We start from the raw sequence: 55,162 nt of genomic DNA, 5'->3' as shown, positions 1-55,162 counted from the left end.
GAGCCAGGCGCCCAGGGCGTTGGCCGCGTTGAGCGCCGAGTGGTTCAGCGCGGCGCCGAGCATCTGCGCCTCACCGGCGACCTCCATCAGCCGCAGCTGGAGCAGCACGACCATCGTGGAGGCGGCCGCGGCGATGGCGAACACCGTGACGATCAGCGCCAGGGCGTTGCCGGCGGCCACCGCCATCACGCCGAGGAGCACGCCGGTGGCGACCGTCGCCCCGACCAGCGAGCGGAACAGCGCCCGGTCGGCGAGCCGCCCGCCCAGCACCGTCCCGAGGACACCACCCACCCCGAAGGCCAGCAGCACGACCGGCACGAAGCCCGCCGACCGGCCGGCCACCTCGGTGACGATCGGCGCGATGTAGCTGTACATGGCGAACATCCCGCCGAAGCCGACGGTGGCGACCAGCAGGGTCAGGACCACCTGCGGCCGGCGCAGGGCACCCAGTTCGGTGCGGATCGTCGCCTCCGAGCGCCCGGGCACCGAGGGGACGACGGTGAGCACGGCCAGCAAGGTCAGCGCGCCGATGACCACGACTGCCCAGTAGGCCGAGCGCCAGCCCAGCTGCTGGCCCAGCCAGGTCGCGGCGGGCACCCCGGCGACGTTGGCGGCCGCCAGCCCGAGCATCACCGAGCTGACCGCGCGGCCGCGCAGGTGGGCCGGCACCAGAGACGCGGCGATCAGCGAGGCGACGCCGAAGTAGGCGCCGTGCGGGAGGCCGGCGACGAAGCGGGAGAGCACCAGGGAGCCGTAGCCGGGGGCCAGCGCGCTGAGGGTGTTGCCTACGACGAACGCCACCATCAGCCCCATCGCCAGGCGCCGGCGTGGCAGCCGGGCGCCCAGCGCGGCGAGCACTGGGGCGCCGACGACCACCCCGAGGGCGTAGGCGGAGATGACGTGCCCGGCCTCGGGGATCGTCGCGTCCACCCCGCGGGCGATGTCGGGCAGCAGTCCCATGGTCACGAACTCGGTGGTGCCGATGGCGAACCCGCCGAGCGCGAGGGCGACGATCGCCAGGACTGCGGTGCGGGTGGACGGTGCGGTGGGGACCGACGTCGTCGAGACGGCGGGGGCTGCGCTCACAGCTGGCCCAAGACGTCGCCCGCCGCGACCATTCCCACCGCCGTCGCGACCCGTTCGGGTGGTTCGGCGCGAGCCGGAGGCCCTCCGTGCCGATGCTCACCTGAGGACCGGGAGGAGGCTGTCATGGCCGAGCAGAGACGACGCACCGCGGGCAGCAGTCCCGTGGCGCGGCGGCGTGCCCCCGCCCGGCGGCGCACCCCGGCCCGGCGCCGGGACCACACCCGCTGGCTGGTCCCGCTGCTGGCCGTCACCGTGGGCGCGGTCGTGCTCGCCCCGCAGCTCACGCCGGTGCTGGTCGACCTGACCGCCACCAACGCACCGGTGGTGCAGGAGACCGTCGCCGCCCCGGCCCCGGTCGCTGCTCCCGCGCCCGCGGAGGTGCCCGTGCTCGCACAGGGCGTGGACACCCTGGCCGACGTCGCCGCCGCCCGCGCCGAGACCCGCTCGCGCGCCCAGGTGGCCGCCGGTGGTGGCGGCCTGGTCGTCCCCCAGCCGCCGCGCCCGGGTCGGATCTCGATCATGCCCAACGCGTCGGTCGGCAGGTCGCCTGTCTACAAGCTGCGGCCCGACGGCTGCGGTGGCGCGGGCACCACGCCGCGCCGGATCGTCCCCGGCGTCGTCCCCGGGCCGGGGTCGGCGACGCTGGACTGGATGTCGGACAACCGGCCCGAGGTGGTCGGGTACCGCGTCCAGGCGGTCAGCCAGCGGCTCGTCGGCGGGCAGCAGCCCCCACCGGTCGTGCGGGCCGTCGACCAGGTCGAGGGCTGCCAGCCGATGACCGTGACGGTCGACGGGCTGACCCCCGGCGAGCCCTACGTCTTCTGGTTCGAGGAGCAGGTGACCAGCGCCAGCACCGGGGTGACCCGGACGGTGCAGGTGGGCACGACCGCCGCCGTCGTCATCGGCTGACCCGCGCCGCCGCTCAGTGAGCGGCGACGGCAGCCGTCTCGGGGTCGGGCTCCTCGAGCTGCCACGGGCGGACGACGACGACCAGGACGACGATCGCCAGAACCAGCGAGCCGACGATCACCGCGCCCATCGCCACCGCGTCGTTGCCCAGCAGGCCGACCAGCGGGGAGACCGCAGCGCCCACGCCGAACTGCACCGCGCCGAGCAGCGCCGCCGCGGTACCGGCCGAGTCGCCGTGCCGGGAGAGGGCGAGAGCCGGGGCGTTGGGCAGCGCCAGGCCGCAGGCGAACAGCACCGCCCACAGCGGGATCGCCACGGCGAACAGGCCGCCGGTGCTGGTGGCGGCGAGCCCGAGCAGCACCGCGCCGGCGGCCGCGCCGCCCACCGTTCCGGCGACGAGCACCTGCGCGGGGGAGAACCAGCGGAGCAGCACCGGGTTGAGCTGGGTGGCGGCGATCAGCCAGAACGCGCCGGCGCCGAACAGCAGCCCGAACTGCTGCTCGTCGAGGCCGAACTGGCGCTGGTAGACGAAGGAGGAGCCGGAGACGTAGGCGAACAGCCCGGCCATGGTCAGGCCGGCGACGAGCACCAGGCCGACGTAGGCGCGGTCGTGGAACAGCGACCGGTAGCCGCGCAGCGTGCCGCCGACCCCCTCGGTGCTGCGGCGCTCCGGCGGCAGGGTCTCCCGGATGAGGAAGAAGCCGATCGCCAGCAGCGCCACGCCGTAGAGCGCGAGGATCAGGAAGACCCCGCGCCACGAGGTGAAGCGGAGCACCTCCCCGCCGATCGTGGGCGCCAGCACCGGCGCGGCACCGAGCACCAGGAAGAGCCGGGAGAGCATGGTGGCCGCCGCGCGGCCGACGAACAGGTCGCGGACGACGGCGATCGCGATCACCGCACCGGCCGCGGTGCCCACGCCCTGCAGCACCCGCAGGGCACCCAGGACGGCGATGTTCGGGGCGAGCAGCACCAGCAGCGACGCGACCACGTGCACCGCCGTGCCGGCCAGCAGCGGGCGGCGGCGGCCGAAGCGGTCGGACAGCGGGCCGAGCACCAGCTGGCCCAGGGCGAGGCCGATCAGGGTGCCGGTGAGCGTGAGCTGCACCGCCGCGGACGTCGTCTCCAGCTCGGTGGCGATCGTCGGCAGGGCCGGCAGGTACATGTCGATGGTGAGCGGCCCGAGGGCGACGAAGGCGCCCAGGGTCAGCGCGAGGCGCGCGGTCTTCGGCTTCTCCACCTGCGGGTCGGGCAGCCCGGAGACGTCGACCCGGGCGGGGGCGTCGGCCTGGGCCGGCGCGGCTGGATCTCGTCGTGCGGAGTGCTGGGTGGCGGTCATCGGGTCCCCCTGGTCGGTGCTGTGCTCCCGCGGGACCGACGCTGGCCACGTTCGCAGTACCTGGGCGACAAGGCTGCGTGATGCAACTGCATTCCGGCTGGACGGGGTGTTCAGCCGCACGTCACCCCGAGGTCACCCTCGTGGGGCGACCGGCTCGGGTGCGGCGGGCAGCAGCGCCCGGCCGTTGCGGGCCCGCAGCGCGCCCCACCAGAGCCCGGCCCCGTACGCCAGGTCCTCCAGCCGGCGGCCGGCCGCGAAGGCGGGCAGGTCGATCTCCCGGCGGTGCGGCCACCAGCCGGCCACCGCGTCGGCGACCGCCACCGCACCGGCCGCCCGCCGCGCCCGGCGGGAGACCAGCGCCGCGGCCACGGTCAGCGGCCAGTGGTGCCGGGTCACCGTGCGGGCCAGCGCCCGCCCGGACGACGCCGTCCCGCGCAGCACCAGGCCGGCCGCCCAGCCGATCGGCAGCGGCCGGCCGGGCACGGCCACCCGCCGGGCAAGCAGCACGCTGGCCCGGCCGAGCACGCCGAGGGAGCCCAGCAGACCCCACCGGCCGGCGAACGCCGGGAGCACCCAGGCCGCCAGCGACCAGGGCGAGATCACCAGCGGGGCGACCGCGGCGCCGTGCCGCTGGGCGAGCAGCGCCGCGCCGGTGCCGTAGAACGCCCGGCGCCGCAGCCAGTCGCCGAGCTCGACCCGGTGGTCGTGGGCGACCCGCGCGGCCGGCTCGTAGCGCACCCGCCAGCCGGCGCCGGTGAGCCGCCACACCAGGTCGACGTCCTCGGCGACCGGCATCGCCTCGTCGAAGCCGTCCGCCAGCGCGGTCCGCCGGGCCAGCAGCGCCGCGCTGGGCACGTAGGAGACCCCCGTCCCCGGGGCGACCCGCGCGGCGGCCGGGCCCATGTCCAGCGCGCTGTCCAGCGCCTCGTACCGGGCCACCCAGCCGGGCTGGGCCGGGTCGAGGGCGGTGATCCGGGGCGCGACCACGGCCAATCGCGGATCGGCCAGGTGCCCGGCGAGCGTGGCCAGCCAGCCGGCCTCGGGCACGCAGTCGGAGTCGACGAACGCCACCGCGTCGGTGTCGGCGACCCGCAGCCCGGCGTTGCGGGCCGCGGCCGGTCCGCGGGCGTGCTCGTGCCGGAGCAGCCGCGTGCCGGCGGCCACCGCGGCCACCGCGGCCGGGTCGGCCGAGCCGTCGTCCACGACCACGACCGGGCAGCCGGCCGTGCCGGGATCGGCGCGCAGGGCGGCCAGCAGCCGGGCCAGCCCGTCGGTCCGGTCCTTGACCGGGACGACGACCGTGACGTCGGGCCGCGGCATCGCCGGCACCTCGGGGACGGCGACACCGGCGTCCAGCAGCCGGGCCGCCAGTGCGGCGCTGCGGGCGTCGGTGACCTCCAGCCGGTCACCGACCAGCAGCTCCTGCGCGGCGGGGGCGAGCCGGAGCAGCCGGGCCGGGGAGCCGCCGAGCAACGCCGTCCCGCCGTCGCGGCGCTCGACGCCCGGGCCGAGCACCACGGTGAAGCCGTCGCGCAGCCGGTCGGTGGGGGGCGGGTTCATCGCCCGGCGAGCACCGCGTCGGTGGTGGTGAGGGTGATCAGCGGCGCGTAGAGCGCCATCGCGGCCAGCGCGCGGTCGTGGTCGGCGTCGCTGGCGCCCGCGCAGGCGTCGGTGACCACCTGCACCGGCACCCCGGCGTCCGCGGCGGGCAGGGCGGTGGAGAGCACGCAGCAGTCGGTGGAGACGCCGGCCAGCACCAGCGGCCCGGCCCCGACCAGGACGGCGAGCTCGGCGCCCCACTTGCCGAACGTGGTCGCGTCGAGCACCGGCGCGTCGCCCGGGTCGTCGACCAGCGCGTACAGCGGCGCGTCCGGGGGCTGGAGGGCGAAGGGGAACTGCGCGTAGTAGGGCACCCAGGCCCCGGCCGGTTCGGCCGGGGCGACGAACCGGGTGTGCACCACGCGGCCGGCGAAAGCCGTGGTCAGCCGGCGGATCGCCGGGTGCACCTCGGCGAACCGGGGCGCGCCCCACGGGGAGTCCCGGTCGGCGAAGACGTGCTGGGCGTCGACCACCACGAGCACGCCCTCGGTCACGCCGCCTCCTGCCGGCGCACCGCGCCCCGGCGCAGCAGCAGCGTGCCGGCGAAGCCGACGGCCAGGGCGACCAGGACGCCGAGGTTGGCGAAGGCCCAGTCGCCGTCCTTGCCGCCCAGGCCCACCGGGCCGAGCAGGTAGCCCTGCCAGGTCAGCCAGGTGGCGTAGGTGTTGGTGACCAGCCCCCAGCCGAGCAGCGTGCCGAGCCCCAGGAGCGTCAGCGGGACCGGCGGGACCGAGCCGTAGCGGCCGCGCGGGTCGTACAGGTCGGCCTCGGCGTAGTCGCGGCGGCGCAGCAGCAGGTCGGCCAGCACGATCCCGCACCAGGCCGCGACCGGGACCCCGAGGGTGATCAGGAAGCCCTGGAACTGGACGAAGAAGTCGCCCTCGGCGAGGAAGACGACCCAGATGGCGCCGAGCACCATGAGCAGGCCGTCGATCGAGGCGGCGACCGGGCGGGGGACCCGCACGCCGGCGGCGAGCAGGGACAGGCCGGAGGAGTAGATGTCCAGCAGGGCGCCGCCGACCAGCCCCAGGACGGCGACCAGGGCGAAGGGCACCAGGAACCAGGTGGGCAGCAGGGCGGCCAGCGCGCCGATCGGGTCGGCGCTGATCGCCGCCGCCAGGTCGGTGGACGAGCCGGCCAGCAGCAGCCCGACGACCAGCAGGACGACCGGGGCGAGCGCGGAGCCGAACGTCGTCCAGCCCACGACCCCGCGGGTGGAGGCGGTGCGCGGCAGGTAGCGGGAGTAGTCGGCCGCGGCGTTGACCCAGCCGAACCCGTAGCCGGTCATGACGAAGACCAGCGCACCGATGAACGCCTGCGTCGACCCGGCGGGCAGGTCGCTGACCACCGCCCAGTCGATCTCGTCGGCGACCAGGAGCAGGTAGCCGACGGTCAGCACGCCGGTGATCACGGTGATCACCGTCTGCATGCGCATGATCAGGTCGAAGCCGAGCACGCCGCCGACGACCACCAGCGCGGCGACCACCAGCAGGGCGACGACCTGGGTCGCCGTCCCGCCGCCCCAGCCGAGCTGGGTGAACACGGTGGCGGTGGCGAGGGTGGCCAGCGAGGCGAGCACCGTCTCCCAGCCCACCGTGAGGATCCAGGACAGCACGGCGGGCACCCGGCCCCCGGTGACCCCGAAGGCGGCGCGGCTGAGCACGAGGGTGGGCGCCGAGCCCCGCTTGCCGGCGATGGCGATGAGGCCGCAGAGCCCGAAGCTGAGCACGATCCCGACGACACCGGCGACGACGGCCTGCCAGAAGGAGATGCCGAAGCCGAGGACGAACGCGCCGTAGGCCAGGCCGAGCACGCTGACGTTGGCACCGAACCACGGCCAGAACAGCTGGCGCGGGGTGCCCTTGCGCTCGGCCTCGGCGATCACGTTGATGCCGTTGGTCTCCACCGCCACCCGCGGGGTGGCGGCCTCCGCCGGGGGCCCGGCCTCCCCCGTTGCCTGGTGCGCCATCGGTGCGTGCTCCGTCCTCGCCGGCGGGTGCTCGCGCCCCGCTCCCGGTGCCGGACCCTAACCGCGGCCACCGACACCGGCGGGACTCCGGGCGCCGATGCATCGACAGCCGATGCATGGAGCCGCTACCGTCCGGCCATGGACGTCCGGCCGCTCACCGAGCCGACCTTCTTCGTGCTGGCGGCCCTGGCTGACCGGCCCCGGCACGGGTACGGGGTGATCGCCGAGGTCCAGGGCCTGTCCGACGGCCGGGTAACCCTGCGGGTCGGCACCCTCTACGGGGTGCTGGACCGGCTGGTCGCCGAAGGGCAGGTGGCGCCGGACCGGGAGGAGGTGCACGCCGGCCGGCTGCGCCGCTACTACCGGCTCACCGACGCCGGCCGGCTGGCCCTGGAGGCCGAGGTCGCCCGGCAGGAGGCCAACGCCCGCGCGGTGCGGACCCGACTGGCGGTGCGGCCGGCATGAGCCCGCTGGAGCAGCGCTACCGGCGGCTGCTGACCTGGCTGCCCGAACCGGCCCGGTCGCGCTGGGCCGACGACATGACCGAGACCTATCTGCAGGTGGAGACCGCCGACGACCCGGAGTACGCGGAGTTCGGCAGCCCGTCGCTGACCGACCGGCTCGACGTCGCCCGGCTGGCGCTGCGGCTCCGGCTGGGCGCGCCCGGCGCCTCGGTGCGCGCCGTGGCGACCGGGCGGACGGTGCGGCTGGTCGCCGTCGCCGGCACGGTGGCGCTCGCCTCGCTGGCCCTGCTCGGGCTCTTCTCGACGGCGTGGCTGCACGGCCGGCTCCCGTTCATCGACGCTCCGGACCTCGGCGACCGGCTGCTGTGGGGGCCGGCGGACGCCGTCCGCACCGTGGTCAGCGCGCTCACCGTCGCCCTGGCGGTCTGCGCCGTCCGCGGGCTGGCCGCGACCCGGCCACTGGCGGTCGTCGTGCTGGTCGGGCACGTGGTGCCGGCGCTCGTCGCGGTGATCCGGCCGGTGGAGCTGCTGGTCCAGCTGACCATCGCCGTCCCGCTCGTCGCCGCCGCGCTCATGCCCACCGGCGCTCCGCTGCACCGGCCGCTGTGGCTGGTCCCGATCCCGCTGGTCGCCTCGGGATCGGTGGCGGCCCTCCGCCCGGAGCCACCCCCGGAGTGGACGCTGGCGCTCTTCGACCCGATGGTCCAGTGGGCGCTGCTGACGGTCGTCGTCGGCGCCGTGCTGGTGCTGCGCCGCGGGCGGGTGCGCGGCCCGGCCGAGCTGGCGGTGGCGGTGCTCGCTGTTGCCACCCTGCCGGCGCTGCTCGTCCGCTGGCCGTACGAGAACCCGCCCGGCTACGCGACCGTCGTGGTGGTGGTCACCCTCGCCGCCGTCGCGATGGCGGTCGTCACCGGCGTCGTCGGGCTGCGCGCCGTCCGCGCCCTGCCGGTGGTGCCGGCCGACCGCTGACACGACGACGCCCCCGCCGGCCCGGGTGGGCCGACGGGGGCGTCTGACGAACGGTGCGTCAGCTGCGGGTGCGCGCGCCGTACCGCTGGTTGAACCGCTCGACCCGGCCGGCGGTGTCGAGGACCCGCTGGTTCCCGGTCCAGAACGGGTGGGACGACGCGCTGATCTCGACCGGGACCACCGGGAGCGTCTCGCCGTCCAGCTCGATCGTCCGGCTGGTCTGCACGGTGGAGCGGGTGCGGAACGTGGCCCCGGTCGCGGTGTCCTGGAAGACGACGGTGCGGTACTCGGGGTGGATGCCGTGCTGCATGGCTGGTCCTCTCGGTCTGCGCGGGACGTCCACCCCCGTTGGGGCGGGCTGATCGCGACTGTCTGGGTCAACCACCCCGACGGGCCCGCTGTTCCCGGCCCAGCGCCGCAGGGGAGCCGCCAGCGGTGACCGGACCGTGACCTCCGTGTGCTTAGGTCAGCCTCACCTGACCCACCGAAGGAGCTCGAATGTCCCGCCTCCCCCTCCGCCGCAGGGCCGTCCGCGGCACCGCGCTGCTGGCCGCCGCGCTCGTCCTCACCAGCTGCGGGGGTTCCGACTCCGGCGAGGACACCGCGGCCGAGGGCACCGACCCGGCGACCGGTTCGTCGGACGCCTTCCCGGTCAACGTCGAGACCGCCTTCGGCGACGTGACGGTCGAGGAGGAGCCGACCCGGGTCGTCGCCCTCGGCTGGGGCGACGCCGAGATGGCGCTGGCGCTCGGCGTCCAGCCGGTCGGCGCGAGCGACTGGCTCGGCTTCGGCGGCGAGGGGGTGGGCCCATGGGCCGAGGGGCTCTACGACGAGGCGCCGGAGATCATCGAGACGCTGGAGCCCAGCCTCGAGGCGATCGCCGCGCTGGACCCCGATCTGATCCTGGACACCAAGTCCCCCGCCACCGAGGAGCGGTACGAGGCGCTGAGCGCCATCGCGCCGACCATCAGCCAGCCGGTGGGCACCGACCCCTACGTCGTCCCCTTCGAGGAGCAGCTCGACCTGGTCGGCCAGGCCCTGGGCAAGACCGAGGAGGCCGAGGAGGTCGAGGCCGAGGTCGACGAGGCCTTCGCCGCCGCGGCCGAGGCGCACCCGGAGTTCGACGGCACCGAGGTGGCGGTCGCCGCCTACACCGCCGAGGGCTTCGGCGCCTACGTCAGCGGCGACGCGCGGGTCGACTTCATGGAGCAGCTCGGCTTCGTGAACGAGCCGGCCATCGAGGAGCTGGCCACCGACAGCTTCTACGTGCCGGTGAGCGAGGAGCAGCTCCCGTTGCTCGACTCCGACCTGACCGTCGCCTTCCCGATCTTCGTCGAGGCCAGCGAGATCACCGACAACCCGCTGTGGCAGGCGATCCCGTCCGTGCAGGCCGGCAACGCCGTGGTGCTCGACGACGAGACGCTGACCAACGCCTTCTCGATCGGCACGCCCCAGGGCATCCAGTACGCCCTGGACAACGCCGTCCCGCAGTTCGCCGACGCGCTCGGCTGACCTGCCGCACCACCTGATCGGACCGGCGCCGCCGGGCAGCACCTGGCTCAGCCCAGGAGCCGCCCGGCGGCGTCGGTGTCCCAGGCCCGGACGGCGGCGACCAGCCGGCCGGTCAGCGTCTGCAGCAGGTGCGCCCCCTCCGCCGCCGAGGCACCGGCCGGGTCACCGAGCACGCCGTCCCGGCTCACCGCCCGCACGCCCTCCGCGCGCAGCCGGGGCAGCAGCTCCCCGATCGGCGCCGTCTCCCCCGCCGCGGCGAGCTCTGGGCGGACCCCAGCAGGTTCCACGTGCAACATCAGTGACGTCTCGGTGCGCCCGGCGTGCGCGTCGCCACCGGGCACCCCGCACGGGAACCAGACGACGTCGCGGCCCTCGCCCCGCAGCTGTGGCACGGCCGCCCGCAACGCCTCGATGTTGCCGCCGTGCCCGTTCACCACCAGCAGCCGGCCGGCCCACCGTCCGGCCGAGCGCCCGTACTCCACCAGCAGGGTGGTCAGCGCGGCGGTCCCGATCGAGATCGTGCCGGGGAAGTCCTCGTGCTCACCGCTGGCGCCGTACGCCAGCGCCGGGGCGAGCACCGCGCCGTCCAGCTCGCCGACGGCGGCCTCCGCCACCGCCTGCGCGACCGCGGTGTCGGTGGTCAGCGGCAGGTGGCGGCCGTGCTGCTCGACCGACCCCAGCGGGACGACGAGCAGCGGCCGGCCCTCCAGGTCGGGCCAGGTCGCCCCGGTCAGCCGCACGACGTCGTCCACGGCTGGGCACCCTGCCAGAGACCGTGCGTGTCGTCCGCGGCCGTTGCGGGCAGGGCAGGACCATGACCGACGAGACCCGCGCTGATGACACGCGCAAGGTGGCCGAACTGCTGAAGGACGAGCGGATCGCCGTGTTCACCACGATCACCGCCGACGGCACGCTGATGAGCCGGCCGATGTCCATGCAGCAGGTCGAGTTCGACGGCGACCTGTGGTTCTTCGCCAGCCGGAGTTCCCGCAAGGTCGCCCAGGTGACCGCGAACCCGCAGGTCAACGTGGCCACCTCGGGCAGCGACAGCTGGGTCTCGCTGACCGGTCACGCCGTGGTCTTCGACGACCTGGCGAAGAAGCAGCAGCTGTGGAACCCGGTGGTCGAGGCCTGGTTCCCCAACGGCCCCGAGGACCCCGACGTGGTGCTGATCCGGGTGGACGCAGCCTCCGCCGAGTACTGGGACTCCCCCGGCGGGCGGCTCGCCAGCGCCTTCAGCTTCGCCAAGGCGAAGGTCACCGGGCAGCCGTACTCCGGCGGGGAGAACGAGACCGTCCGGCTCTGACCGGCACTCCCAGCAGGCGCACAGGGAACCCACCGTCGACGTCCAGCGGGTGGGAGGACGGTGGGGCTCCGCCCACCCCTGGAGGTCCTGATGCTCTCCGTCGCCGTGCTCATCGCGTTCTTCGCCCTGCTCACCGTCGCCGACCTGCTGCCCGGCTCGGCCGACGCACCCGGGTTGGTCGCCCCGCTGCGCTGAGCCCGGCCGGGTCGTCGATCCGGCCGGGCTGGGGCGTCAGCCCAGCTGCAGCCCGGCCAGCGGCGACTCGTCGCAGATCTTGGCCGGCGGGACGCTGGGCATTCCCAGCAGCGTGGGCTGGCCGCGCACCGGGCCGGTGTGCGAGTGGTCCAGGTGGCTCTTCGGCGTGACCGTCGCCGCGTCGCGGGCGGCCAGCGCGGTCTCGCCGTACCCCTGCACGCACTCGGGGTCAGGGCCGTCCAGCGGGAGGCCGGTGAAGAACTTCGCCGCCATGCACCCCCCGCGGCAGGCGTCGAAGTGGGCGCACTTGGTGCACGCGCCGCCGGTCTGCGGGCTGCGCAGGTCGGCGAACAGCTCCGACTGCTGCCACACCTGCTGGAAGCCGCCGGGGGACCGCACGTTGCCGGCCAGGAAGTCCTCGTGGATGGCGAACGGGCAGGCGTAGACGTCACCGACCGGGTCGATCAGGCAGACCACCCGGCCGGCGCCGCACAGGTTCAACCCCGGCAGTGCCTCACCGAACGCGGAGAGGTGGAAGAACGAGTCGCCGGTGAGCACGTTGTCGCCGTTGGCCAGCAACCAGGCGTACAGGTCCTTCTGCTGGGCCATCGTGGGGTGCAGCTGCTCCCAGACGTCGGCCCCGCGGCCGGAGGGCCGCAGCCGGGTGATCCGCAGCTGGGCGCCGTAGGAGTCGGTGAGCGCCTTGAACTCGTCCAGCTGCCCGGCGTTCTCCCGGGTGACGACGACGGAGACCTTGAAGTCCTTCATCCCGGCCTCGGCCAGGTTCTCCAACGCCTTCGTGGCGGTGGCGAACGAGCCGGTGCCGCGGACCCGGTCGTTGACCTCGGCGGTGGCGCCGTCCAGGGAGATCTGCACGTCGACGTAGTCGGTGCGGGCCAGCTGCGCGGCGCGGGTCCTGTCCAGCTTCACGCCGTTGGTGGAGAACTTGACGCCGACGTCGTGCCCGATCGCGTAGTCGAGCAGGTGCCAGAAGTCCGGGCGGACGGTGGGCTCGCCGCCACCGACGTTGACGTAGAAGACCTGCATCCGCTGCAGCTCGTCGATCACCGCCTCCGCCTCCGCGGTGGACAGCTCCCGGGGGTCCCGGCGCCCGGAGGAGGACAGGCAGTGCACGCACGCCAGGTTGCAGGCGTAGGTGAGCTCCCAGGTCAGGCAGATCGGGGCGTCCAGGCCGTACTCGAACTGGTCGATCAACCGCCCACCGGTCGGGCGCTCGGCGGGGCGGGAGGGCAGGACGGCGGTCATGCTGAACGCCTCTCGATCATCTGGGACCGGGCCAGGTCGGCCAGCGCCTTGACGTAGGTCGGGCGCTGAGACTCCGGCACCTCGCACGCGAGGAGGGCGGCCGTGGCGGTGGGGTGGTCGGCGAGGGTCTCCACGACCCGGACCAGCGTCTTCGACTTGAGGAAGGAGAGCTTCCGGGTGCCGAAGTGGTAGACCAGCGCCCCGAAGGGCTCCGGCCGCAGCGCCACCGACCGGGCACGCTGCCAGGGCAGCTCCGGGTCGAACACCGCTGGGTCGGCCCCCGCTGGGGCCGGAGCAGGCGAGGTCATCGGGCGCGGATCAGTAGACGCCGCACATGCCGTCGATGGAGACCTCCTCCACGAGGGACTCCTCGACCAGGGCCTCCTCGGGGGCCGCGGGGGTCTCGACGGTGAGCTCGTCCTGCGTCGTCTCGGGCACGGTGCCTCCGGGTGAGCTGGGTCACGGACCTGACCCGGCAGACCGTAGGTGACACCCAGTGCCACCGGCAAGCGCTGCGACCGCTGAGCGCGGCGCCGGGCGATCACCGCGCTGCCGAGGAGCAGGATGGGGACCGTGACCGAGACGATGGTCGCGGCCGACGCCCGCGAGGAGACCCGCGCCCGGATCGAGCAGGCCGCCCTCGACCTGTTCACCGCGCAGGGGTTCGAGGCGGTGACCATCGACGAGGTGGCCGACGCCGCCGGGATCAGCCGGCGCACCTTCTTCCGCCACTGCGGCACCAAGGCCGACGCGGTCTGGGGCCAGTTCGACGGCCACGTCGTCCGGCTGGAGGGGATGCTCGCCGCCGCTGCGGCCGACCAGCCGGTGCTCGCCTCGGTCTATGCCGCCTACGTCGAGGTGAACGACTACGCACCGGCCGACCTGCCGATGCTGCGCCAGCGGATGCGGCTGATCCTGACCGAGCCGGCGTTGCTGGCGCACTCCCAGGTGCGCTACGCCGACGTCGACCGGGTCGTCGCCGCGCACGTGGCGCGGCGGACCGGGGTGGCGCCGGACGCGCTGGTGCCGCGGCTGGTCGCGACGAGCACCCGCGCCGCCGCGACGACGGCCTTCGAGCTGTGGCTGGCCGACGGCCGGATCACCCTGGGCACCGCGCTGCACCAGGCCTTCGACGAGCTGGCCGCCGGCTTCCCGTCGCTGCGCCTGCCCGGCTGACCGGGCAGCCGGGGGCGTGGGGCAGCCGAGCTGCGCCCACGCCCCGGGCTCGGGTCAGACGGTCGCGGGCTTCACGGTGACGCCGCGCAGCACCTCGGACGGGCGCTGCTGCTCCCCCGCGTAGGAGCTGACGACGACGAGCGCCCCGGTGATCGCCGGCACGACCCACTGCAGCTGGTCCAGCCGCAGCTGCGCGGCCGCGACCTCGCCGCGGGCCCGCTTGGAGGGCCTGGTGGCGCGCTTGGACGGGGTGGCGCCGCCCTGGTCGACGATCTTGCCGAGCAGCCGGCTGTAGGCGGTGACGCCGAGTGCGGCCGCCGTCAGCGCCGTCTTGGCCGCCGACATGGCCTTCACGCCCTGCTGCTGGGCGACGCGCTGCTTGTTCGCCTGCAGCTGGCCGACGCTGCCGATCAGGTGCGCGCCGATGGCGGCGGCGTTGACCGGCGTCCACCGGTTCCAGCCGGCGTTGGCGACGGCGCGGGTGGCGCGGGCGCTGCCCGCCTCGCCGGAGGCGGGGTTCAGCGCGACGGCGTTGGCGAGCGTGCCGCCGAACCAGGCGGCGAGGCCGACGTCGTGCAGGGAACGGGACAGGGTGTTGCGGGCCATCGTTGGCTCCTCGGATCAGGGATGTGTCGTGGTCAGCGACCGAGGAGGGTCGACGACCTCGATCTGCATGGACCCCCGGTACCCGCCGGTGCCGGATGCACCCGTCCGTCGGCCAACGGGTCTGCGGCCTGCCCACTCGGCGCCGCACAGCCGGGTGACCGGTGCGCTGACCCGGTTCGTCGCGCCGGCCGACCGCTGCGAGGATGCCGGGATGGACAGCCTCACCCATGCCGGCTCCGTCGTCGTCCGGTCCTCACCCGAGGCGCTCTACGCGCTGGTGTCCGACGTGACCCGGACCGGTGAGTGGAGCCCGATCTGCACCGCCTGCTGGTGGGACGAGGGCGCCTCGGCCGAGGTCGGCGCCTGGTTCACCGGCCGCAACCAGGTGCCTGGACGCACGTGGGAGACCCGCAGCCAGGTGGTGGCCGCCGAGCCCGGCCGGGAGTTCGCGTTCCTGGTCGGCGGGAAGCTGGTGCGGTGGGGCTTCACGATGGAGCCGGTCGAGGGCGGCACCCGGCTGACCGAGTCCTGGGAGTTCCTCCCGGCCGGCCAGGAGTTCTTCGCCGAGCGGTACGGCGCCGACGCCCAGGCACAGATCGACGACCGCACCCGCGCCGCCCACGCGAGCATCCCGGCCACCCTCGCCGCCCTCAAGGCCATCGCGGAGGCCGAGCCGCGCTGACCTCGAGGCGACCGGGGAACCCTGGACCTGCCGGGTGGCGTCCTCCGGCCCAGGATGACCACGTGCCTGCACCCCCGCTCCCGCGGCTGATGGACGAGGACACGGTCGACAAGATCGCGTCCCAGGTCCAGCTCTCCGGCAGCTTCCTGCTGTTCATGGCCACCTCCGGGGTGCTCGCCTCGGTGGCACTGCTGTCGGACTCGGTCCCGATCCTGATCGGGTCGATGATCGTGGCGCCGCTGATGCCCCCGTTGGCCCTGGTCCCGTTCGCGCTGGTGGTGAATCGTCGCGGCGAGGCCGGGCGCGGGCTGCGCATCGCGCTGATCGGCCTCGCGCTGGCCTTCGCCGCCGCGTGGGCCACCACCGCGGTGATGTCCGCCCTGGGGGTCGTCGCCCCGGACGCCGTGCTGATGGAACAGCCCCTCCTGCAGGAACGTGTCCACCCCGGCTGGTGGTCCATGGCCGCAGCGCTGGCCGCCGGCCTGGCCGGGACCGTCGCCCAGGCCAGCGAGAAGACCGACACCCTCATCGGCACCGTCGCGGCGTTGGCCCTGGTCCCCGCCGTCGGTGCGTCGGCGATCGCGGTACACGTCGGCGAGCTGGCACCAGCCCTCGGCGGGCTGCTGCTGCTGGGCATGAACGTCGGCCTGATCGTCGGGATGGGGATCGTCGCCCTGCTCGCCTCCGCGGGACGACCGGGGCTGCGCCCGCTGGCGCTGGTCCCGGTGGTCGTCGTCGTGGTCGTGGGCCTCCTGCTGGCCTGGGCCCAGTCGACCGACACGGTCTCCGAGACGCCCCCGAACACCGGGGTCACGTCGAACGCCGGGGCTGCCCCCCGTTGACCCGTGGGTGGTCAGCGGCGGCGGAAGACGTAGCCGCCGTGGTGGAGCACGCCGTCCCGGAACCGGCCGTAGGCCCAGAAGCCGAGGTCGTCGCGGTAGACGATGCGGTCGCCGTCGAGCCAGAACGCACCCTGGTAGGCGTGCGGGCGGCCTCCCCGGGTCTCGTCGTACCGGCCGTCGGCGGTGAGCTCCTGGTGGATGGAACCGGTCTCGTCGACCCACGTCCCCAGATGCGGGCTGTCGGCCGGGGCGCGTCCCGGGCCCGTCTCGTCGATCGGGGCGGCGAGCCGGCGCCCGTTCCACCGCTGGACGACGCCGTCGGCCACGATCGCCGCAGCGCCGGCGGTGTACCAGACCAGCTGCTCGATCGGCCCGGTGCCCGCGGACGGGACCACGCCGAAGGTGGCCGGGTCGCCCGGCGTCAGGCTGCCGCCCCGGTCGCGCCGCCCCGCCACCGCCCCGGTCTCGATGACCGCCGGGGCGATCGTGAACCCGGTGCAGTCGACGACCAGGGCGTCGTCGTCCTCAGCGGCGGTGTGCAGGCCCGGCCCCACCCGCACGATCTCGGTGCAGCGGAGCAGCAGGTCGGCGTCCGTCAGGTCGCCGAGCAGGGGGTCCATCGTGCGCACCGTCGCGTGCGCGAACAGCAGCGGGCGGTGTCCGCCTGCCTGGTTGGCGAGGAGCGCCGGGAGGACGTCGTCGCTCAGCTGGTGTGTCGTGGTCATGCCCCGACCCTGCGGGCCGGACCGGGGGCCATCCAGGCCGCGCCGGACCTGGGTGCGGCGCACCCAGGGTCGGCGGGCGCGGTCAGGAGGCGAGGAACTCCTGCAGCCCAGCGAGCAGCCGGTCGACGTCGGCGTCGTCGCTGTACGGCGCCAGCCCGACCCGCAGTCCGCCGGTGTCGCCCAGCCCCAGGTGGCGGCTGGCCTCGAGCGCGTAGAACGAGCCGGCGGGGGCGTTGACGCCGCGCTCGGCCAGGGAGCGGTACGCGTCGGCGGCGTCCCGGCCGGCGAAGGTGAGCAGCAGGGTCGGGGTGCGGTGGGCCGCGCGCGACCACAGGGTCACCCCGGGCAGCGCCCGGACGCCGTCCTCGATCCGCTCCCGCAGCCGGTCCTCGTGCTGCTCGATGGCGGCCATCGCGGCCACCAGCCGGCTGCGGCGGTCGCCCTCGGGACCGGCCTGGGCGGCGAGCAGGTCGATCGCCGCCGTGGTGCCGGCCAGCAGCTCGTAGGGCAGCGTGCCCAGCTCGAACCGCTCCGGGACGGCGTTGCTGGAGGGCAGCAGCTTGTCCGGGTGCAACGTCTCCAACAGCTCCGGTGCGGCGACCAGGCAGCCGCAGTGCGGGCCGAGGAACTTGTACGGCGAGCAGACGAAGAAGTCCGCCCCCAGCGCGGTGACGTCGACCGGCGCGTGGGCGGCCAGGTGCACGCCGTCCACCCAGGTCAGCGCGCCGGCCTCGTGCGCCAGGGCGGTGATCGCGGCGACGTCGGGGCGGGTGCCGATCAGGTTGGAGGCACCGGTGACGGCGACGAGCCGGGTGCGCTCGGACAGCAGGGCCCCGACGGTCGCGGGGTCGAGCTCGCCGGTGGCGGGGTCGAAGTCGGCCCAGCGCACCGTGGCGCCGCGGGCCTCGGCGGCCTGCACCCACGGGCGGATGTTGGCGTCGTGGTCCAGCCGGGTCACGACCACCTCGTCGCCGGGCCCCCAGCCGGCGGACAGCACCCGGGACAGGTCGTAGGTCAGCGCGGTGGCGCTGCGCCCGAAGACGACGCCGCCGGGGTCGCCGCCGGTCAGGTCGGCGACCGCCTGCCGAGCGGCGACGACGATGGCGTCGGCGTTGCGCTCGGCCTGGGTGACCGAGCCGCGGTTGGCCATCGGCTGGGTCATCGTGGCGGCGACCGCCTGCGCGACGACGTCCGGCGTCTGCGAGCCGCCGGGGCCGTCGAAGTGCGCGGCACCGTCGGTGAGGGCGGGGAAGTGGGCGCGGAGTGCTGCGACGTCGAAGCTCATCGCCCGCTCACGCTAGCCGCGCGCTGCGTCCCCCACGAGCCGGCCGCCGCCGACACCGCGTGGCCGTGCCGGCGGGGACGTGCCGGAGCACGCCTGCCCTTCGCCTCCTGGGCCAACTGGCGGGCGGCGATGACCGAGGGAGGCTCTGCGGGTGGGATCAACGCGACGCCACGGAGGAGGCGGCGGCCGCGTTCTCGTCGGCGGCGCTGCCCAGCGCCCACCACCGGGCGATGCCCAGTGCGACGGCGATGGCGAGCAGCACGACCAGCACCTGCCCGGTGACGGTGGCCCCGGTGGTGAGGTCCTGCTGCGCGACGGCGACGGCTCCGGCGATGCCGACGGCTGCGCCGACCGGCAGGAGCTGGGCGGTCCTCGTCCGGGTCGCCCGGGCGGCCGGCCGGCCGGCCGACAACCGCGCGACCCCGAGGAACGTGCCCAGCAGTCCGACCAGCGCGATCCCCACGTACGCCACGATCGGCCCGGCCGTGGGGTAGCTGCCGTCCAGGGTGAACCAGGAGGCGAGCAGCGGGGTGAGCACCTCGACGACGAGCAGGTAGGCGACGACCACGGCGACGATCGCGGTGAGGACGCCACCGATCACCAGGCGGGGGTAGCCGCGCGGCCGCGGGCGGTACCCACCCGCCTCGACCGTCTCCCGGGCGAAGGCATCGACGTCCGGTCCGACGAGCGCCGCTGGGCTCACCCCGTCGGCCGCGGCGGCCTGGAGGTCGGTGCGGACGTCCGCCACGATCGCTCGCCGATCGGCGCGGGTCAGGTGCAGGCGCTGCAGGCTGCGGTCCAGTTCCGTGAGGGCGGCGTGGACCTGGCGGTCGAGATCTGCGTTGTCAGCCGTGGGCACGGGGGCTCACCTCGGGGGTGTCGAGGGCTCCGGCGGAGGCGAGGAGCCCGGTGATGGCGGAGGTCGAGTCGACCCACTGCTGCGTCCACTCGGTGAGTGCCTGGGTCCCGGCCGGCGAGACCTCGTAGACCTTGCGGGGCGGCCCGCTGGGACTGGGTTCGGTGCGCTCGCTGACCAGGCCCTGTCGGCGCAGGCGTCCCATCAGTGGGTAGACGGTGCCGTAGCCGACGCCGGGCAGTCCGTGCTTCTCGAGCTGGACGACGAGGTCGTAGGCGTGGGTGGGCCGGTGGGCCAGCAGGGCGAGCAGGCAGGTGTCCAGCGCACCGCGCAGCAGCTGGGTGCGACGATCCGGATCCGGTGCCATGCGAGACACAGTAGCGACAGTAGTTGGTCTCGCCTAGTACCGGAGTGGCGTCGCGTTGCCGCCGTCACCTGCACAAGGAGGCGGCGTTCGGATTACGGTCGTCGCTCCACAGCTGATCCCGTCGTGCAGCAGGTCGATTCCGGGGAGCGTCGTGTCGGTCAGCGCCATGGGCAGCAGCAGTTCGGTGATCGCTGCAGCGTTCCGCCAGTCCCAGGTGGCCGTTGCCCGCACGGGCGCACAGCTCCGGCCGAGTGGAGCCTCTGCGCAACCCGCCGATGGGGCTCGGGCGCCACCTGCAACGCTGCAGGGCATGGAGCTGGACCGGACCTTCGACTGGCGGGGGCGGCAGGTCCGCTGGACCCGCTCCGGCACCGGACCCGCGGTGGTGTTCTGCCACGGCACCCCGTGGTCGTCCTGGCTGTGGGCTCCCTACGCGGACGCCCTGGCCGCGCACTTCACCGTGCACCTGTGGGACATGCCCGGCTACGGGGCGTCGTCCAAGGACCCTGAGCACGCCGTCTCCCTCGACGTCCAGGGCCAGCTGTTCGCCGACCTGCTGCAGCACTGGGACCTGGACCTGGCCCTCGACACGGCCCCGCACGTCATCGCGCACGACTTCGGCGGCGCCGTCGCGCTGCGGGCGCACCTGCTGCACGGCGCCCGCTACACCTCCCTCGCCCTGGTCGACGTGGTGGCCCTCGCCCCGTGGGGGTCGCCGTTCTTCCGCCTGGTGCACGACCACGCCGACGTGTTCGCTGCCCTGCCGCCCGCGGTGCACGCCGGTGCGGTCCGCGCCTACATCGCCAGCGCCAGCCACCGCGGGCTGAGCGCGAGCCAGCTCGATGCCCTCGTCGAACCGTGGACCGGGCCGGAGGGGCAGTCGGCCTTCTACCGCCAGATCGCCCAGGCCGACGAGGCCTTCACCGACGTCCTCGAACCGCGCTACCCCGCCCTCGATCTCCCGGTGCACGTGATCTGGGGGCGCGAGGACAGCTGGATCCCCGCCGACCGCGCGCACCGGCTGGCCGACGCCATCCCCGGCGCCCAGCTGACCCTGGTGCCCGACGCGGGTCACCTGGTCCAGCTCGACCAACCCGTACACCTCGCGACCACGCTCCGCGCCTGGCTGACGGCCCAGGCCTGAGCGCTGGCCGCCGGTGACCTCACCCGTGGGCGGCGGCCACGATCCGATCGGGACGCACCAGCACCGAACGCCCGCCCAGCCATCGGACCAGCTCCGGCGAGCCGAGCTGGTCGCCTCGCACGACGGGACCCGGCCAGTCATCGGGCACCGGCCCGCCGGAGCTGAGCACCGCCCAGCCGGGGCCGAGCAGGTCGTCCAGCCGCTGGGCGCCCTCGACCGGGGGCTGCGGTACGAGCGACCCGACCGGCGAGGCGGGCGCGACGAGGGGCCGGCGCACCAGCGGACCGCGACGCAGCGGCGGCGTCCGGCTGGCGGCGGCGAAGGCGGCCAGCCGCGGCAGCCGGCGCACCCCGGTCAGCACCGCCCGGCGCACCAGCGCGGCCCGGTCGCCCCCGCCGGTCATCAGCCGGCCGAGCAGCACCGCGACGCGGATCAGCGCCCTGGCGTGCGGCGCCCGCTCGGCCTGGTGGGTGTCGAGCAGCGCGTCGTCCGCGCCGTCCAGCACCGCCGCCAGCTTCCAGGTGAGCTGGTGCACGTCCCGTAGCCCCAGGCCCAGCCCCTGGCCGATGAACGGCGGGGTCAGGTGGGCGGCGTCGCCGCAGAGCAGCACCCGCCGGTCCCGCCACCGGTCGGCCACCTGGGCGGCGTAGGTGTACTCCGCGGTCCGGACGACGGTGCAGCCCCGCGCGCCGAACCGGCCGAGCAGCGCCGGGAGGTCGAGGTCCGCGGCCGACTCCCCCGCGGCCAGCCGGAACTCCGCGCGGTACCGGTCGCCGGCGATCGGCATGAACGTCGCCGGGCGGACCGGGTCGCAGACCTGGTGCACGCCGGGCCAGACGTCCAGCGGGGCGTCGGCGGCCAGGTCGACCACCAGCCAGCGCTCGGAGGGGCCGAGGTCGTGCATCCACGAACCGATCAGCCGGCGCACCGTGCTGTTCGCGCCGTCGCACCCCAGCACGGCGTCCGCGACCAGCTCCTCCTCGACGCCGGTGGCCCGGTCGCGGACGGTGAGACGAACCGGTCCGCGTTGTTCCACGTGCAACACCTCGACCCCGCCGCGCAGCTCGGCCCGGGGCTCGGCGGCCAGCGCGTCGCGCAGCACCGCCTCCAGGTCGGGCTGGCTGAACATCGACGCCTGCGGCCAGCCGTGCTCCCCGTCCCCCCGCCCGAACTCGACGAGCGTGCGGTGCTCGCCGTCCAGCAGGCGCAGCCCGGCCATCGGCCGGCTGACCGCGGCGAACGCCTCGGCGACGCCGGCGGCCTGCAGCACCCGCAGTGACTCGTCGTCCAGGTGCACCGCCCGCGGCTGCGGGTAGGCGGCCGGGTGCCGGTCGAGCACCAGGACGTCGATGCCCCGGCGGGCCAGCAGCAGCGCCGCCGTCACCCCGACCGGCCCGGCGCCGACCACCACCACCGTCACGGCGATGAGTCTGCCCGTGGCCCGACCCCAGGACAGACGGCAGGCCACGGGCCAGGATGCCGGGCATGGACCTGCACCTGACGGCGCCGTTCACCATCGACACCTGGGACGCGGTCCCCGACCCGGAGACCGCCGAGCCCGGCGCACCGGCCACTGCGCGGGCCGTGCTGGTGAAGACCTACGAGGGTGACGACCTCACCGGCTCGGCCACCGGCCACGCGCTCACCACCCAGGGCGAGCGCGGCGCCTCCTACGTGGCGCAGGAGCGGATCACCGGCGCCCTGGCCGGCCGGCGGGGCAGCTTCGTGCTGGAGCACGGCGCCGCCATGGGCGAGGGCGTGGAGACCACCCAGTGGGCCCGGGTGGTCGCCGGTTCGGGCACCGCCGCACTGGCCGGGTTGAGCGGAACGGGCACGGTCGCCCACGAGCTGCTCACCCTGGACGTCGTCCTGCCCGACTGACACCCCGCCCCGGCGGGGGCGGGGTGTCGGTCGATCAGCGGTCGTCGCGGGTGGCGTTGGGGTCGGGGACCATGTCCGTCTGGTCCCGGCCGTCGCCGGGCGCCCCACCGGTCGTGGCGCTGTCCGCCGGCGAACCTGCCGTGTCGACGAGCTCGTTGTTCGGCTTCCCGGGCGAGCGCCGCATCGCGACGATCAGCGCGGCGACGGCGACCAGCAGGACGGCCAGCCACAGCGTGCTCAGGTTGGCCCCGAACCCGTAGATCAGCACCAGCGAGATGCCACCGGCCATCAGGCAGTAGTAGATCGTCGGCAGGACGGTCTTGCGGATCAGGTCGCCCTCCCGCCCGATCAGGCCGACGGTGGCCGAGGCCGCCACGATGTTGTGCACCGTGATCATGTTCCCGGCCGCGCCGCCGACCGCCTGGGTGGCGACGACGGTCTCCGGGGTCACCCCGATCTGCTCACCGGTGGAGAACTGGAAGAGCGAGAACATCAGGTTGCTGACCGTGTTGCTCCCGGCGACGAACGCCCCCAGTGCACCGATCCACGGGGCGAAGGCCGGCCAGGTGTCGCCCGCGATGGACGCCGCGCCCTCGGCCAGGGTCAGCGGCATCGACGCCAGCCCGGAGTCGTTGAAGTCGGCCCCGGAGTTGATGAACACCCGGACCAGCGGCAGCGCGAACAGCAGCGCCACCGCCGCGCCGGCCAGCTGGCTGCCGGCCACCTTCCACGACGCGGCGATGTCGGCCGGCCGCATCCGGTGGATGGCGTAGGTGATCAGGCAGGTGAGGATGAACAGGAAGCCGGGCAGGTAGACCATCTGCAGCGCCTGGGCGATGCCGGTGCCGAAGATGTCGTCCACGGTGACGACCCGCCAGCCGGTGGTCAGGAACTCGGTGATCGGGTCGATGGTCCGGCTCAGCACCAGCAGGGCGGCGACGATGACGTACGGCGTCCAGGCCAGCCAGATGCTCATCTTCTTGCCGGCGACGTCCTTCTCGTCCTCCGGGGAGAGGTTGCCCATCCAGTTGGTCGCCCACCGCTCCCGGGCCGGGAAGTCCCAGGTCTCCTTCGGCATCAGGAAGCCCCGGCTGGACGCGAACATCACGATGACCAGGCCGATCAGGCCGCCGAGCAGGGACGGGAACTCCGGCCCGAGCACCGCGGCGACGGTCACGTAGGGCACGGTCATCGCGAAGGCGGCGAAGAGCGCGAACGGCCAGATCGCCAGGCCGTCGGCGAACCGCTTCCGCTCGCCGAAGAAGCCGCACAGCATGCAGGCGAGGATCAGCGGGATGAGCGTGCCGATGGTGGCGTGGATGGCGGCCACCTGGAAACCGATCCGCTCCAGGAACTCGGGGAACTCGATGCCGAGGAACGCCGTCCGCTGCTCGACGGCGTCCGAACCGGTCAGCCCGCCGCTGACGCCGACCAGGATCGGGGTGCCGACGGCGCCGAAGCTCACCGGCGTGCTCTGGATGATCAGGCCCACCATGACCGCGGCCATGGCCGGGAAGCCCAGCGCCAGCAGCAGCGGGGCGACCACGGCGGCGGGGGTGCCGAAGCCGGACGCGCCCTCGATGAAGCTGCCGAACAGCCAGCCGATGATGATCGCCTGCACCCGGCGGTCGGGGCTGATGCTGGTGAACCCGGCGCGGATGGTCGCCATCGCGCCGCTCTTCGTGAGGGTCTCCAGCAGCAGCAGCGCGCCGAAGACGATGTAGAGCAGTGTGAGGGCCAGCAGCAGCCCCTGGACCGCCGATGCGGCGATCGCAGTCGGGCTCATCTCCCAGGCGAACAGGGCGACGAGCACCACGACCACGAAGCCGATCGGCATGGCCCGTTTGGCGGGCCACCGGAGGCCGGCCAGCAGCACGCCGACCACCAGGATCGGGAGCAGGGCCAGCAGGCTGAGCACAGCGAGGTTGTCCACGTTGACGCCTCTCGTCGGCAGTGTCCGCACCATCGAGGGCGTGCGGAGTCGCTGCACTGTGACGCACCGCACGGTCGCCCGCCACCCCTGTGGACACGGGCAGGGACCGCCATCCACCCGGGATCCCCGCCATCCCGCCTTGACGGCACCCACCCGCCTCCTCAGGCTGTGAGAGAGACCACATCAACGACGACGTGGTCGCTGCAGACCTGGAGGACATGAGTTGAAGACCAAGGGCGCCATCCTGTGGGGAATCGGCCAGGAGTGGTCGATCGAGGAGATCGAGATCGGGGACCCTCGGGCCAACGAGGTCACCGTGGAGCTCGCGGCCTCCGGGCTGTGCCACTCCGACGAGCACCTGGTCACCGGCGGCACCCCGGTCGGCTCCTACCCGGTGCTCGGCGGGCACGAGGGCGCCGGCGTCGTGACCGAGGTGGGCCCCGGTGTCACCGGGCTGGCGGTCGGCGACCACGTCGTCACCGCGTTCATCCCGGCCTGCGGGCAGTGCCCGCCCTGTTCCAACGGCCACCAGAACCTCTGCGACCTCGGCGCCAGCCTGCTGGCCGGGACGTCGATCTCCGACGGCTCCTACCGGGTGCAGACCGGAGGCAAGGACGTCGTCCCGATGTGCCTGCTGGGCACGTTCGCCCCCTACATCACCGTGCACGAGGCCTCGGTGATCAAGATCGACCCGAACATCCCGCTGGAGGTCGCCGCGCTGGTCGGCTGCGGCGTGACCACCGGTTGGGGCTCGGCGACCAAGGTGGCCGACGTCCGGCCGGGCGAGACGGTCGTGATCATGGGCGCCGGCGGCGTGGGCATGAACGCGATCCAGGGCGCCGCGGCCGCCGGGGCGCTGCGGGTGGTGGTGATCGAGCCGGTCGTCGCGAAGCACCAGTGGGCCAAGGACTTCGGCGCCACCCACGTGTTCTCCAGCGTCGAGGAGGCCACGCCGGTGGTCAACGAGATGACCTGGGGCCGGATGGCGGAGAAGGCGATCATCACCGTCGGCGACATCCAGGGGGAGGACATCCAGGCCGCGGTCTCGATGATCGGCAAGGGCGGCCGGGTCGTCGTCACCGGCATGGGCAACGCGGCCAACATGGACGTGAAGCTCAACCTGTTCGAGTTCACCCTGCTGCAGAAGGACCTGCAGGGCGCCATCTTCGGTGGCGCGAACCCGCGCGCGGAGATCCCCGCCCTGCTCGCCCTCTACCAGGCAGGTCAGCTCAAGCTCGACGGGCTGGTGACGCAGAAGTACTCCCTGGCCGAGATCAACCAGGGGTACCAGGACATGCGCGACGGCAAGAACATCCGCGGGATGGTCGTCTACACCGACGCCGACCGCTGACCGGACCCGCGCCCCGTCGGTGGACGGGGCGCGGGCCGCACGGCGGCACCCGCCTGCGCCGGGTCCAGCGGGACGGCGGTGCGCAGCACGGCCGGGCCCAGCCGCAGGACGCCGTCCGACCGTGGTGCGCAGCGGATCCCCGCCCGCCCGCGCAGCCCGCGGTGTGCGCCGGGGCTGAGCGCGAGGTCCAGCCAGGCGCACGGGTGGGCCGGCCGCCCACCGGCCAGGACGACGACCCCCTCCCCGCAGTCCAGGCTGAACGGCTGCCCGCGCAGCGCCTCGACCTCCGCACCCCGCAGGACCACGTTGCGCCGGGCGGCGAGCGGGTCCAACGGCCCGCTGCCCAGCTCGCCGGCCAGCCGCTCCAGGCCCTCGGCGGCGAGCACCGTCACCGAGGCGTCCCGGTGGGCGGGCCGGCCGAAGTAGCGGTCGCCGACGATGCCCAGCCCGGCTCGCACCTCGACCCGGTCGGTGCGCTCGACCGGTCCGGCCAGTGCCGGGTCGGGCCGGCCGTCCCAGCGGTGCGCCGGCGAGGCGAGCAGCCCGACGACCTCGACGTCGTAGCGGTACGGCAGGTCGTCGTCCGTCACCCGCCGATCGTCCCCCAGGGGCCGAGAGCGCGGGCCCCCGCCGTCCCACCCCTGACCCACCACCACCACAATGGCCATCCTGGTGGCCCGGCTCAGGGGCCAAAGTCGCGAGTTTGGCCTCTGCTAGCGGTCGGCGGTGCGGTGGATGGGGCCGGCGACCTCGGCCAGCCGCTCGCCGGTGCCGCCCCAGCGGCCGGCGATGATCTCGGCGGCGATCGAGACGGCGGTCTCCTCGGGGGTGCGGGCGCCCAGGTCCAGTCCGATCGGTGAGGCGAGACGGACCAGTTCGTCCTCGGTCAGCCCGGCCTCGCGCAGCCGGGCCAGCCGCTCGTCGTGGGTGCGCCGGGAGCCCATCGCGCCGACGTAGGCGACCGGCAGCCGCAGCGCGACCTCCAGCAGCGGGACGTCGAACTTCGGGTCGTGGGTGAGCACGCAGAGCACCGTGCGCTCGTCGAGCGCCCCGGCGTCCACCTGGGCCTGCAGGTACTTGTGCGGCCACTCCACGACCACCTCGTCGGCGTCGGGGAAGCGGCGGGCGGTGGCGAACACCGGCCGGGCGTCGCAGACGGTCACCCGGTAGCCGAGGAAGGACCCCACCCGGGCCACGGCGGCGGCGAAGTCGATCGCGCCGAACACCACCATCCGGGCCGGCGGGGCGAAGGAGGAGACGAACAGCGTGAGCTCGTCGCCGCGCCGCTCGCCGTCGTGGCCGTAGGTGAGGGTCGCCGTCCGGCCGGCGGCGAGCATGCCGCGGGCGTCGTCGGCGACGGCGTCGTCCAGCCGCTGGGCGCCGAGCGTGCCCGAGGCGCGGTCCGGCCAGAGCACCAGCCGCTTGCCGAGCCGGTCGGCCGGGCCCTTGACGCAGGTGACGACGGCGACCGGCTCGTGCGCGCCCACCGACGCGGCCACGTCACCGAGCTCGGGGAAGGACTCCCGGGAGATCGCCTCCACGTAGACGTCGAGGATCCCGCCGCAGGTCAGCCCCACGGCGAAGGCGTCGTCGTCGCTCACCCCGTACCGCTCCAGGGTGGGCTCGCCGCTGGCCAGGACGTCCTGCGCCTCCGCGTAGACCGCGCCCTCGACGCAGCCGCCGGAGACGCTGCCCACCGCCGTCCCGTCCGGGCCGACCAGCATCGACGCCCCCGCCGGGCGCGGCGCGGAACGCCAGGTGCCCACCACGGTGCCCACGCCGACGGTCTCCCCCGCCTGCCACCAGCCGACCAGGTCGTCAAGAACGTCGCGCATCTGCGTCCTCCTGTCGGTCGGCCTCGGTCGGAGGCTCGCCGCGAGCTTGCGAGTGGTGAGGGGACCGAGGTCCTTCAGGCATGAAGATCCTCCTGTCGGGTCCGGGCAGCGGCCCGCCGCGAGCGTGCGAGTGGTGAGGAGCCCGGGGTCCTCTCGATCACCCCTGCCAGTTCCTCGAAGGCGGCCAGGCTGTGCCCGGCGACGAAGCAGTCGATCGACGGCAGCGCCGCCACCATCCCGCCGGTCAGCGGCTCGTAGCCGGCCCGGCCCTTGTGCGGGTTCACCCAGACGACGGCGTGCGCCAGCCGGGCCAGCCGGGCCATCTGCTCGCCCAGCAGCTCCGGGCCGCCGCGCTCCCAGCCGTCGCTGCAGACCACCACGATCGCGCCGCGGGCGGTGCCGCGCTGGCCCCAGCGGTCGAGGAACGCCTTGAGCACCTCGCCGATCCGGGTGCCGCCGGACCAGTCGGGGATCGCCGAACCGCTGGCGGCCAGGGCCTTGTCCGGGTCGCGCAGCCGCAGCTCGCGGGTCACCCGGGTCAGCCGGGTGCCGATGGTGAAGACCTCGGTGCTGGCCGGCCGGGCGCGGACGGCGGCGTGCGCGAACCGCAGCAGTGCGTCGGCGTAGGGGCTCATCGACCCGGAGACGTCGATCAGCAGCACCACCCGGCGCGGGCGCGGGCGGGCCCGGTGGTGCACCAGCCGGGTGATCTCGCCACCGTCGCGCAGCGCCCGCCGCACCGTGCGCGCCTGGTGGATCGCCCCGTGTGCCGACGGGCTGCGGCGCCTGGACGCGCGCATCGGGCTGGCCGGGACCAGCAGGGCGAACAGCCGGCGCAACTGGTCGCGTTCGGCCACGGTCAGCTCGGCGACGTCCCGGTGCCGGAGCACCTCCTCGCCGCTGGCCTGGGTGGCCAGCTCGGTGGGCTCCCCGCCCTCCTGGCTGCCCTCACCGGTCTGCAGCGGCGCGGACTGCGCGACCCGCTGCTCCTCCGCCCCCGACGGCCGCCGGGCCCGCGGCGCCTCGCCCCCGAAGTAGGCGGCGAAGCCGGCGTCGTAGCGCTCGAGGTCGTCGGGGCTGGCGCAGAGGGTCAGCCGGCCGGACCAGTAGACGGCGGTGGGGTCCAGGACGTCGAGGTGCGCGACCGCGGCGAGCATCGCCTCGACCCGGTCGGGGGAGGCGTCGACGCCGGCGTGCCGCAACGTGCGGGCGAACCCCAGCACGGTCGTGACGACGTCCCGCTGCTCACCCGCCACCGAACAGCGCTCCCCGGGCGAGGGCCTGCACGCGGTCGGTGTCCTCCCGGTACTTCAGCACCGCCCCGAGGGTGCGGGCCGCGGTGTCCGGGTCGAGCTCGCGGGCACCGAGGGCGTGCAGCGCGGTCGCCCAGTCCATCGCCTCGGCGACCCCGGGCGGCTTGAGCAGGTCGAGCTCCCGGAGTCGGGCCGTGGCTCGCGAGACCTGACGGGCCAGCTCCTCGGTGACGTCCGGGAGCCGGCGGCGCAGGATCGCCACCTCGCGCTCGAAGTCGGGGTGCTCCAGCCAGTGGTAGAGGCAGCGGCGCTTGAGCGCGTCGTGCACCTCCCGGGTGCGGTTGGAGGTGAGGACGACGAGCGGCGGCGTCTGCGCGCGGATCGTGCCCAGCTCCGGGATGGAGATGGTGAAGTCGCTGAGCACCTCGAGCAGGAACGCCTCGAACTCGTCGTCGGCCCGGTCGACCTCGTCGATGAGCAGCACCGACGGGGAGTCCTCCAGGGCCTGCAGCAGCGGGCGGGCCAGCAGGAACCGGCGGTCGTAGAGCGAGGCCTCCAGCTCCTCGGCGCGCTCGGCGGTACCGGCGGCCTCGGCGGCGCGCAGGTGCAGCAGCTGGCGGCCGAAGTCCCAGTCGTAGAGGGCGTGGCTGGCCTCCAGGCCCTCGTAGCACTGCAGCCGGTAGATCGGCCGGCCGGTGACGTCGGCGAGTGCCCGGGCCAACGCGGTCTTGCCGACCCCGGCCTCGCCCTCCAGGAACAGCGGGCGGTGCATCACCAGCGCCAGGTAGGCCGCCGTCGCCAGGCCCTCGTCGGGCAGGTAGCCGGTGCCCTCCAGCGCAGCGGCCAGCGCCGCGGGGTCGGCGGGCAGCGTGGGCTCGGTCACAGGTGGCAGCATCCCATCCGCACCGCGGTGGTGATCAGTCCGCCGTCATCACCGTCAGGTACTCGTCGTAGCTGGCGATGACGTCCTCCAGGTCGACGGCCTCCGGGAAGTCGGCGACGTCCTGGTGCCTGCGCAGGAACTGCACGGTGCGCAGGACCACGTCCTCCTCGTCGTCGGCGCCGAGTTGGTCCATCACCTCGGGGGTCACCTTGAACCAGGTGCGCACGTCCTCCAGCTCGCTCGGCTGGGTCACGAGGTAGCCGTGCTCACCCTGGGCATCGATCTCGATGTCGTCGGCCATGCACCCGACCTACCCGCGCGCCGCCAGCCAAACGCGGGTCGACCCGCCCCGACCACCGTTGAGCCGCGCCACGGCACGGCGCAACGGTCGGTCCAGCGGCTCAGGGTCGACGGAGCGGCTCAGGTCGGACGGGTCCGGGCCGGTCGAGCAAGATGGGCCCATGCCGGACCTCTCCCTCGGTGACGACCTGCGGGCCTTCGTCGACACCTCCCCGTCCCCGTCGCACGCCGTCGCGGAGCTGGCCCGGCGGTTGCGCGCGGCCAGCTTCACCGAGCTCGCCGAGGCCGACCGGTGGGAGCTCACCCCCGGCGGGCAGCACTTCGTCGTCCGGCACGGCAGCCTGATCGCGTTCCGGGTCGGCAGCGCCTCCCCGGCCGAGGCGGGGCTGCGGCTGGTCGGCGCGCACACCGACTCCCCCACGTTCAAGGTGCGGCCGCGCAACGACGTCCGGCAGGCCGGGTACCGGCTGGTCGGCGTCGAGCCCTACGGCGGCGGGCTGTGGCACACCTGGCTGGACCGGGAGCTCACCGTGGCCGGCCGGGTGGCACTGCGCGGCGGCGGCACCGCACTCGTGCGGTTGCCCGGTGCGCCGCTGCGGCTGCCGTCGCTGGCGATCCACCTGGACCGCAGCGTGCGCGACGGCCTGAAGCTGGACCCGCAGCGGGAACTGGTGCCCGTCTGGTCCCAGGACCTGGGCACCGAGCCGGGCCTGCGGGAGGCGCTGGCCAGCGAGGTGGGCGCGGCCGTGCAGGACGTCGTCGGGCACGACCTGGTGCTCGCCGACACCCAGCCGGCCGGCCGCACCGGCGCCGACGGCAGCTGGATCGCCGCGCCGCGGCTGGACAACCTGGCCAGCTGCCACGCCGGGGTGACGGCGCTGATCGCCGCGGCGGCCACCAGCCGCACCCAGCTGCTGGTCGCCAACGACCACGAGGAGGTGGGCAGCGGCTCGATGTCCGGGGCGCGCGGCAGCTTCCTGGAGGACGTCGTCCGCCGGCTGGTGGCGGTCCTGGACGCCGGTGACCCGCAGGCGCTCCCCCGGGCACTGGCGCAGTCCCGGCTGGTCTCGGCGGACATGGCGCACGCCGTCCACCCGACCCGCTCCGACCGGCACGAGCCCGGCCACCAGCCGCAGCTGGGCGGCGGGCCGGTGCTCAAGGTGAACGCCAACCAGGCCTACGCCACCGACGCGGTGACCAGCGGCTGGTTCGCCGAGCGCTGCGCGGAGGCGTCGGTGCCGGTGCAGTGGTTCGTCACCCGGGCCGACCTGCCCTGCGGGAGCACGATCGGTCCGCTGACGGCGACCCGGCTGGGCATCGCGACCGTCGACGTCGGCGCACCCATGCTGGCCATGCACTCGGCCCGCGAGCTCGCCTCGGCCCTCGACGTCCCGCTGGTGGTCGGCGCGCTGACCGCCTGCTTCGCCGACTGATCGCGCCGGGGGAGGGTCAGGCGTCGATGCGCCGGCGGCCCGGGGCCCGGCCGATCCCGACGGCGACCAGGAACGAGCCGAGGAACAGGCCCACGGCGATCAGCAGGGCGCCCACCATGAAGAGCCCGGTCTCGTCCTGGCGGCCTGCGTCGACCGTCCAGCAGAGCGTGAACGGCACGGTCACCACCAGCGCCGCGACGAGCGGCCGCTGCACCCACCCGACCAGCACCGCGGCGGCCAGCAGCGTCAGCACGCAGCCGACGACCTGCCACGTCTCGTAGGGGCCCGAGGTCGTGCTGGTCTCCGGGTCGAACTGGTACTCCCGGTCCCAGGCCAGCCACGCGACCCAGGCGAGCACGCTCAGCCCGGCCGCGCCGGCGGTCAGGGCGGTTCGACGTCCGGTCATGCGCCGGAGGATAGGGCGCGCGGTGGCGGATCGGGCCCGGTCAGGCGCGCGCCGCGATCGCGGCGAGGTCCAGGCCTGGGTCCAGCGCCCCGTACTCCAGGCTGCGGTCGGCCCCGAGACGGGCGGAGACGAAGGCATCGGCGACGGCGGCCGGCGCCTCCCGGATCAGGACGGCGCCCTGCAGGGCGAGCGCCAGCGCCTCCACGACCCGGCGGGCGTGCTGCGGAGCGTTCCCCGGGTCGGCCTGCACCCGGCCGATGAACGCCCGGGTGGTCTGCACGTGCGCGTCGAAGGCCCGGTGCTGGCCCAGCGCCGAGCCGATCTCCTCGTCGACGGCGGCCACCGACTCCGGCTCGCGGGCCAGCGCCCGGAGGACGTCGAGGGCGATCACGTTGCCCGAGCCCTCCCAGACCGCCATCACCGGCTGCTCCCGGTAGCGGCGGGCCAGCGGGAAGACCTCGGTGTAGCCGTTGCCGCCCAGGCACTCCAGCGCCTCGTAGGCGTGGTGCGGCCCGCGCTTGCACACCCAGTACTTCGCCACGGGGGTGGCGAGCCGGCGGAACGCGGTCGACTCGGCATCCTCGCTGTCGTACGCCGCGGCCACCCGCAGCGCGGTCCAGGTGGCGGCCTCGGCCTCCAGCTGCAGGTCGGCGACGACGGCGGTCATCGCCGGCTGGTCGATCAGCGGAGCGCCGAAGGCGCGGCGGTGCCGGGTGTGCCAGGCGGCCTCGGCGACGGCCTGCCGCATGCCGGCGGCGCTGCCCAGGACGCAGTCCAGCCGGGTCTGCCCGACCATCTCGATTATGGCGCGGACTCCGCGTCCCTCCTCCCCGACCAGCCAGCCGACCGTGTCCTCCAGCTCGATCTCCGAGGAGGCGTTCGACCGGTTGCCCAGCTTGTCCTTGAGCCGCTGGATGCGGAACATGTTGCGGTCACCGCCCGGCAGCACGCGGGGCACCAGGAAGCAGGAGAGGCCGGTGCCGGTCTGGGCGAGCACCAGGAACGCGTCGGACTGCGGGGCCGAGCAGAACCACTTGTGCCCGGTCAGCCGCCAGCTGCCGTCGCCGGCGTCGACCGCCCGGGTGGTGTTGGCCCGCACGTCCGAGCCGCCCTGCTTCTCGGTCATCGCCATGCCGAAGACCGCGGAGGACTTGGTGGCCGGGTCGCGCAGCTCGGGGTCGTAGTCCCGGGAGAACACCTTGGGCAGCCACACGTCGGCCAGCTCCGGCGCCGCCCGCAGCGAGGGGACGACGGCGTGGGTCATGCTCACCGGGCAGGCGTGCCCGGGCTCGACCTGGGCGAAGAGCATGAACGCCGCCGCCCGGGCGACGTGCGCACCGGGCCGCGGCTCCGCCCAGCAGCTGGTGTGCGCGCCGTGCGCGACCGCCGCGGCGCTGATCCGGTGGTAGGCGGGGTGGAACTCGACCGCGTCGACCCGGTTGCCCCAGCGGTCGTGGCCGGCGAACACCGGCGGGTGGGTGTTGGCGAGCTCGGCGTCCCGCTGGAAGTCGGCCTGCCCGACGAGCGACCCGACCTCGGCGAGGTGGTCGGTGGCCCAGCCGGCGCCGTGGCGCTCGACCGCCTCGGTCAGGGCCGGGTTGGTCGAGTACTCGTCCAGGTCGACCCTCGGCGGCGCCTGGTTGAGGACCTCGTGCGTGCGGCTCACCGCGCCTCCTCACCGACGTGGTCCCGGTTCCCCAGGAGTGGACCACGGCCGTGCGCCGGATCGGCGGATCAGGCGTCCCGGGGTTCAGGGCTGCGAGCCCTGGGCAGGGCGCGGAGGGGCCTGCGGACGGCGGGCCCGCCACGACGACGGAGAGGACGACGATGCAGGCGACCCTCGTGGTGCTGGGCGGGACGGGTGACCTCACCGGCCGCCTCCTCCTCCCGGGGCTGGCCCAGCTGGTCCAGGCAGATGCGCTCGACGGCGACGTCGACGTGCTGGCGGTGGGCCGGGACGACTGGTCGGAGCAGGAGTACCGGGAGTGGGCACGCGCCCGGCTCGCCGAGCACGCCACGCACGTGCCCGAGGAGGCCCAGGGCCGTCTGGTCGACCGGCTGGGCTACCAGCGCGGCGACGTCACCGCCCCCGATGACCTGCGGCAGGTGCTGGCCCGCGTGCCGGGCCGCCCGGTGGTCTACCTGGCCCTGCCGAACACCGTCTTCCTCCCCACCCTGGAGGCGCTGACCGAGGTCGAGCTGCCCGAGGGGACGACGATCGCCGTGGAGAAGCCCTTCGGCCGCGACGAGGCCGACGCCCGGCAGCTCAACGCCGTCCTGCACCGGCTGGTCCCGGAGGAGCGCGCGTTCCGCACGGACCACTTCCTGGCCAAGCAGACCGTGCTCAACGTCCTGGGGCTGCGCTTCGCCAACCGGCTGTTCGAGCCGGTGTGGAACGCCTCGCACGTCGACCGGGTCGAGATCGTCTTCGACGAGACGCTGGGCCTGGAGGGGCGCGCCGGCTACTACGACACGGCGGGCGCACTGCGGGACATGCTGCAGAACCACCTGCTCCAGCAGCTGGCCCTCGTGGCGATGGAGCCGCCGAACGCGGTCGACGGCGCCAGCCTGTCCGCCCGCAAGGCCGACGTCCTGCGGGCGGTCCGCCCCCCGGCCGACATGGCCCGGGACACCGTGCGCGGGCGGTACACCGCCGGGACCGTCCAGGGCCGGGAGCTGCCCGACTACACCAGCGAGGAGGGCGTCGACCCGGCGCGGGAGACCGAGACCCACGCCGAGTTCACCGTGACGATCGACAACTGGCGCTGGGCGGGCGTGCCGTTCCGGCTGCGCAGCGGGAAGGCGCTGGGCGCGGGCCGGCGGGAGATCGCCATCTGGTTCAAGCCCGTGCCGCACCTGGCCTTCGGCGACCAGCAGCTCCAGCCGGACGTGCTGCGCCTGGGCCTCGACCCCGACCACGTCACGCTGGAGCTGAACCTCAACGGGGCCGGCGAGCCGTTCGACCTCGAGCGCCGCGCCCTGGACATCGGCCTGCCCCCGAACGACCTGTCGGCCTACGGGCTGCTGCTGCGGGAGGTGCTGGCCGGGGACTCCACCCTGTCCATCAGCGACGTGGAGGCCGAGCAGTCCTGGCGCATCGTCGAGCCGATCCTGGCCGCCTGGTCGGCGGGTGAGGTGCCGCTGCGGGAGTACCCGGCCGGGTCGGCCGGCCCCGACCACGGCTGAGCCGCCCCTACGTCGGGGGCTCCAGCAGGAACAGCCGGTGGACCACCTCCGACCAGGCGGCCCGGACCTCCGCGGGCCGGTCGGCGACGAGGTCCCGGATGCAGGCGAGGACCTCGCGCCCCTCGCTGACGACCCCCTGGAAGGCCAGGCCGAACACCAGGGACCGGATCTCGTCGAGCGGCAGGCCGGCATCGAGCAACGGCTGGACGACCCACTGGTGATCGTCCCGGGCGAGCGACTCCACACCAGACGTTCGCCGGCAGGTGCCGGGTCGGATGCAGACGCGCCGGGACCGGCGGCAGCTCGCCGGTCCCGCGCACGTAGCGTGAAGGGCATGAGCCGCTCTCGCCGCGACCCCGGCACCCCTCCGGCACTGGCCCCCAACGGCCTGCGGGTCGTCGCCCTCGGTGGCCTGGGTGAGATCGGCCGCAACATGACCGTCTTCGAGCACGCCGGCAAGCTGCTGATCGTCGACTGCGGCGTGCTCTTCCCCGAGGAGCACCAGCCCGGGATCGACGTGATCCTCCCGGACTTCACCTCCATCCGGGACCGGCTGGACGACATCGTGGCCGTCGTCCTGACGCACGGGCACGAGGACCACATCGGCGGCGTCCCGTACCTGCTGCGGGAGCGGCGGGACATCCCCGTCATCGGGTCGAAGCTGACGCTGGCCTTCATCGAGGCCAAGCTCAAGGAACACAAGATAACCCCGGTGACCGAGCAGGTCGCGGAGGGCGACGAACTGCGGCTCGGCCCCTTCGACCTGGAGTTCCTGGCGGTCAACCACTCCATCCCCGACGCGCTCGCCGTGGCCATCCGCACCGCGGCCGGCCTCGTGCTGCACACCGGCGACTTCAAGATGGACCAGTTCCCGCTGGACCAGCGGATCACCGACCTGCGCGGCTTCGCCCGGCTCGGCGAGGAGGGCGTCGACCTCTTCCTCACCGACTCCACCAACGCCGACGTCCCCGGCTTCACCACGTCGGAGGGCGAGCTCACCCCGGCGATCGACACGGTCTTCCGGACCGCCCCCAAGCGGGTCATCGTCTCCAGCTTCGCCAGCCACGTGCACCGCATCCAGCAGGTGCTCGACGCCGCGCACGAGCACGGCCGCAAGGTCGCCTTCGTCGGCCGGTCGATGGTCCGGAACATGGGGATCGCCCGCGACCTGGGGTACCTGCGGGTGCCCAAGGGCCTGGTGGTCGACATGAAGGTGCTGGAGAAGCTGCCCGCCGACCAGGTGTGCCTGGTCTGCACCGGCTCCCAGGGCGAACCGATGGCGGCGCTGTCCCGGATGGCCAACCGCGACCACGTCATCCGGATCTCCGAGGGCGACACGGTGCTGCTGGCCAGCTCGCTGATCCCGGGCAACGAGAACGCCATCTACCGGATCATCAACGAGTTCACCCGGATCGGCGCCAACGTCGTCCACAAGGGCAACGCCAAGGTGCACGTCTCCGGGCACGCCAGCGCCGGCGAGCTCGTGTACTGCTACAACATCGTCAAGCCGCGCAACGTCATGCCGGTGCACGGGGAGGCGCGGCACCTGCGGGCCAACGCCGACCTGGCGATCCGCACCGGCGTCGACCCGAGCCGGGTCGTCATCGCCGAGGACGGCTCCGTGATCGACCTGGTCGACGGCCGGGTCTCGATCACCGGCAAGGTGTCCGCCGGCAACGTCTACGTCGACGGCTCGACCGTCGGCGGCGCGACCGAGGCCTCGCTGAAGGACCGGCGCACCCTCGCGGAGGAGGGCGTGATCACCGTCGTGGCGATCGTCGACGCCAACACCGGGCAGCTCGTGGAGGCCCCTGACTTCCTGGCCCGCGGCTTCGTCCACGAGGCCGAGTCCTTCGACGCCGCGGTGCCGTTGATCGAGCGGGAGCTGGCCCGCGCGGCGGCCGACGGGGTCAAGGACGCCGCCCAGCTGGAGTCGCTGATCGCCAAGGCCGTCGGCAACTGGGCGAACCGGTCCCACCGCCGCACCCCGATGATCATCCCGGTGGTCATCGACGCCTGACGGGTCGTCGGCCCGGGCCCCTCTGGCGAGCCACCAGAACGGCCCGGGCCTCGACAGGTGCTGAGCCCCCGGGCCGGCACACCGGTTCGCGCCGGGCGGTCGGGCACCCGTGTCGAATGGACTCTTCCTTCACGTAAGGGTTATGTTGTGGAGGACCACGACGGCCGCACGGCCGTCTGATCCGGATCGCTGCCGCTCCGGGCGCCTCGATGGCCGGCCCGAGTTGCCGACCTCCCCCACATCGCCGTGGTCCCCGGGTGCGCTGCGCACCCCTCCTCGCCCTGCGGTCCCCACCGGGACCGTCTCACCTGCGCCTCCACGGCGCCCGACCGGAAGACGGTGGCATGCCCTCACCCCTCCCGGTGCTGCCCAGGCCGCACCTCACCCGCCCGACCTGGCTCTCCCCGGACGTCGCCCGCACCGAGGTCCTCGCCGGGATCGTCGTGGCCCTCGCGTTGATCCCCGAGGCGATCAGCTTCTCCATCCTGGCCGGGGTCGACCCCCGCGTCGGCCTGTTCTCCTCCTTCGTCATGGCCGTGGTGATCTCCTTCACCGGCGGCCGGCCCGCCATGATCACCGCTGCCACCGGGGCGATCGCGCTCGTGGTCGCACCGCTGGCGCTGCAGTACGGCGTCGAGTACCTGCTCGCCGCCGTCGTGCTGGGCGGCGTGTTCCAGGTGCTCCTGGGCCTGTCCGGCTTCGCCCGGCTGATGCGGTTCATCCCACGCAGCGTGATGGTCGGCTTCGTCAACGCGCTGGCCATCCTGATCTTCACCGCGCAGCTGCCGTACCTCACCGACGTGTCCTGGCTCGTCTACCCGATGGTCGCCGCCGGCCTGGCGATCATCTTCCTGCTGCCCCGGGTGACCACCGCGATCCCGGCCCCGCTGGTGTCGATCGTGGTGCTCACCGGGCTCACCGTCGCGGCCGCCCTGACCGTGCCGAACGTGGGCGACCAGGGCGAGCTGCCCGACAGCCTGCCGTTCTTCGGCATCCCGGACCTGCCGCTCACCTGGGAGACGCTGACGATCATCGCCCCCTACGCGTTGGGCGTCGCCTTCGTCGGGCTGATGGAGTCGCTGATGACGGCGAAGCTCGTCGACGACCTCACCGACACCGCCTCGAACAAGACCCGCGAGTCCTGGGGCCAGGGTGTCGCGAACATCGCCTCCGGGTTCTTCGGCGGCATGGGTGGCTGCGCGATGATCGGCCAGACGATGATCAACGTGAAGTCCGGCGCCCGCACCCGGCTGTCGACCTTCCTGTCCGGCGTCTTCCTGCTGGTCCTGGTCGTCGTCCTGGGTGACATCGTGGCGCTCATCCCGATGGCCGCCCTGGTCGCCGTGATGATCTTCGTGGCGATCGCGACCTTCGACTGGCACAGCCTGCGCACCATCCACACGATGCCCCGCAGCGAAACGATCGTGATGGTCTCAACCGTGGCGGTCACCCTGATCACCCACAACCTGGCCATCGGCGTCGCCGTCGGCGTGCTGGTCGCCTGCGTGCTCTTCGCCCGCCGGGTCGCCCACCTCGTCGAGGTCACCAGCGTCACCGACCCGGACGGCGACACCCGGGTCGACTCGGTCCACGGGGCGCTCTTCTTCGCCTCCAGCAACGACCTGTACACCCAGTTCGACTACGCCGGCGATCCCGGGAACGTCGTGATCGACCTGTCCGGCGCCCACGTCTGGGACGCCTCCACGGTCGCCGCCCTGGACGCCATCACACACAAGTACGCGACCCGCGGGAAGCGGGTGGAGGTCATCGGGCTCGAGGGGCACTCCGCCTCCCGCTACGAGCGGCACAGCGGGCAGCTCACCGGCGCGCACTGACCAGCGCACCGCCGGCGGCGCGGCCTGATGGTCGCTGTGACCAACCACCCGTCGCGGTGACGCAACAACTACCTCACGTCAGGTTAGATTGACCCGGGCGTTCGCGCGGAGGAGCCCGCGCCCGGGTCGCTGCCGACCTGCGGCCGATGCCCTCCCGGCCCCCGGTGCACCGCCGCACCACCCCTCGTAGGCACGCGCTCGCGCGGACCCCCGCGCCGACGGCGCACGACCCGAAGACGGTGGCATGTCCCTCCCGACCACACTCTCCGCACCCGGCCGCCCCGCGTGGCTGGCGCCGAAGGTGGCCCGCACCGAGGTGCTCGCCGGCCTCGTGGTGGCCCTGGCGCTGATCCCCGAGGCGATCAGCTTCTCCATCATCGCCGGGGTCGACCCCCGGGTCGGGCTCTTCGCCTCGTTCACGATGGCGGTGGTGATCGCCTTCACGGGTGGCCGGCCAGCCATGATCAGCGCCGCCACCGGGGCGATCGCGCTGGTCATCGCCCCGCTGGTGCGTGACCACGGGCTGGAGTACCTGCTGGCCGCCGTCGTCCTCGGCGGGGTGTTCCAGGTGCTGCTGGGCCTGGCCGGCTTCGCCCGGTTGATGCGGTTCGTGCCGCGCAGCGTCATGGTCGGCTTCGTCAACGCGCTGGCGATCCTGATCTTCATGGCGCAGCTGCCGTACCTGGTCGACGTGTCCTGGCTGGTCTACCCGATGGTGGCCGCCGGGCTGGCGATCATCTTCCTGCTCCCGCGGCTGAGCAGCGTCGTCCCGGCCCCGCTGGTGTCGATCGTGGTGCTCACCGGGCTGACCGTGGCGGTCGGCCTGACCGTGCCGAACGTGGGCGACCAGGGCGAGCTGCCCGACAACCTGCCGCTGTTCGGCATCCCGGACCTGCCGTTCACCTGGGAGACGCTGACGATCATCGCGCCCTACGCCCTCGGCGTGGCGTTCGTCGGGCTGATGGAGTCCCTGCTGACGGCCAAGCTGGTCGACGACCTGACCGACACCCACTCGGACAAGACCCGCGAGTCCTGGGGTCAGGGCGTGGCCAACATCGTCACCGGCTTCTTCGGCGGCATGGGCGGCTGCGCGATGATCGGCCAGACGATGATCAACGTGCGCTCCGGCGCCCGCACCCGGCTGTCGACCTTCCTCGCCGGGGTGTTCCTGCTGGTCCTGGTCGTCGTCCTGGGCGACATCGTGGCGATCATCCCGATGGCCGCGCTCGTGGCCGTGATGATCTTCGTGTCGATCGCGACCTTCGACTGGCACAGCCTGCGCACCATCCACCGGATGCCGCGCAGCGAGACCGTCGTGATGCTCTCCACCGTCGCGGTCACCCTCGTCACGCACAACCTCGCCATCGGCGTCGGCGTCGGCGTGCTGGTCGCCTGTGTGCTCTTCGCCCGCCGGGTGGCCCACCTCGTCGAGGTCACCAGCACGACCAGCCCCGACGGGACGACGCGCTTCTACGCCGTCCACGGCGCGCTGTTCTTCGCCTCCAGCAACGACCTCTACCAGCAGTTCGACTACGCCGACGACCCCGCCGACGTCGTCATCGACCTGTCCGGCGCCCAGGTCTGGGACGCCTCCACCGTCGCCACCCTGGACGCGATCACGCACAAGTACGAGACGCGCGGCAAGACCGTGCAGATCGTGGGGCTGAGCGAGCACTCGGCCGACCGCTACGAGCGGCACACCGGCCAGCTGGCCGGGGGGCACTGAGGTGGCCGGGCACGGCGAGCTGATGCAGATCGGCCAGGTGGCCGAGCGGATCGGGCTGAGCCTGCGGACCATCCGGTTCTACGAGGAGAACGGGCTCGTCGTCCCCACGAGCCGCACCGAGGGGGGCTTCCGGCTCTACAGCGAGGCCGACGTCGCCCGCTTCGAGGTGATCAAGCGGATGAAGCCGCTCGGCTTCTCGCTGGAGGAGATGCAGGAGCTGCTCAGCCTGCTGCACGACCTCGAGCACGGCACGGGCGACCGCGAGCAGCTGCTGACCCGGCTGCGCGCGTTCCACGAGGCGGCCACGGCCCGGGTCGCCGCGCTGCGCGACCAGCTGGCCGTCGCCGAGGGGTTCGCCGGCACGCTGGCCGACCGGCTGGAGACCCACCGCTAGGACGCGACACGGGTCACCCGCCCCGGCTTTGCATGGTCATACAGTGCAATGCATACTCGTGTCCATGTCCAAGGTGCTCACGTCCCTGCCCGTCGGCGAACGCGTCGGCATCGCCTTCTCCGGCGGCCTCGACACCTCCGTCGCGGTGGCCTGGATGCGCGAGAAGGGCGCCGTGCCCTGCACCTACACCGCGGACATCGGCCAGGCCGACGAGCCCGACATCGGCTCGGTGCCCGGCCGCGCCAGCGCCTACGGCGCCGAGCTCGCCCGGCTGGTCGACTGCCGGGCCGCCCTGGTCGAGGAGGGGCTCGCGGCGCTGACCTGCGGCGCCTTCCACATCCGCTCCGGCGGCCGCAGCTACTTCAACACCACCCCGCTCGGCCGCGCGGTCACCGGCACCCTGCTGGTGCGGGCGATGCTGGCCGACGGCGTCCAGATCTGGGGCGACGGGTCGACCTACAAGGGCAACGACATCGAGCGGTTCTACCGCTACGGCCTGCTGGCCAACCCCGGGCTGCGGATCTACAAGCCGTGGCTGGACGCCGACTTCGTGACCGAGCTCGGGGGCCGCAAGGAGATGTCGGAGTGGCTGGTCGCCCACGGCCTGCCCTACCGGGACAGTGCGGAGAAGGCCTACTCCACCGACGCCAACATCTGGGGCGCGACGCACGAGGCCAAGACCCTCGAGCACCTCGACACCGGCATCGAGACCGTCGAGCCGATCATGGGCGTGAAGTTCTGGGACCCGGCGGTCGAGATCGCCGCCGAGGACGTCACGATCGGCTTCGAGTACGGCCGGCCGGTGACGATCGACGGCAAGGAGTTCGCCACCCCGGTCGACCTGGTGCTGGAGGCCAACGCGATCGGTGGGCGGCACGGCCTGGGCATGTCCGACCAGATCGAGAACCGGATCATCGAGGCGAAGAGCCGGGGCATCTACGAGGCGCCGGGGATGGCCCTGCTGCACGCGGCGTACGAGCGGCTGGTCAACGCCATCCACAACGAGGACACTCTGGCCACGTACCACTCCGAGGGCCGTCGGCTGGGCCGGCTGATGTACGAGGGCCGCTGGCTGGACCCGCAGGCGATGATGCTGCGCGAGTCGCTGCAGCGCTGGGTCGGCATGGCGGTCAGCGGTGAGGTCACGCTCCGGCTGCGGCGCGGCGAGGACTACTCGGTGCTGGACACCTCCGGCCCGGCCTTCAGCTACCACCCGGACAAGCTGTCCATGGAGCGCACCCAGGACTCCGCCTTCGGGCCGGTCGACCGGATCGGCCAGCTGACCATGCGCAACCTGGACATCGCCGACTCGCGGGCCAAGCTGGAGCAGTACGCCCGGATGGGCATGGTCGGCGGCGCCACCCCGACGTCCATCGGGGCAGCCCAGGCCGCCTCGACCGGGCTGATCGACGCCACCCAGCAGGGCGGCGCCGAGGCGATCGCCTCGCGCGGCCGGGTCTCCGAGCACGACGAGCTGCTGGACCGCGCGGCGATGGAGGCCGGCACCGACTGACCCGGCCCTGGGAGACTCAGGGCGTGCCCTCCGCCCGCTGCCCGTGCGGCACCGGCCTGTCCTACGCCGAGTGCTGCGGCCGGCTGCACGCGGGCCCGGCGACCGCGGCGACGGCCGAGCAGCTGATGCGCTCGCGCTACAGCGCCTTCGCGGTCGGGGACGCCGGGTACCTGCTGAGCACCTGGCACTCCAGCACCCGCCCCCGCACCCTCGACCTCGACCCCGCGGTGCGCTGGACCGGGTTGGAGGTGCTGGCCACCACCGGCGGCACCCTGCTGGCACCGGAGGGCACGGTGGAGTTCCGGGCCCACCACCGCGCCGGCGGGGTGCGCGGAGCCCAGCACGAGCACAGCCGGTTCGCCCGCGAGGACGGCCAGTGGCGCTACGTCGACGGGGTCTCGCTGGACTGAGCGCCGGATGCTCCACGTGGAACATCCGCCCCGACCGACGTCCCGACGCCCGGCACTGCTTGGGTGGGTCCCGGCGACCCCGCCCATCCCCAGCCCCGGGAGGCCCCGATGCCGCACCTGCTGCACCTCGACTCGTCCGCCGATCCGCGCACCTCCGCCTCCCGCGAGGTCACCGCCGCCTTCGTCCGGGGCTGGCAGGACCGTGGCGCGGAGTTCACCGTGGCCTCCCGGGACCTGCAGGCCGACCCGCCGCCGCACCTGCCCGACGCCGCCCTGCACTGGACCCCCCGGCTGCGCACGCCCGAGGAGGTCGTCGACCCGGCCGCCGAGGCGCAGCAGCACGTCTACCTCGATGAGCTGCTGGCCGCCGACGTCCTGCTGGTCGGCGCCCCGATGTACAACTGGTCGCTGCCCTCCACGCTCAAGGCCTGGCTCGACCACGTGCACGTGCTGGGCGCGACGGTGCCCTTCGGCGACTACGAGGCCCGACCACTGGCCGGGCGGCACGCCGTCATCGTCTCCAGCCGGGGGGCGAGCTACGACGCCGGCGGCGAGCAGGCCAGCTGGGACCACACCGTGCCGCCGCTGGAGCTGGTGCTCGGGCGCTCCTTCGGCATGACGGTCTCGGTCATCACCCTGCAGCTGACCCTGGCCGACCGGGTCCCGGCGATGGCCGACCTGCGTGAACGCGCCGCCGCCGAGGCCGACGCCGCCCGCAGCTTCGCCGAGGAGCTCGCCGAGCGCATCGTCCCCTGACCGGTCACCCGATCGGCGGACACCCGGGGCGGGATTCGCCCGTCCGCCGGGGACACGCCAGTCCGCGGCCACCCACCGGACACCTCGGCCGCTGACGCTGGCGGCGTCCGGGCCTCGTCCAGGGGCCTCCCGACACCCGAGGTGTCGCCGTGACCGCAGCTGTGACCACAGCCCTGCCGGCCTCCCGCCGCAGCTACACCACCGCCCTGGCCACCCACGCCGACGACGTCGCCGCCGCCCAGCGGCTCCGCTGGAGCGTGTTCGCCCAGGAGGGCGGCGCCCTGCTGGCCCCCTCGGCCGCCGCCCTCGAACGGGACGTCGACGAGTGGGACGAGCTCTGCGACCACCTGCTGGTGCGGGACGTGGCGACCGGCGAGGTCGTCGGCACCTACCGGCTGCTGCCGCCCGAGCGGGCCGCGGCCGCCGGCCGCAGCTACGGCGACGGCGAGTTCGACCTCTCCCGCCACGCCGCCCTGCGCCCCGGGCTGGTCGAGGCCGGCCGCAGCTGCGTGCACCCCGACCACCGCACCGGCACCGTGATCACCGCGCTCTGGGCCGGCGTCCTCCGCTACGTGCTGGAGCGCGGCGCCACCCACCTGGCCGGCTGCGCCTCCGTCCCACTGACCGACGGCGGCGCCACCGTCGCCGGGGTCTGGGAGGCGGTGCGCACCCGGCACCTCGCCTCCGCAGACCTCCGGGTGGTGCCGCACCTGCCCTTCGACGTCATGGCGCCACCGCAGCCGGAGCGCCTGGTGGTGCCCCCACTGCTCCGGGCGTACCTGAAGCTGGGCGCCCGGGTGTGCGGCCGCCCCGCCTACGACCCCGCGTTCGGCACCGCCGACCTGTACGTCCTCCTGGCCGTCGCCGACATCCCCGACCGGGTGCTCGCCCGGCTGCTCGGCGACGACCGATGAGCTGGCTGCCGGTCTCCGCCTGCACCACCGCCTGCGCGGCGGACCCCGTCCCGACCGTGGACGCCGCGACGCGACGGCGCCGCTGGCTCCGCCTGGGCGTCGCGTTCGCCGGCACCGGGGCGGCCGCGCTGCGGGCGCCGTGGACCGGCGCACGGGGCCGCCGGCGGCTGGTCGTGTGCGCCGCGGCTAGGGTGCTCACCGCCGCCGGGGTGCGGGTCGAGGTCACCGCGCCGTCCGCGGCCTGGCCGCGGGCAGGTGCCGGGCGCGGCCCGGGCCACCTGGTGGTCAGCAACCACGTCTCCTGGGTCGACGACCTCGCGATGCTCACCGTGGTCCCGGGGGTGCCCGTCGCCAAGCGCGAGGTGGGCGACTGGCCGGTCCTCGGTGGCCTGGCGCGCCGTACCGGCGTCGTCCTGCTCGACCGGGCACGCATCCGGACCCTCCCGGCCGCGGTCGCCCAGGCCGCGGGCCTGCTGCGGTCCGGCACGGCGGTGACCGTCCACCCGGAGGGGACGACGGCGTGCGGGGTGGAGCTCGGCCGCTTCCGCCCGGCCTTCTTCCAGGCCGCCGTGGACGCCGCGGCACCGGTCTGCCCCGTCGCCGTCCGGTACCGGGTCGACGGCGGCACCCCCACCGCGGTCGCCGGCTACCTGGCCGACGAGCCGCTGTGGCGCAGCATCGCCCGGGTGGTCGCCGTCCGCGGCCTGGTGGTGGAGGTGCACCTGCTGCCGGCACTCGACCCGGCCGGCGCCGACCGCCGGGAGCTGGCCGCGCTCGCCGAGTACGCCGTCGCGGCGGTCACCGAGGCCCGGCGGCCCGTCGTCGCGGCCCACCCGCGCCGGCCGCGGGTACCCGCCCGCCGGCTGCCGGTCCGCCGCCCCACGGGCATCCCGCCCCACCCCGGAGCAGCGCGTGTTGCGTGAGGACGTCGACGTCGCACCGGCGGACGCCGTCGCGCACGTGGACATCGCGCTGCCCGCGCCGGTCGTGGCCCCGACGCCGTCCGGCGGCGTGGGCATGCGGGTCGCGGTGGTCGCCGAGACCTTCCTGCCCGCCGTCAACGGGGTGGTCAACTCGGTGCTGCGGCTGGTCGACCACCTCGCCGTCCGCGGCCACGACCCGGTGGTGGTGGCCCCGTCCGGCGCCGGCTACGAGTCCCGCTGCGGCGCCTGGGTGGACGTCGCCACCGTGCCGTCGATGCGCCTGCCCGGCTACCGGCAGCTCTCCGTGGCGCGCCCGGTCAGGGACCTGACCGAGGTGCTCCGCCGGCTGGCCCCCGACGTCGTCCACCTGGCCTCCCCCGCCGTCCTCGGCCTGGCGGCGGCCCGGGCCGCACGCGCGCTCGGGGTGCCGTCGGTCGCGGTGTTCCAGACGGACCTGGCCGCCTACGCCGAGCGCTATCGCCTGCCCGGCGGCCCGGCGGCGGCCTGGCGGTACCTGCGCTCGGTGCACGAGACCGCCGACCTCACCCTGGCCCCGTCCACGGCGAGCCTGGCGATGCTGGCCCGGCACGGGATCGGCCCGGTCACGCTGTGGCGGCGGGGCGTCGACCTCGACCAGTTCGCCCCGTGGCACGGCGACCCCGGCCTGCACCGCGAGCTGGCGCCGGCCGGGGAGCTGCTGGTGGGCGTGGTCGCCCGGCTGGCGGTGGAGAAGCGGCTGGAGCTGCTGGCCCCGCTCAGCGAGCTGCCCGGGGTCCGGCTGGTCGTCGTCGGCGACGGGCCACAGCGCCGGCAGCTGGCCCGCCGGATGCCGCGCGCCCACTTCCTCGGCCAGCTCGGTGGGGCAGAGCTCGGCGCCGTCGTCGCCTCGCTGGACCTCTTCGTGCACCCCGGGGCCGACGAGACCTTCTGCCAGGCGGTGCAGGAGGCGCTGGCCGCGGGTGTCCCGGCGGTCGTGGCCGCCTCGGGCGGCCCACTGGACCTGGTCCGGCACGGGCAGAACGGCTGGCTCTGGGCCGGGGACGACCCCCATCTGCTGGCTGCCATGGTCGCCGGACTGCGCGACGACCCGGCCGCGCTCCGCGCCGCCGCCGACCGCGCCCGGCCGTCGGTGGAGGAACGGACCTGGGGCCGGATCGGGGACGAGCTGATCGGCCACCTCCGGCACGTGCGCGCACGGGTCGGCGCACCCTGACGACCGGCTGGGCAGGACGAGCCGCATCCGGGCAGGATCGGGGCGAGCACCTGGCACCTTGCACCGGGCACCTGGCACCCGGAGACCGGAGACGACGTGACCCAGCAGATGCGTGACCGTGCCCCGGAGGGCACACCGTCGCCTGTCCTCGACCTGTCCCGGTGGCGGCTCAACGCCCTGCCGGACACGCACTCCGACGAGGACTGGGACGACGACCGGGAGCTCTTCGACGCCGACGGCAACCGGGTCGACACCTGGCGCGAGGGCTACCCGTACAGCGAGCGGATGGAGCGGCGCGAGTACGAGATCGAGAAGCGCAGGCTGCAGATCGAGCTGCTGAAGCTCCAGGGCTGGGTGAAGGAGACCGGCCAGAAGATGGTGCTGGTGTTCGAGGGCCGCGACGCCGCCGGCAAGGGCGGCACGATCAAGCGGTTCACCGAGCACCTCAACCCGCGCGGGTCGACGGTGATCGCCCTGGACAAGCCGTCGGAGCGCGAGAAGACCCAGTGGTACTTCCAGCGCTACGTGCAGCACCTGCCGGCAGCCGGCGAGATCGTCATGTTCGACCGCTCCTGGTACAACCGCGCCGGCGTCGAGCGGGTGATGGGCTACTGCACCGCGGAGGAGTACCTGCGCTTCATGCGGCAGGCCCCGGAGTTCGAGCAGCTGCTCGTCGAGAGCGGCATCCACCTGGTCAAGTTCTGGTTCTCGGTGACCCGGGGCGAGCAGCGCAGCCGGTTCATCGTGCGGCAGATCGACCCGGTGCGGCAGTGGAAGCTCTCCCCCACCGACCTCGCCTCGCTGGACAAGTGGGAGGCCTACACCGAGGCCAAGGAGGCGATGTTCCTGCACACCGACACCGGCCACGCCCCGTGGACGGTGATCAAGAGCAACGACAAGAAGCGCGCCCGGCTGGAGGCGATGCGGCACGTGCTGGCCCGCTTCGACTACACCGGCAAGGACCTCGCCGCCGTCGGCACGCCCGACCCGCTGATCGTGGGCTCGGCGGCCGAGGTGCTCGAGGAGGAGGCCGGCGCACCGGTCATGCCCCGCCCCGGCGACCCGCTGCCCCCGACCGCCCACTGACGGAGGGCCTCGGCCGCCCCGGGGTCATCCGTGGCCGGACAGCACAACGCCCGCCCCGGCGGACCGGGGCGGGCGCGTGGTGTGCTGCGGGGATCAGCGACGGTTGGTGTCGGTGACCTCGTCGGTGTCGACCTGCTCCTTGCGGACGGTCTCGCTCACCTGCTGCTGCTCGGTGACGGTCTCGGTGTTCAGGCGCACGCGCTCGACCGGGACGGCCTCCTTCTCCACGACGGGACGCTCGGCGTGCAGCGTCACCTCGTGCTCCTCCTCGGAGATCGCCGGGCCGTCCAGGGCGTCGCCGCGGTTGGCGTCGGTGATGGGCTCACGCTCGACCCGGACCTCCTCGTGCGACACGGGGACGGTCTCGGTGACGTTCTCGGTCACGACGTACTTGCGCAGCCGTGCGCGGCCGGTCTCGACGTGCTGGGTGCCGACCTTGACGCGCTCCTCGGAGAGGGTCATGGCGTCGTCGGTCGTGGGACCGGAGGTGTCGTGGCCCACGGTGCCGTGCTGGTTGGTGTCGGCCGTGGTCGTCGTGCTGGTGTCGGCCGTGGTCGTCGTCGTGTCGGCGACGGGGGCACCGGCGGCCGGCGCGGCGGCCGACTCGGTCATGTTGTAGTGCCGGTACAGCTCGGTCTCCTCGGCCGGGGAGAGGTGGCCGTCGGAGTCGATGCGCGGGGCGTCCTTCACCGCGCTCTTGCTCACGGGGACACGCAGGCCGTCGCCGGTCAGGTCAGCATCCCGGATCGGGACGAACGACTCCTTGGTGCCGAACATGCCGGTCTTGACGGTGACCCACTCGGGGGCGCCCGACTGGTCGTCGAGGAACACCTCGGAGGCCGTACCGATCTTGTTGCCGTCGGCGTCGATGACGTCTGCGCCGATCACGCGGTCGAGGGTCTCGGTGCCGATCATGTGTTCCGCTCCTCTGTTCGTGTGATGCTGTCTCGCTCTCTGCACTGCCCGCCACGGCGCGTTGCAAAACGGCGATCGCGAGATCGATCCAGCGCCGTGGTAGGGCGTGTCGCCGGGCCGACACCGACCACGGGCCCCGTCCGCGCAGGTCGACGCGGGTTCCGGCAGGCGACGCACCGCCCGTGCGGACACGCCGTGGAGCTGGGCGAACCTGTCGCACCGGGCGTGTCGCGACCGGATCGGGCGGTGAGCGCGCCGAGCATGGACGGGTGCCTCCTCGTTCGCCCTACGACAACCTGGTCCACCCGCGCACCCAGAAGAAGCCCTCACCCCAGGTGGAGGCTCTCAAGGACGTCGTCGTCGAGGACCCCAGCAGCGGGTTCGTCGGCGCCGTCGTGCGGTGCGAGAAGGACGTCGTCCACCTCGAGGACCGCCACGGCCGCGTGCGGGCCTACCCCCTGGGCCCCGGCTTCTGGGTCGACGGGCGACCGGTCGTGCTGGTGCGGCCGAAGCAGAACGCGCCCTCGGGCCCGCAGCGCAGCGCGTCGGGCTCGACCTACGTGGTCGGCGCCCGCGCGCGGGTCGCCCGCGAGGGGCGGATCTACGTGGAGGGCAAGCACGACGCCGAGCTGGTGGAGAAGGTCTGGGGCCACGACCTGCGGATCGAGGGGGTCGTCGTCGAGCCGCTGCACGGCGTCGACGACCTGCCGGGCATCGTCAAGGAGTTCCGCCCGTCGTCGGGACGGCGCCTGGGCGTGCTCGTCGACCACCTGGTGACCGGCTCCAAGGAGTCCCGGATCGCCGCCCAGATCACCGGCGACCACGCCCTGGTCGTCGGGCACCCCTTCATCGACATCTGGCAGGCCGTCAAGCCCTCGGTGGTCGGCATCAAGGCCTGGCCGACGGTCCCCCGGGGCGAGGACTGGAAGACCGGCGTCTGCAAGCGGCTGGGCTGGGAGGACGACACCGGCTACGTCTGGGCGCAGCGCATCCTGGCCCGGGTGAGTGTCTGGACCGACCTGGAGCCCACGCTGATCGGCCGGGTCGAGGAGCTCATCGACTTCGTCACCACCGAGTAGCCGGAACGCCGCCGCGGCAGGCTTGTGCACCGCGCCGCCGTGCGTCATTGTGTCAATCACTTGATTCAATGACTCATGGAGGCCGTCGTGGCGTTGGTACCGCTGCTCGCCGTGCTGGTGCTGGCCGGCGCCGTCGCGCTCGGCGTGGGCATCGTCCGCCGGTCACCGCCCAGCCGGGAGGCCTCGGTGGCGGCCGCCCGCCGGCACGCCCGCTCGGCCTCCGTCGCGGCGGTGGCACTCGGGGCCGCCGCCGCCCTGGCCACCGCGGCTCGCGAGGTGGGGAACACCGCCCCCGGCGGCCTGGGGGTCACGGCCCTGCTGGTCCCGATCGTCTTCGGCATCGTGCACACCCTGGTCCTCGCCGCCGGGGAGCTGACCTGGCCCCGACCGGAGGGCGAGGTACGGCGGGCGCAACTGGTGCGGCGGGGTGTGCTCGACGCGGCGCCCCGCTGGCTGGTGCGGACGGCGGCCGTCGCGGCCGGGCTCGCCGCAGCGGTCCTCGCCGGCGGTGCCCTCCTGGCCGACGAGACCGGCCGGCGGGTGACCCACGGCTCGACGGCCTACGGCAACCCGGCCTGGTCGACGGCCAGCCCGTTCCCCGGCCTCTTCTACGGCCGGCCGGCGGCGATCGGCCTGCTCCTGCTCGCCGTGGTCACCGTCGGCGCGCTGTGGGTCGTCGCCAACCGGCCCGCCGTCGCCACCGAGGACGACCGGATCGAGAGCGCCCTCCGCCGCGCCTCGGCGCACCGGGTGCTCCGGGCGGCCGTCGCAGCGACCCTGGTGGTGGCCGGTGGCCTCCTGCTGGTCGGCGGGATGGCGGCGGCCAACGTGGGCGCGCTGCCGCTGCCCGGGTGGGCCGGCGCGCTGCCGGGCCTGCTGACCGCGCTCGCCGGCCTCGTCGTCGGGTTCGTCCGCGCGCCCGGGGTGCCGGCGGACCAGCCGGCGTCCGTCTGACGTCCATGGGGCTGGACATCACGGTGGACGTCGTCAGTCCGACGCCGCCCTACGAGCAGATCCGCGGCCAGATCGCGACGTACGTGCAGAGCGGCGTGCTCGCCGACGGCGCTCGGTTGCCCACCATGCGCGCTCTCGCCGCCGACCTGGGCGTGGCCACGGGCACGGTGGCCCGGGCGTACGCCGAGCTGGAGGCCGCCGGGCTGGTGGCCAGCCGCCGGCGCACCGGCACCGTGGTCACCGGCGGGGCCGCCGCGCCCGCGCCGGGGGAGCAGCGGGTACGCGCACTGGCGGCCGAGCTGGCCCGCACCGCTCAGGAGGACGGCGTGGAGCGGGACACCGTGCTCGCCGTCGTCCGGGCCGCGCTGCTCACCGCTGCGCCCCGCTGAGGCTCGTCACGGCGCTCTGACCGCGTCCTGCGCGCATCGCACGGCCTGCGGCACGTGCACAGCGCACGAACGGCGCGCGATGGCCCCGGACAGGCCAGCGGCCGCCGTCCCCGAGAGGACGACGGCCGCTGGCGACCCGCTGGAACGGCCCCCTCGCAGGGTCCCGCCACGAGCTCGCGAGTGGTGGGGGGCGAGGGGGTCCTTCGATCAGCTGGGGATGTAGTTGAACTCGTCCGGGTTCGGGCCGTTGCGGCCGTCGGCGCGGTCGAGACCATCGATCTCGCGCATGTCGTCCTCGGTGAGCTCGAAGTCGAACAGGTCGAAGTTCTGCTCGACCCGGGCGCGGGTGACCGACTTCGGGAAGATGATGTCGCCCCGCTGGACAGCCCAGCGGAGAGCGGCCTGGGCCGGGCTCTTGCCGTACCGCTCGCCGACCCGGATGAGGGTCGGGTCGTCGAGGACCTTGCCCTGCGCGATCGGCGCCCAGGCCTCGGTGCGGATCTCGTGGTCGGCGTTGAACGCCCGCAGGTCGTTCTGCGCGAAGTAGGGGTGCACCTCGATCTGGTTCACCACGGGGCGGACCTCGGTCTCACCGAACAGCTTGCGCAGGTGGTGGGCGTTGAAGTTGGAGACGCCGATCGCCTTCACCCGGCCGGAGTGGTACATCTCCTCCATGGCCTTCCAGGTCTCGACGTAGTCGACGTCGATGCCCGGCAGCGGCCAGTGGATAAGGAACAGGTCGAGGTACTCGAAGCCGAGCGCGTCCATCGTCCCGTCGAAGGCCTTCAGGGCGTCGTCGCGGGCGTGGAAGCCGTTGTTGAGCTTGGAGGTCACGAAGACCTCCTCGCGCGGCACGCCGGACTGGCGCACGGCCTCGCCGACCTCCGCCTCGTTGCCGTACATCTCGGCGGTGTCGATGTGCCGGTAGCCGACCTCGAGGGCCGTGCGGGTGGCCTCGACGGTCTCTTCGGGCTTGACCTGGTACGTGCCGAAGCCCAGCTGCGGGATCTGGACGCCGTTGTTCAGGGTGATCGTGGGCACGGTGGCCATGGGGGGTCCTCCAAGCGTCGGACGGTCTGGGTGGCGGCGCGCGACCTCATGGGGCGCGACCGGCCTGTCACACCCTTACCCGGGCTCACGGTCGCTACCCGCGACTGATCTCACCGATGAACCGGGAATGCGGCTCAGACCACGGTGCGGGCGGCCCACAGGTCCGGGAAGACCACCCGGGCGGCGCTGCGCTCCAGCCAGGCGAGGCCGGCCGAACCGCCGCTGCCGGGCTTGGCGCCCATCGCCCGGCGGACGGCGGTGACGTGCCGCTGCCGCCAGGTGGTGAACACCTCGGCGACGTCGGTGAGCGCCTCGCCGAGGGTGAACAGCTCGTTGCCCGGCCGCGGGTCGGTGTAGACCTCGGCCCACAGCGCCGTGACGGCGGGATCGGGCTCGTGGGTCACCGTGCGGTCCCGCTCGAGCACGGTGGCCGGCACCGGCAGGCCGCGGCGGGCCAGGTACGCCAGGACGTCGTCCTCCAGGGACGGCGCGGCCAGCGCACGCTGCAGGTCCGCGTGCACCACCGGCAGCCCGCGGTGCGGCCGGACGACGGACTCCGCCTTGAGCCCGAGCAGGAACTCCACGTGCCGGTACTCGTAGGACTGGAAGCCCGACGCCTCGCCGAGCTGGTCGCGGAAGCCGTTGAACTCCGTCGGGGTGAGCCAGAGCAGCGAGCCCCAGCTGGCGTCCAGGGACCGGAGGTGGTGCACCGACCGGCGGATCGAGCCGATCGCGGCGTCCAGGTCGTCGGCCCGCAGCTGCCGCTGGGCCAGCTCCCACTCCCGGCGCAGCAGCGTGAACCACAGCTCCATCACCTGGGTGACCACCAGGAACGCCGGCTCGGCCGGGTGCTCGGTCACCGGCCGCACCAGCGCCTCCAGCTGGCGGACGCCCACGTACTGCTCGTAGGGAGTCGCCTCGGCGAACTCGACGGTGGGCTCGCCGGCGTTGCCGGCGGCCCGGGCGGCCCGGGTGCCGGCGTCCAGCGGAGCCGGGGGGCTGGGGGACTGGCGCGTGGTCATCGCGACAGTCTGTCGCCTCAGCTCAGCTGTGCGGCCACCATCGGCTCCAGCGTCAGCTCCGGGCTGCGCTGCTGGAGCGAGCGCAGGTCCCACTTGTCCATGAACAGCGCCAGCAGCTCGCCGTCCTCGCGCTCGAAGACCTCCACCCCGCGGGCCGCGGCCACGGCCGGGGCGGAGGCGGCGTCGGTGCGCACCGCGACCTGGTAGGGCAGGTGGTCCAGCTCGACCGGCGCGCCGAACTCCTGCGCCATCCGGTGCGCGGCCACCTCGAACTGCATGGGGCCGACGACGGCGAGCACCGGCGCCTGGTCCCCGCGGCGGTCCGAGCGCAGCACCTGGGCCACGCCCTCGGAGCCGAGCTGGCCGACCCCGCGGCGGAACTGCTTGAACTTGGCGGTGTCCTTGCCGCGCATCACCGCGAAGTGCTCGGGCGCGAAGGTGGTCAGCGGCGGGAAGGTGACCTTCGTGCCGGCGTAGAGGGTGTCGCCGACGTGCAGTGCGTTGGCGTTGACCAGGCCGACGACGTCGCCGGGGTAGGCCGTGTCGACGCTCTCCCGCTCGCGGCCGAACACGTGCTGGGCGTACTTGGTGGCGAACGGCCGGCCGGTGGTGGCGTGGGTGACGACCATGCCGCGCTCGAAGACGCCGGAGGCGATCCGGATGTAGGCCAGCCGGTCGCGGTGGGCGGCGTCCATCCCGGACTGCACCTTGAACACGAACGCGCTGAACGACGCCTCGACGGGACGCGGGGCACCGTCGGCGTCGGGCCGCGGCGCGGGCGGCGGGGCGAGGTCGACCAGCACGTCCAGCAGCGCGCCGACGCCGAAGTTGGAGACCGCGGAGGCGAAGATGACCGGCGTCGTCTCACCGTCCAGGAACCGCTGCTGGTCGTGGTCGGCCTCGGTGGCGTCCAGCAGCTCGTTCTCCTCGACCGCCCGGGTCCAGTCGATGCCCTCCCGGGCCTCGGCGGCGGCGGGGGTGAGCGTCTCCTCCGGGGCGATGGTCGCCCCGCCGGCGGTGCGGGTGAACCGCCGGTAGGTGCCGTCGCGGCGGTCCAGCACCCCGCGGAAGTCACCGGAGATGCCCACCGGCCAGGTCAGCGGGGTCGGGGCCAGCCCGGTGCGCTCGGCGACCTCGTCCATCAGCTCCAGGGCGTCCTTGCCCGGCCGGTCCCACTTGTTCACCACCGTGATCACCGGGATGCCGCGGTGCCGGCAGACGGCGAACAGCTTCATCGTCTGGGCCTCCAGGCCCTTCGCCGCATCGATGAGCATCACCGCCGCATCGACGGCGGTCAGCACCCGGTAGGTGTCCTCGGAGAAGTCCGCGTGCCCGGGGGTGTCCAGCAGGTTCACCACGGTGTCCCGGTACTCGAACTGCAGCGCGGCGGAGGTGATGGAGATGCCGCGGGCCTTCTCCATGTCCATCCAGTCCGACACCGTGCCCCGCCGACCGGCCTTGCCGTGCACCGCACCGGCCTGCCCGATCACCCGCGCGTGCAACGCCAGGGCCTCGGTCAACGTCGACTTGCCGGCGTCGGGGTGGCTGATCACCGCGAACGTCCGCCGCCGGGCGGCCTGCGCCAGCACCTCACCGGTGGCGGCGTCGGGACGGAGCTCCGTGCTCGGGACGGTGCTCATCGTGGTGCCGGGTCTCCTCAGGTGGCGCGGACGGTCTGTCCGATGGTACGGCGACGGTCCCGAGCGGGCCGGTCAGTGCGACGTCGCGGGGGCCACCTCGGCGGCCAGCCCGGTCGGCCGGCGGAGCACCGCCCATGCGGCCACCCCGAGCACCCCGGTGAGCGCCGCCCCCAGGGCCGGGACGGCGAACGCCGCCTCCGCGCCCCACCGGTCCACCGCCGTGCCGGCCAGCGCCGAGCCGGCGGTGACCCCAACCGTCAGGCCGGTCGACGTCCAGGTCAGGCTCTCGGTGAGCGCCGCGCGCGGCACCCGGGACTCCACCAGCGACATCCCGGCGACCAGCACCGGGGCGATCGTGAGGCCGGCGAGGAAGGCCAGTGCGATCAGCAGCGTCAGGGAGCTGACCAGGTACAGGGTCTGCGCGGCGACGGCGAACAGCAGCGCGCAGCCGAGGAACCGGGTGACCAGCGCGCCCGGCAGCCGGACGACGCCGTAGACGAGCCCGGCGACCAGGCTGCCCGCGGCGTACGCCGACAGCGCCACCCCGGCCATGGCCGGCCGGCCCTCC

At 74.2% G+C, this 55,162-nt stretch carries 57 protein-coding genes (2 of these 57 only partly in view); 27 read left to right on the top strand and 30 right to left on the bottom strand.

The window, feature by feature from the left end:
- Nucleotides 1-1,086: the 5' portion of an MFS transporter gene (locus tag O2W53_RS08070; RefSeq protein WP_269162534.1), read on the bottom strand. The gene continues 132 nt to the left of window position 1, outside the view; only the first 1,086 of its 1,218 coding nucleotides appear in the window; the start codon lies at nt 1,084-1,086; its stop codon lies beyond the left edge, outside the window.
- Between the two features lie 123 nt (nt 1,087-1,209).
- Between O2W53_RS08070 and O2W53_RS08065 the strand changes: the two genes are divergently transcribed.
- Nucleotides 1,210-1,995: a hypothetical protein gene (locus O2W53_RS08065; protein ID WP_269162533.1), complete on the top strand. Its 786-nt coding sequence runs from the start codon at nt 1,210-1,212 to the stop codon at nt 1,993-1,995.
- A gap of 13 nt (nt 1,996-2,008) precedes the next feature.
- Here the strand turns inward: O2W53_RS08065 and O2W53_RS08060 are convergent, their stop codons facing one another.
- The 4 genes from O2W53_RS08060 to O2W53_RS08045 all read right to left on the bottom strand — a co-directional run bounded on the left by O2W53_RS08060 (nt 2,009) and on the right by O2W53_RS08045 (nt 6,899).
- Complete coding sequence (locus tag O2W53_RS08060; RefSeq protein ID WP_269162532.1) at nt 2,009-3,331, bottom strand: multidrug effflux MFS transporter; 1,323 nt, start codon at nt 3,329-3,331, stop codon at nt 2,009-2,011.
- 132 nt (nt 3,332-3,463) lie between these two features.
- Nucleotides 3,464-4,891, bottom strand: a complete 1,428-nt coding sequence (gene mftF, locus O2W53_RS08055) for a mycofactocin biosynthesis glycosyltransferase MftF (RefSeq protein WP_269162530.1) — start codon at nt 4,889-4,891, stop codon at nt 3,464-3,466.
- Complete coding sequence (locus O2W53_RS08050) at nt 4,888-5,424, bottom strand: cysteine hydrolase family protein (protein WP_269162528.1); 537 nt, start codon at nt 5,422-5,424, stop codon at nt 4,888-4,890. The genes mftF and O2W53_RS08050 overlap by 4 nt, the downstream gene beginning before the upstream one ends.
- Nucleotides 5,421-6,899 carry a purine-cytosine permease family protein gene (locus O2W53_RS08045; RefSeq protein ID WP_269162526.1) on the bottom strand — a complete coding sequence of 493 codons (1,479 nt, stop codon included), beginning with the start codon at nt 6,897-6,899 and terminating at the stop codon, nt 5,421-5,423. Before O2W53_RS08045 ends, O2W53_RS08050 begins: the two co-directional genes overlap by 4 nt.
- Nucleotides 6,900-7,037: 138 nt before the next feature.
- Between O2W53_RS08045 and O2W53_RS08040 the strand changes: the two genes are divergently transcribed.
- Nucleotides 7,038-7,364, top strand: a complete 327-nt coding sequence (locus O2W53_RS08040; RefSeq protein ID WP_269162525.1) for a PadR family transcriptional regulator — start codon at nt 7,038-7,040, stop codon at nt 7,362-7,364.
- Nucleotides 7,361-8,332: a hypothetical protein gene (locus O2W53_RS08035; protein ID WP_269162524.1), complete on the top strand. Its 972-nt coding sequence runs from the start codon at nt 7,361-7,363 to the stop codon at nt 8,330-8,332. The genes O2W53_RS08040 and O2W53_RS08035 overlap by 4 nt, the downstream gene beginning before the upstream one ends.
- 58 nt (nt 8,333-8,390) lie before the next feature.
- Here the strand turns inward: O2W53_RS08035 and O2W53_RS08030 are convergent, their stop codons facing one another.
- On the bottom strand, nt 8,391-8,642 hold the full coding sequence (locus O2W53_RS08030) for a type B 50S ribosomal protein L31 (protein ID WP_269162522.1): 252 nt from the start codon (nt 8,640-8,642) through the stop codon (nt 8,391-8,393).
- 188 nt (nt 8,643-8,830) lie between these two features.
- On the opposite strand from O2W53_RS08030, the gene O2W53_RS08025 reads away from it, so the two are divergent.
- On the top strand, nt 8,831-9,844 hold the full coding sequence (locus tag O2W53_RS08025) for an iron-siderophore ABC transporter substrate-binding protein (protein ID WP_269162520.1): 1,014 nt from the start codon (nt 8,831-8,833) through the stop codon (nt 9,842-9,844).
- 47 nt (nt 9,845-9,891) lie between these two features.
- Here O2W53_RS08025 and mftE read toward each other — a convergent pair whose 3' ends face one another.
- Nucleotides 9,892-10,596, bottom strand: coding sequence for a mycofactocin biosynthesis peptidyl-dipeptidase MftE (gene mftE / locus O2W53_RS08020; RefSeq protein ID WP_269162519.1), 705 nt, complete (start codon nt 10,594-10,596; stop codon nt 9,892-9,894).
- A 62-nt stretch (nt 10,597-10,658) separates the two neighbouring features.
- On the opposite strand from mftE, the gene O2W53_RS08015 reads away from it, so the two are divergent.
- The gene (locus O2W53_RS08015; protein WP_269162517.1) at nt 10,659-11,150 is read left to right on the top strand and encodes a pyridoxamine 5'-phosphate oxidase family protein; all 492 of its coding nucleotides are present in this window, start codon (nt 10,659-10,661) and stop codon (nt 11,148-11,150) included.
- Between the two features lie 231 nt (nt 11,151-11,381).
- Here the strand turns inward: O2W53_RS08015 and mftC are convergent, their stop codons facing one another.
- Genes mftC through mftA form a run of 3 tightly spaced genes read right to left on the bottom strand, consistent with a single transcriptional unit; the run spans nt 11,382 to nt 13,049 of the window.
- On the bottom strand, nt 11,382-12,611 hold the full coding sequence (mftC, locus tag O2W53_RS08010; protein ID WP_269162516.1) for a mycofactocin radical SAM maturase: 1,230 nt from the start codon (nt 12,609-12,611) through the stop codon (nt 11,382-11,384).
- Nucleotides 12,608-12,919, bottom strand: a complete 312-nt coding sequence (mftB, locus tag O2W53_RS08005; RefSeq protein WP_269162515.1) for a mycofactocin biosynthesis chaperone MftB — start codon at nt 12,917-12,919, stop codon at nt 12,608-12,610. Before mftB ends, mftC begins: the two co-directional genes overlap by 4 nt.
- A 10-nt stretch (nt 12,920-12,929) precedes the next feature.
- Nucleotides 12,930-13,049 carry a mycofactocin precursor MftA gene (mftA, locus tag O2W53_RS08000; protein ID WP_064972396.1) on the bottom strand — a complete coding sequence of 40 codons (120 nt, stop codon included), beginning with the start codon at nt 13,047-13,049 and terminating at the stop codon, nt 12,930-12,932.
- 135 nt (nt 13,050-13,184) lie between these two features.
- Here mftA and mftR point away from each other — a divergent pair, with 135 nt between their 5' ends.
- Nucleotides 13,185-13,787 (top strand): mycofactocin system transcriptional regulator, encoded by a 603-nt coding sequence (mftR, locus tag O2W53_RS07995; RefSeq protein ID WP_036335607.1) that lies wholly within the window; start codon nt 13,185-13,187, stop codon nt 13,785-13,787.
- Nucleotides 13,788-13,841: 54 nt separating this feature from the next.
- On the opposite strand, the gene O2W53_RS07990 is transcribed toward mftR, so the two are convergent.
- Complete coding sequence (locus O2W53_RS07990; RefSeq protein WP_269162512.1) at nt 13,842-14,393, bottom strand: hypothetical protein; 552 nt, start codon at nt 14,391-14,393, stop codon at nt 13,842-13,844.
- 211 nt (nt 14,394-14,604) lie between these two features.
- On the opposite strand from O2W53_RS07990, the gene O2W53_RS07985 reads away from it, so the two are divergent.
- Both O2W53_RS07985 and O2W53_RS07980 read left to right on the top strand, forming a co-directional pair.
- Nucleotides 14,605-15,075: an SRPBCC family protein gene (locus O2W53_RS07985; RefSeq protein WP_269162511.1), complete on the top strand. Its 471-nt coding sequence runs from the start codon at nt 14,605-14,607 to the stop codon at nt 15,073-15,075.
- A 62-nt stretch (nt 15,076-15,137) separates the two neighbouring features.
- Nucleotides 15,138-15,917 carry a DUF389 domain-containing protein gene (locus tag O2W53_RS07980; protein ID WP_269162509.1) on the top strand — a complete coding sequence of 260 codons (780 nt, stop codon included), beginning with the start codon at nt 15,138-15,140 and terminating at the stop codon, nt 15,915-15,917.
- A gap of 11 nt (nt 15,918-15,928) precedes the next feature.
- Here O2W53_RS07980 and O2W53_RS07975 read toward each other — a convergent pair whose 3' ends face one another.
- The 4 genes from O2W53_RS07975 to O2W53_RS07960 form a co-directional block, all read right to left on the bottom strand.
- Nucleotides 15,929-16,642 carry an Atu4866 domain-containing protein gene (locus tag O2W53_RS07975; RefSeq protein ID WP_269162507.1) on the bottom strand — a complete coding sequence of 238 codons (714 nt, stop codon included), beginning with the start codon at nt 16,640-16,642 and terminating at the stop codon, nt 15,929-15,931.
- Nucleotides 16,643-16,724: 82 nt separating this feature from the next.
- Entirely contained in the window at nt 16,725-17,927 is a 1,203-nt protein-coding gene (locus tag O2W53_RS07970; protein ID WP_269162506.1) for a cysteine desulfurase-like protein, read from the bottom strand.
- A 157-nt stretch (nt 17,928-18,084) separates the two neighbouring features.
- The gene (locus O2W53_RS07965; protein ID WP_269162505.1) at nt 18,085-18,786 is read right to left on the bottom strand and encodes a hypothetical protein; all 702 of its coding nucleotides are present in this window, start codon (nt 18,784-18,786) and stop codon (nt 18,085-18,087) included.
- Nucleotides 18,773-19,150: a PadR family transcriptional regulator gene (locus tag O2W53_RS07960; RefSeq protein WP_269162504.1), complete on the bottom strand. Its 378-nt coding sequence runs from the start codon at nt 19,148-19,150 to the stop codon at nt 18,773-18,775. The genes O2W53_RS07965 and O2W53_RS07960 overlap by 14 nt, the downstream gene beginning before the upstream one ends.
- 310 nt (nt 19,151-19,460) lie before the next feature.
- Here O2W53_RS07960 and O2W53_RS07955 point away from each other — a divergent pair, with 310 nt between their 5' ends.
- The gene (locus O2W53_RS07955) at nt 19,461-20,294 is read left to right on the top strand and encodes an alpha/beta fold hydrolase (RefSeq protein WP_269162502.1); all 834 of its coding nucleotides are present in this window, start codon (nt 19,461-19,463) and stop codon (nt 20,292-20,294) included.
- A 19-nt stretch (nt 20,295-20,313) separates the two neighbouring features.
- On the opposite strand, the gene O2W53_RS07950 is transcribed toward O2W53_RS07955, so the two are convergent.
- Nucleotides 20,314-21,714, bottom strand: a complete 1,401-nt coding sequence (locus O2W53_RS07950; protein WP_269162500.1) for a bifunctional 3-(3-hydroxy-phenyl)propionate/3-hydroxycinnamic acid hydroxylase — start codon at nt 21,712-21,714, stop codon at nt 20,314-20,316.
- Between the two features lie 65 nt (nt 21,715-21,779).
- Here O2W53_RS07950 and O2W53_RS07945 point away from each other — a divergent pair, with 65 nt between their 5' ends.
- On the top strand, nt 21,780-22,175 hold the full coding sequence (locus O2W53_RS07945; RefSeq protein WP_269162498.1) for a DUF3224 domain-containing protein: 396 nt from the start codon (nt 21,780-21,782) through the stop codon (nt 22,173-22,175).
- Nucleotides 22,176-22,209: 34 nt separating this feature from the next.
- Here O2W53_RS07945 and O2W53_RS07940 read toward each other — a convergent pair whose 3' ends face one another.
- Nucleotides 22,210-24,108: an L-lactate permease gene (locus O2W53_RS07940; RefSeq protein ID WP_269162497.1), complete on the bottom strand. Its 1,899-nt coding sequence runs from the start codon at nt 24,106-24,108 to the stop codon at nt 22,210-22,212.
- Between the two features lie 223 nt (nt 24,109-24,331).
- Between O2W53_RS07940 and O2W53_RS07935 the strand changes: the two genes are divergently transcribed.
- Complete coding sequence (locus O2W53_RS07935) at nt 24,332-25,459, top strand: NDMA-dependent alcohol dehydrogenase (protein WP_269162496.1); 1,128 nt, start codon at nt 24,332-24,334, stop codon at nt 25,457-25,459.
- On the opposite strand, the gene O2W53_RS07930 is transcribed toward O2W53_RS07935, so the two are convergent.
- The 5 genes from O2W53_RS07930 to O2W53_RS07910 all read right to left on the bottom strand — a co-directional run bounded on the left by O2W53_RS07930 (nt 25,438) and on the right by O2W53_RS07910 (nt 29,731).
- Nucleotides 25,438-26,049 (bottom strand): MOSC domain-containing protein, encoded by a 612-nt coding sequence (locus O2W53_RS07930; RefSeq protein ID WP_269162495.1) that lies wholly within the window; start codon nt 26,047-26,049, stop codon nt 25,438-25,440. The two genes, O2W53_RS07935 and O2W53_RS07930, sit on opposite strands and share 22 nt — an antisense overlap.
- Nucleotides 26,050-26,172: 123 nt before the next feature.
- Nucleotides 26,173-27,294 carry an XdhC family protein gene (locus tag O2W53_RS07925; RefSeq protein WP_269162493.1) on the bottom strand — a complete coding sequence of 374 codons (1,122 nt, stop codon included), beginning with the start codon at nt 27,292-27,294 and terminating at the stop codon, nt 26,173-26,175.
- A 74-nt stretch (nt 27,295-27,368) separates the two neighbouring features.
- Nucleotides 27,369-28,550 carry a vWA domain-containing protein gene (locus O2W53_RS07920; RefSeq protein WP_269162492.1) on the bottom strand — a complete coding sequence of 394 codons (1,182 nt, stop codon included), beginning with the start codon at nt 28,548-28,550 and terminating at the stop codon, nt 27,369-27,371.
- Nucleotides 28,540-29,430 (bottom strand): AAA family ATPase, encoded by an 891-nt coding sequence (locus O2W53_RS07915; RefSeq protein ID WP_269162490.1) that lies wholly within the window; start codon nt 29,428-29,430, stop codon nt 28,540-28,542. The genes O2W53_RS07920 and O2W53_RS07915 overlap by 11 nt, the downstream gene beginning before the upstream one ends.
- A 34-nt stretch (nt 29,431-29,464) precedes the next feature.
- A complete protein-coding gene (locus tag O2W53_RS07910) occupies nt 29,465-29,731 on the bottom strand; it encodes a hypothetical protein (RefSeq protein WP_269162488.1) in 267 nt (88 codons plus the stop codon).
- 160 nt (nt 29,732-29,891) lie between these two features.
- On the opposite strand from O2W53_RS07910, the gene O2W53_RS07905 reads away from it, so the two are divergent.
- Nucleotides 29,892-31,163 (top strand): M18 family aminopeptidase, encoded by a 1,272-nt coding sequence (locus O2W53_RS07905; protein ID WP_269162486.1) that lies wholly within the window; start codon nt 29,892-29,894, stop codon nt 31,161-31,163.
- Between the two features lie 16 nt (nt 31,164-31,179).
- Here the strand turns inward: O2W53_RS07905 and O2W53_RS07900 are convergent, their stop codons facing one another.
- On the bottom strand, nt 31,180-31,569 hold the full coding sequence (locus O2W53_RS07900; protein WP_269162485.1) for a hypothetical protein: 390 nt from the start codon (nt 31,567-31,569) through the stop codon (nt 31,180-31,182).
- Between the two features lie 40 nt (nt 31,570-31,609).
- Entirely contained in the window at nt 31,610-33,235 is a 1,626-nt protein-coding gene (locus tag O2W53_RS07895; protein ID WP_269162483.1) for an acyl-CoA dehydrogenase family protein, read from the bottom strand.
- 161 nt (nt 33,236-33,396) lie between these two features.
- Between O2W53_RS07895 and O2W53_RS07890 the strand changes: the two genes are divergently transcribed.
- Nucleotides 33,397-34,755: a glucose-6-phosphate dehydrogenase gene (locus O2W53_RS07890; protein ID WP_269162481.1), complete on the top strand. Its 1,359-nt coding sequence runs from the start codon at nt 33,397-33,399 to the stop codon at nt 34,753-34,755.
- Nucleotides 34,756-34,762: 7 nt separating this feature from the next.
- Here the strand turns inward: O2W53_RS07890 and O2W53_RS07885 are convergent, their stop codons facing one another.
- Nucleotides 34,763-34,999: a hypothetical protein gene (locus O2W53_RS07885; RefSeq protein WP_269162479.1), complete on the bottom strand. Its 237-nt coding sequence runs from the start codon at nt 34,997-34,999 to the stop codon at nt 34,763-34,765.
- A gap of 90 nt (nt 35,000-35,089) precedes the next feature.
- Here O2W53_RS07885 and O2W53_RS07880 point away from each other — a divergent pair, with 90 nt between their 5' ends.
- From O2W53_RS07880 to ppk2, 11 genes are all read left to right on the top strand, one after another.
- On the top strand, nt 35,090-36,775 hold the full coding sequence (locus tag O2W53_RS07880) for a ribonuclease J (protein ID WP_269162478.1): 1,686 nt from the start codon (nt 35,090-35,092) through the stop codon (nt 36,773-36,775).
- 344 nt (nt 36,776-37,119) lie between these two features.
- A complete protein-coding gene (locus O2W53_RS07875; RefSeq protein ID WP_269162476.1) occupies nt 37,120-38,610 on the top strand; it encodes a SulP family inorganic anion transporter in 1,491 nt (496 codons plus the stop codon).
- Between the two features lie 244 nt (nt 38,611-38,854).
- Entirely contained in the window at nt 38,855-40,336 is a 1,482-nt protein-coding gene (locus O2W53_RS07870; RefSeq protein ID WP_269162475.1) for a SulP family inorganic anion transporter, read from the top strand.
- Between the two features lies 1 nt (nt 40,337).
- Nucleotides 40,338-40,730, top strand: coding sequence for a MerR family transcriptional regulator (locus O2W53_RS07865; RefSeq protein ID WP_269162474.1), 393 nt, complete (start codon nt 40,338-40,340; stop codon nt 40,728-40,730).
- A gap of 64 nt (nt 40,731-40,794) precedes the next feature.
- Entirely contained in the window at nt 40,795-42,243 is a 1,449-nt protein-coding gene (gene argG / locus O2W53_RS07860) for an argininosuccinate synthase (RefSeq protein WP_269162473.1), read from the top strand.
- 23 nt (nt 42,244-42,266) lie between these two features.
- Nucleotides 42,267-42,653, top strand: a complete 387-nt coding sequence (locus tag O2W53_RS07855; RefSeq protein WP_269162472.1) for a YchJ family protein — start codon at nt 42,267-42,269, stop codon at nt 42,651-42,653.
- Nucleotides 42,654-42,761: 108 nt separating this feature from the next.
- Entirely contained in the window at nt 42,762-43,409 is a 648-nt protein-coding gene (locus tag O2W53_RS07850; RefSeq protein ID WP_269162470.1) for an FMN-dependent NADH-azoreductase, read from the top strand.
- A gap of 149 nt (nt 43,410-43,558) precedes the next feature.
- On the top strand, nt 43,559-44,323 hold the full coding sequence (locus tag O2W53_RS07845; RefSeq protein WP_269162468.1) for a GNAT family N-acetyltransferase: 765 nt from the start codon (nt 43,559-43,561) through the stop codon (nt 44,321-44,323).
- Complete coding sequence (locus tag O2W53_RS07840; protein WP_269162466.1) at nt 44,320-45,246, top strand: lysophospholipid acyltransferase family protein; 927 nt, start codon at nt 44,320-44,322, stop codon at nt 45,244-45,246. The genes O2W53_RS07845 and O2W53_RS07840 overlap by 4 nt, the downstream gene beginning before the upstream one ends.
- Nucleotides 45,236-46,459, top strand: coding sequence for a glycosyltransferase (locus O2W53_RS07835; protein ID WP_269162465.1), 1,224 nt, complete (start codon nt 45,236-45,238; stop codon nt 46,457-46,459). Before O2W53_RS07840 ends, O2W53_RS07835 begins: the two co-directional genes overlap by 11 nt.
- Nucleotides 46,460-46,555: 96 nt before the next feature.
- Entirely contained in the window at nt 46,556-47,545 is a 990-nt protein-coding gene (gene ppk2 / locus O2W53_RS07830) for a polyphosphate kinase 2 (RefSeq protein WP_269162464.1), read from the top strand.
- A gap of 93 nt (nt 47,546-47,638) precedes the next feature.
- Here the strand turns inward: ppk2 and O2W53_RS07825 are convergent, their stop codons facing one another.
- On the bottom strand, nt 47,639-48,460 hold the full coding sequence (locus O2W53_RS07825; RefSeq protein ID WP_269162462.1) for a PRC and DUF2382 domain-containing protein: 822 nt from the start codon (nt 48,458-48,460) through the stop codon (nt 47,639-47,641).
- Nucleotides 48,461-48,729: 269 nt separating this feature from the next.
- On the opposite strand from O2W53_RS07825, the gene O2W53_RS07820 reads away from it, so the two are divergent.
- From O2W53_RS07820 to O2W53_RS07810, 3 genes are all read left to right on the top strand, one after another.
- Complete coding sequence (locus tag O2W53_RS07820; RefSeq protein ID WP_269162459.1) at nt 48,730-49,539, top strand: DUF3097 domain-containing protein; 810 nt, start codon at nt 48,730-48,732, stop codon at nt 49,537-49,539.
- An 87-nt stretch (nt 49,540-49,626) separates the two neighbouring features.
- Complete coding sequence (locus O2W53_RS07815; RefSeq protein ID WP_269162458.1) at nt 49,627-50,493, top strand: hypothetical protein; 867 nt, start codon at nt 49,627-49,629, stop codon at nt 50,491-50,493.
- A 23-nt stretch (nt 50,494-50,516) separates the two neighbouring features.
- Nucleotides 50,517-50,882, top strand: coding sequence for a GntR family transcriptional regulator (locus O2W53_RS07810; protein WP_269162456.1), 366 nt, complete (start codon nt 50,517-50,519; stop codon nt 50,880-50,882).
- 207 nt (nt 50,883-51,089) lie between these two features.
- Here O2W53_RS07810 and O2W53_RS07805 read toward each other — a convergent pair whose 3' ends face one another.
- The 4 genes from O2W53_RS07805 to O2W53_RS07790 all read right to left on the bottom strand — a co-directional run.
- Nucleotides 51,090-51,932: an aldo/keto reductase gene (locus O2W53_RS07805; protein ID WP_269162455.1), complete on the bottom strand. Its 843-nt coding sequence runs from the start codon at nt 51,930-51,932 to the stop codon at nt 51,090-51,092.
- Between the two features lie 134 nt (nt 51,933-52,066).
- On the bottom strand, nt 52,067-52,954 hold the full coding sequence (locus O2W53_RS07800; RefSeq protein WP_269162452.1) for a tryptophan 2,3-dioxygenase: 888 nt from the start codon (nt 52,952-52,954) through the stop codon (nt 52,067-52,069).
- Nucleotides 52,955-52,971: 17 nt separating this feature from the next.
- Entirely contained in the window at nt 52,972-54,594 is a 1,623-nt protein-coding gene (locus tag O2W53_RS07795; RefSeq protein ID WP_269162450.1) for a peptide chain release factor 3, read from the bottom strand.
- Nucleotides 54,595-54,666: 72 nt separating this feature from the next.
- Nucleotides 54,667-55,162 carry the 3' end of an MFS transporter gene (locus O2W53_RS07790; protein WP_269162449.1) on the bottom strand. 743 nt of this gene lie beyond the right edge of the window, so only the last 496 of its 1,239 coding nucleotides appear in the window; its start codon lies beyond the right edge, outside the window — the gene reads right to left on this strand; the stop codon is at nt 54,667-54,669.

This window comes from Modestobacter sp. VKM Ac-2978, from assembly GCF_026968025.1.
Lineage (GTDB): Bacteria > Actinomycetota > Actinomycetes > Mycobacteriales > Geodermatophilaceae > Modestobacter.
Note: the sequence above shows the minus strand (reverse complement) of the source record. Positions and strands in the feature narration are given on the sequence as shown.

What these genes read in the sequence shown, in the direction of transcription:
- O2W53_RS07880 (WP_269162478.1), top strand. Translation starts at nt 35,090, where the DNA reads ATGAGCCGCTCTCGCCGCGACCCCGGCACCCCTCCGGCACTGGCCCCC.
- O2W53_RS07955 (WP_269162502.1), top strand. Translation starts at nt 19,461, where the DNA reads ATGGAGCTGGACCGGACCTTCGACTGGCGGGGGCGGCAGGTCCGCTGG.
- O2W53_RS08035 (WP_269162524.1), top strand. Translation starts at nt 7,361, where the DNA reads ATGAGCCCGCTGGAGCAGCGCTACCGGCGGCTGCTGACCTGGCTGCCC.
- O2W53_RS07870 (WP_269162475.1), top strand. Translation starts at nt 38,855, where the DNA reads ATGTCCCTCCCGACCACACTCTCCGCACCCGGCCGCCCCGCGTGGCTG.
- O2W53_RS07890 (WP_269162481.1), top strand. Translation starts at nt 33,397, where the DNA reads ATGCAGGCGACCCTCGTGGTGCTGGGCGGGACGGGTGACCTCACCGGC.
- O2W53_RS07945 (WP_269162498.1), top strand. Translation starts at nt 21,780, where the DNA reads ATGGACCTGCACCTGACGGCGCCGTTCACCATCGACACCTGGGACGCG.
- O2W53_RS07960 (WP_269162504.1), bottom strand. Translation starts at nt 19,150, where the DNA reads ATGGCACCGGATCCGGATCGTCGCACCCAGCTGCTGCGCGGTGCGCTG.
- O2W53_RS08015 (WP_269162517.1), top strand. Translation starts at nt 10,659, where the DNA reads ATGACCGACGAGACCCGCGCTGATGACACGCGCAAGGTGGCCGAACTG.
- O2W53_RS07985 (WP_269162511.1), top strand. Translation starts at nt 14,605, where the DNA reads ATGGACAGCCTCACCCATGCCGGCTCCGTCGTCGTCCGGTCCTCACCC.
- O2W53_RS07825 (WP_269162462.1), bottom strand. Translation starts at nt 48,460, where the DNA reads ATGATCGGCACCGAGACCCTCGACCGCGTGATCGGCGCAGACGTCATC.
- O2W53_RS08060 (WP_269162532.1), bottom strand. Translation starts at nt 3,331, where the DNA reads ATGACCGCCACCCAGCACTCCGCACGACGAGATCCAGCCGCGCCGGCC.
- O2W53_RS08025 (WP_269162520.1), top strand. Translation starts at nt 8,831, where the DNA reads ATGTCCCGCCTCCCCCTCCGCCGCAGGGCCGTCCGCGGCACCGCGCTG.
- O2W53_RS07850 (WP_269162470.1), top strand. Translation starts at nt 42,762, where the DNA reads ATGCCGCACCTGCTGCACCTCGACTCGTCCGCCGATCCGCGCACCTCC.
- mftB (WP_269162515.1), bottom strand. Translation starts at nt 12,919, where the DNA reads ATGACCTCGCCTGCTCCGGCCCCAGCGGGGGCCGACCCAGCGGTGTTC.
- mftC (WP_269162516.1), bottom strand. Translation starts at nt 12,611, where the DNA reads ATGACCGCCGTCCTGCCCTCCCGCCCCGCCGAGCGCCCGACCGGTGGG.
- O2W53_RS07975 (WP_269162507.1), bottom strand. Translation starts at nt 16,642, where the DNA reads ATGACCACGACACACCAGCTGAGCGACGACGTCCTCCCGGCGCTCCTC.
- O2W53_RS07910 (WP_269162488.1), bottom strand. Translation starts at nt 29,731, where the DNA reads ATGGCCGACGACATCGAGATCGATGCCCAGGGTGAGCACGGCTACCTC.
- O2W53_RS08030 (WP_269162522.1), bottom strand. Translation starts at nt 8,642, where the DNA reads ATGCAGCACGGCATCCACCCCGAGTACCGCACCGTCGTCTTCCAGGAC.
- O2W53_RS07840 (WP_269162466.1), top strand. Translation starts at nt 44,320, where the DNA reads ATGAGCTGGCTGCCGGTCTCCGCCTGCACCACCGCCTGCGCGGCGGAC.
- O2W53_RS08045 (WP_269162526.1), bottom strand. Translation starts at nt 6,899, where the DNA reads ATGGCGCACCAGGCAACGGGGGAGGCCGGGCCCCCGGCGGAGGCCGCC.
- argG (WP_269162473.1), top strand. Translation starts at nt 40,795, where the DNA reads ATGTCCAAGGTGCTCACGTCCCTGCCCGTCGGCGAACGCGTCGGCATC.
- O2W53_RS08065 (WP_269162533.1), top strand. Translation starts at nt 1,210, where the DNA reads ATGGCCGAGCAGAGACGACGCACCGCGGGCAGCAGTCCCGTGGCGCGG.
- O2W53_RS07805 (WP_269162455.1), bottom strand. Translation starts at nt 51,932, where the DNA reads ATGGCCACCGTGCCCACGATCACCCTGAACAACGGCGTCCAGATCCCG.
- O2W53_RS07900 (WP_269162485.1), bottom strand. Translation starts at nt 31,569, where the DNA reads ATGACCGGACGTCGAACCGCCCTGACCGCCGGCGCGGCCGGGCTGAGC.
- O2W53_RS07990 (WP_269162512.1), bottom strand. Translation starts at nt 14,393, where the DNA reads ATGGCCCGCAACACCCTGTCCCGTTCCCTGCACGACGTCGGCCTCGCC.
- mftF (WP_269162530.1), bottom strand. Translation starts at nt 4,891, where the DNA reads ATGAACCCGCCCCCCACCGACCGGCTGCGCGACGGCTTCACCGTGGTG.
- O2W53_RS07970 (WP_269162506.1), bottom strand. Translation starts at nt 17,927, where the DNA reads ATGAGCTTCGACGTCGCAGCACTCCGCGCCCACTTCCCCGCCCTCACC.
- O2W53_RS07800 (WP_269162452.1), bottom strand. Translation starts at nt 52,954, where the DNA reads ATGACCACGCGCCAGTCCCCCAGCCCCCCGGCTCCGCTGGACGCCGGC.
- O2W53_RS07925 (WP_269162493.1), bottom strand. Translation starts at nt 27,294, where the DNA reads ATGCGCGACGTTCTTGACGACCTGGTCGGCTGGTGGCAGGCGGGGGAG.
- O2W53_RS08040 (WP_269162525.1), top strand. Translation starts at nt 7,038, where the DNA reads ATGGACGTCCGGCCGCTCACCGAGCCGACCTTCTTCGTGCTGGCGGCC.
- O2W53_RS07795 (WP_269162450.1), bottom strand. Translation starts at nt 54,594, where the DNA reads ATGAGCACCGTCCCGAGCACGGAGCTCCGTCCCGACGCCGCCACCGGT.
- O2W53_RS07905 (WP_269162486.1), top strand. Translation starts at nt 29,892, where the DNA reads ATGCCGGACCTCTCCCTCGGTGACGACCTGCGGGCCTTCGTCGACACC.
- O2W53_RS07875 (WP_269162476.1), top strand. Translation starts at nt 37,120, where the DNA reads ATGCCCTCACCCCTCCCGGTGCTGCCCAGGCCGCACCTCACCCGCCCG.